The 44,758-nt window shown below is 67.5% G+C and carries 31 protein-coding genes, 1 pseudogene and 1 riboswitch; of the genes and pseudogenes, 12 read left to right on the top strand and 20 right to left on the bottom strand.

The genetic code is table 11. From position 1 onward, the window contains the following. Positions 1-2: 2 nt before the first annotated feature. Positions 3-169: riboswitch (cobalamin riboswitch) on the bottom strand. Positions 170-766: 597 nt separating this feature from the next. Then, a complete protein-coding gene (locus tag ABD437_RS37560; protein WP_425558332.1) occupies positions 767-1,381 on the top strand; it encodes a 4a-hydroxytetrahydrobiopterin dehydratase in 615 nt (204 codons plus the stop codon). A 184-nt stretch (positions 1,382-1,565) separates the two neighbouring features. Here ABD437_RS37560 and ABD437_RS37550 read toward each other — a convergent pair whose 3' ends face one another. Continuing rightward, positions 1,566-2,963 (bottom strand): DUF4331 domain-containing protein, encoded by a 1,398-nt coding sequence (locus tag ABD437_RS37550; protein WP_344653748.1) that lies wholly within the window; start codon positions 2,961-2,963, stop codon positions 1,566-1,568. 147 nt (positions 2,964-3,110) lie between these two features. Between ABD437_RS37550 and ABD437_RS37545 the strand changes: the two genes are divergently transcribed. Both ABD437_RS37545 and ABD437_RS37540 read left to right on the top strand, forming a co-directional pair. Further along, positions 3,111-4,427, top strand: coding sequence for a tetratricopeptide repeat protein (locus ABD437_RS37545; protein ID WP_344653747.1), 1,317 nt, complete (start codon positions 3,111-3,113; stop codon positions 4,425-4,427). After that, on the top strand, positions 4,424-5,920 hold the full coding sequence (locus ABD437_RS37540; protein ID WP_344653746.1) for a nickel/cobalt transporter: 1,497 nt from the start codon (positions 4,424-4,426) through the stop codon (positions 5,918-5,920). The genes ABD437_RS37545 and ABD437_RS37540 overlap by 4 nt, the downstream gene beginning before the upstream one ends. A 49-nt stretch (positions 5,921-5,969) precedes the next feature. On the opposite strand, the gene ABD437_RS37535 is transcribed toward ABD437_RS37540, so the two are convergent. Next, on the bottom strand, positions 5,970-6,431 hold the full coding sequence (locus ABD437_RS37535) for a hypothetical protein (RefSeq protein ID WP_344653745.1): 462 nt from the start codon (positions 6,429-6,431) through the stop codon (positions 5,970-5,972). Between the two features lie 124 nt (positions 6,432-6,555). Between ABD437_RS37535 and ABD437_RS37530 the strand changes: the two genes are divergently transcribed. Further along, complete coding sequence (locus tag ABD437_RS37530; protein WP_344653744.1) at positions 6,556-7,803, top strand: hypothetical protein; 1,248 nt, start codon at positions 6,556-6,558, stop codon at positions 7,801-7,803. 85 nt (positions 7,804-7,888) lie between these two features. Here ABD437_RS37530 and ABD437_RS37525 read toward each other — a convergent pair whose 3' ends face one another. Continuing rightward, positions 7,889-8,533 carry a fasciclin domain-containing protein gene (locus tag ABD437_RS37525; protein WP_344653743.1) on the bottom strand — a complete coding sequence of 215 codons (645 nt, stop codon included), beginning with the start codon at positions 8,531-8,533 and terminating at the stop codon, positions 7,889-7,891. A gap of 59 nt (positions 8,534-8,592) precedes the next feature. Next, positions 8,593-10,221: a molybdopterin-dependent oxidoreductase gene (locus ABD437_RS37520; RefSeq protein WP_344653742.1), complete on the bottom strand. Its 1,629-nt coding sequence runs from the start codon at positions 10,219-10,221 to the stop codon at positions 8,593-8,595. 238 nt (positions 10,222-10,459) lie between these two features. On the opposite strand from ABD437_RS37520, the gene ABD437_RS43190 reads away from it, so the two are divergent. After that, entirely contained in the window at positions 10,460-10,738 is a 279-nt protein-coding gene (locus ABD437_RS43190) for a phosphotransferase (protein WP_425558331.1), read from the top strand. A 315-nt stretch (positions 10,739-11,053) separates the two neighbouring features. On the opposite strand, the gene ABD437_RS37510 is transcribed toward ABD437_RS43190, so the two are convergent. From ABD437_RS37510 to ABD437_RS37475, 8 genes are all read right to left on the bottom strand, one after another. Further along, positions 11,054-12,262: an RNA polymerase sigma factor gene (locus tag ABD437_RS37510; protein ID WP_344653741.1), complete on the bottom strand. Its 1,209-nt coding sequence runs from the start codon at positions 12,260-12,262 to the stop codon at positions 11,054-11,056. After that, entirely contained in the window at positions 12,259-12,624 is a 366-nt protein-coding gene (locus ABD437_RS37505; protein WP_344653740.1) for a YciI family protein, read from the bottom strand. Before ABD437_RS37505 ends, ABD437_RS37510 begins: the two co-directional genes overlap by 4 nt. A gap of 88 nt (positions 12,625-12,712) precedes the next feature. Beyond that, positions 12,713-13,678, bottom strand: a complete 966-nt coding sequence (locus tag ABD437_RS37500; RefSeq protein WP_344653739.1) for an RNA polymerase subunit sigma-70 — start codon at positions 13,676-13,678, stop codon at positions 12,713-12,715. A gap of 14 nt (positions 13,679-13,692) precedes the next feature. Continuing rightward, on the bottom strand, positions 13,693-14,580 hold the full coding sequence (locus tag ABD437_RS37495) for a DUF2461 family protein (RefSeq protein ID WP_344653738.1): 888 nt from the start codon (positions 14,578-14,580) through the stop codon (positions 13,693-13,695). Positions 14,581-14,638: 58 nt separating this feature from the next. After that, a complete protein-coding gene (locus ABD437_RS37490; RefSeq protein WP_344653737.1) occupies positions 14,639-14,992 on the bottom strand; it encodes a VOC family protein in 354 nt (117 codons plus the stop codon). Between the two features lie 146 nt (positions 14,993-15,138). Then, entirely contained in the window at positions 15,139-15,444 is a 306-nt protein-coding gene (locus ABD437_RS43185; protein WP_425558330.1) for an alpha/beta fold hydrolase, read from the bottom strand. A gap of 634 nt (positions 15,445-16,078) precedes the next feature. After that, entirely contained in the window at positions 16,079-16,249 is a 171-nt protein-coding gene (locus tag ABD437_RS37480) for a hypothetical protein (protein WP_344653736.1), read from the bottom strand. A 69-nt stretch (positions 16,250-16,318) separates the two neighbouring features. Next, positions 16,319-16,630, bottom strand: a complete 312-nt coding sequence (locus tag ABD437_RS37475) for a DUF6247 family protein (RefSeq protein WP_344653735.1) — start codon at positions 16,628-16,630, stop codon at positions 16,319-16,321. A gap of 513 nt (positions 16,631-17,143) precedes the next feature. Between ABD437_RS37475 and ABD437_RS37470 the strand changes: the two genes are divergently transcribed. Together ABD437_RS37470 and ABD437_RS37465 are read left to right on the top strand one after the other, a co-directional pair. Further along, positions 17,144-17,608: a hypothetical protein gene (locus tag ABD437_RS37470; protein ID WP_344653734.1), complete on the top strand. Its 465-nt coding sequence runs from the start codon at positions 17,144-17,146 to the stop codon at positions 17,606-17,608. Then, entirely contained in the window at positions 17,608-18,618 is a 1,011-nt protein-coding gene (locus ABD437_RS37465; protein WP_344653733.1) for a tyrosine-type recombinase/integrase, read from the top strand. Before ABD437_RS37470 ends, ABD437_RS37465 begins: the two co-directional genes overlap by 1 nt. Before the next feature lie 210 nt (positions 18,619-18,828). On the opposite strand, the pseudogene ABD437_RS43180 reads toward ABD437_RS37465, so the two are convergent. From ABD437_RS43180 to ABD437_RS37430, 7 genes and pseudogenes are all read right to left on the bottom strand, one after another. Further along, positions 18,829-19,155 (bottom strand): annotated as a pseudogene (locus ABD437_RS43180) (phosphoribosylaminoimidazolesuccinocarboxamide synthase); the annotation flags it as partial. A gap of 659 nt (positions 19,156-19,814) precedes the next feature. Then, a complete protein-coding gene (locus tag ABD437_RS37455) occupies positions 19,815-20,186 on the bottom strand; it encodes a hypothetical protein (RefSeq protein WP_344653731.1) in 372 nt (123 codons plus the stop codon). 93 nt (positions 20,187-20,279) lie between these two features. Next, a complete protein-coding gene (locus ABD437_RS37450; protein ID WP_344653730.1) occupies positions 20,280-24,200 on the bottom strand; it encodes an Eco57I restriction-modification methylase domain-containing protein in 3,921 nt (1,306 codons plus the stop codon). Further along, positions 24,197-27,043 (bottom strand): helicase-related protein, encoded by a 2,847-nt coding sequence (locus tag ABD437_RS37445; RefSeq protein ID WP_344653729.1) that lies wholly within the window; start codon positions 27,041-27,043, stop codon positions 24,197-24,199. Before ABD437_RS37445 ends, ABD437_RS37450 begins: the two co-directional genes overlap by 4 nt. After that, positions 27,040-32,262, bottom strand: coding sequence for a DEAD/DEAH box helicase (locus ABD437_RS37440; protein WP_344653728.1), 5,223 nt, complete (start codon positions 32,260-32,262; stop codon positions 27,040-27,042). Before ABD437_RS37440 ends, ABD437_RS37445 begins: the two co-directional genes overlap by 4 nt. Before the next feature lie 893 nt (positions 32,263-33,155). Further along, the gene (locus ABD437_RS37435) at positions 33,156-33,500 is read right to left on the bottom strand and encodes a hypothetical protein (protein WP_344653727.1); all 345 of its coding nucleotides are present in this window, start codon (positions 33,498-33,500) and stop codon (positions 33,156-33,158) included. 6 nt (positions 33,501-33,506) lie between these two features. Further along, complete coding sequence (locus tag ABD437_RS37430) at positions 33,507-34,265, bottom strand: helix-turn-helix domain-containing protein (RefSeq protein ID WP_344653726.1); 759 nt, start codon at positions 34,263-34,265, stop codon at positions 33,507-33,509. A 691-nt stretch (positions 34,266-34,956) separates the two neighbouring features. Here ABD437_RS37430 and ABD437_RS37425 point away from each other — a divergent pair. From ABD437_RS37425 to ABD437_RS37410, 4 genes are all read left to right on the top strand, one after another. After that, positions 34,957-35,298 (top strand): hypothetical protein, encoded by a 342-nt coding sequence (locus ABD437_RS37425; protein ID WP_344653725.1) that lies wholly within the window; start codon positions 34,957-34,959, stop codon positions 35,296-35,298. 223 nt (positions 35,299-35,521) lie between these two features. Beyond that, positions 35,522-37,009, top strand: coding sequence for a hypothetical protein (locus tag ABD437_RS37420; RefSeq protein ID WP_344653724.1), 1,488 nt, complete (start codon positions 35,522-35,524; stop codon positions 37,007-37,009). Next, positions 37,002-39,764: a phospholipase D-like domain-containing protein gene (locus ABD437_RS37415; RefSeq protein WP_344653723.1), complete on the top strand. Its 2,763-nt coding sequence runs from the start codon at positions 37,002-37,004 to the stop codon at positions 39,762-39,764. Before ABD437_RS37420 ends, ABD437_RS37415 begins: the two co-directional genes overlap by 8 nt. A gap of 359 nt (positions 39,765-40,123) precedes the next feature. Then, a complete protein-coding gene (locus ABD437_RS37410; protein WP_344653722.1) occupies positions 40,124-41,575 on the top strand; it encodes a pentapeptide repeat-containing protein in 1,452 nt (483 codons plus the stop codon). A 272-nt stretch (positions 41,576-41,847) separates the two neighbouring features. On the opposite strand, the gene ABD437_RS37405 is transcribed toward ABD437_RS37410, so the two are convergent. After that, positions 41,848-44,313: an NACHT domain-containing protein gene (locus tag ABD437_RS37405; RefSeq protein ID WP_344653721.1), complete on the bottom strand. Its 2,466-nt coding sequence runs from the start codon at positions 44,311-44,313 to the stop codon at positions 41,848-41,850. Between the two features lie 112 nt (positions 44,314-44,425). Between ABD437_RS37405 and ABD437_RS37400 the strand changes: the two genes are divergently transcribed. Further along, on the top strand, positions 44,426-44,758 hold a 333-nt coding region (locus ABD437_RS37400), incomplete at its 3' end, for an IS5 family transposase (protein ID WP_344653720.1).

The raw sequence follows: 44,758 nt of genomic DNA, 5'->3' as shown, positions 1-44,758 counted from the left end.
CCACCCGAGCATCCAACCAGGCCGGTCACCGATTCACAGGACAGGGCCTAGTGCGTATGACGGCGGTCGTTCCCACTTACCGCTGCGGGGCAGTCCCGGATTCCCACCGGGTTCCCTCTTGCGACGTCCCGCCTGGCGGACGGGACGAACCAGCACTGCCGGCCATCGTAGCGTCGCCCACCGGGTCCGGGGTGTGACGAGGTCAGCCCTTGCTCCGTGCGGTGGCGCCGTTGTACTCGGGAAGCCGGTGGAACACCGAAGCGGAAGGAGTAGCGCCACCGGGGGAAGGTTCGTCGCAGCGTTCGACCCCGTCGGCTGGAAGCCCGGCCGCGACATCAGCGGCTGGCGAACGGGTCTACGGAGCAGGTACCGGAAGGGGGCCACGTCACCTTCGACTTCCGTCCCCGGCGCTCCCGTCCACCCGATGGAGCTGGCCGCGTCCTGGATCCGGAGGAAGCCCCCAGTGAGTGAGGCGTCTCGTCACGGCGGGCCGTTGGCGCGGTCGGGATCGAGACGGTCGTGACGGCAGTGTGCGTCCGTGTGCGCCGTAGGCTGGGCGACGTCGGATGCGGTTGGGCTGGTGTGGTCGGTCCCAGCTGATCTCGGAGTCATCGACCGGTGCCGGATCGGCGACCCGATGGCTTGGGCCGGGAAGTCGCCTGCGACCCCAGCCGACCGGAGCGGAGGTAACCCGAGTGAGTTCCATGGCGGAGATCCCGGCTGACCCGAGGCGCACGCTGACCGAGGGGGAGTTGGTCGGCGAAAAGTGCCGGATTGGCGGATGCTGATCGACCGGCTGCATGCCAGTTTTGACACCGGCGACTTCATCACTGCGGTCGGGCTCGTGAACGCGATCGCGCTGGCCGCCGAGGAGATGGACCATCATCCCGACCTCGACCTGACCTACGGGCGGCTCGACGTCCGGCTGATCAGTTCCGATGTCGGTGGGGTGACCTCGCGCGACGTGGTGCTGGCCCGTGCCATCAGCGAGCTGGCCTCGGCCGCCGGAGTCACGTCGCACCCGGAGCGCGTCAATGTGCTCGAACTTGGGCTTGATACTGCTGATGAGGCTGAGGTCAGGCCGTTCTGGGCGGCGCTTCTCGACTACGAGACGGTGGAGGCCTGGGGGGAGGTCCAGCTGCGCGATGCCACGGGCCGTCGGGCGGCGATCTGGTTCCAACCGACCGAGGCTCACGAGGTTCCGCGGCAGCGCTGGCATGTGGACTTGCGCATCCCGCCCGAGGTGGTCGAGGGCCGCATCGCCGCCGCGATCGGGGCCGGCGGGAGGCTGGTCGACGACACTGCCGCGCCGGCGTTCTGGGTGCTCGCCGACCCGCAGGGCAACCGGGCGTGCCTGACCACCTGGCAGGGCCGCGAGTAGCAACTTCACCGCGAACGGCGACTCGAAGGTCGTCTGCGGCACCGTGCGGACCGCCAACGCCACCGTCTATCTGCGACCTGGTCGACACCGCCCTCATGCCGAGGTGACGCCGATGGTGGTGGTGTTCGGACAATAAGGCGGCAGGGCCGGACCCACGGAGTGGATCCGGCCCCGCCGCACCGGGCTAGTTCTGGTTGACGCTGGCTTGGTTCGGCAGGGCGACGTAGGGGAAGCTGTGGCGGAAGCCGACGTTGTTGGCATCGACGCCGTCCCCGAGGGTCTTGACCGCGTCTGGCGGGTTCGGCAGCAGGATGCCCTCCGCGGCCTGCAGCGTCACGTCGATGACGTCGTCGGTGAGCCGGCGTCCGTTGGGGAACCCGGCGAGGTCACCGCCGACCACGCCGAGCCGGTTCGGGTTGTCGGCCGGCGGTACGGCCATGTTCAGTCGCAGCTGCTCGCTCGGGACGAACGACTTCTTGGCGACGTCCTTATTGAGCTGTTGCGAGTTGAGATTCGCCTTCACCGGTCCGCAGGCCTCGCAGACGCCGGTCAGGAACACCTCGACCAGGTCGGTACGCGGTGTAGCCGGTGCCGGGATCTTGTAGATGGCCTGGATCAGCTTCGGCACCTCGGGGTTGGTGACGTACGGGGCGAACTTTCCGTCGTCAGTGGGCTTGGTGGCGTTGAACTCGTTCTTCTTCCCCAGCGGGATGACGACCTCGTTCACCAGTGGCATGCCCAGGCGCGACACCTGCTGCATCGCCCCTGGCTTGCCGTGCATGCTCGCGCCGACGCGTGACGTGGTCGTCCAGATGCCGACGACCGGGTTGCGGGTGGCGTTGCCCTTGAGCGCCAGGTCGGACTTGGGGACCTGCAGGGCGATGGTGTTGACGTTGTAGCCCTTGAGCGTGTCGTGCCCGACCTCGCTGAGGTCACCGCCGTAGAGCAGGTCGAAGACCCGCAGGTCGGCGAAGAACGCGTCGTCGGACTGGCCCGCGAACGAGCGGGTGTCCGCACCGGCCGACGTGACCGCCTGGTTGGACAGCCACCCGTAATTCGGCATCGACGCTTCGCCGGTGAACGACGGTGCGACCTGCGCGGTCCGCAGGATCGACTTTGTGCCCGAAGGAGTGATCCGCTGCAACGTGTAGAACTGGCGGATGTTCAGGTCGGGGTCACTCAGCGAGGTGACCTGGCCGGTGTTGTAGAGGAATGTGTTGGGATTCCGGTAGATCGTTCGGAACATCCAGCGGTAGATGACGTCCGGCTTGGCGTCACCGTTGTTGTCGATGTTGATGTCGTGCGCGGTGTTCTCGGCGAACGGGTAGAAGTTCGGCCCGCCGTTCGGCTCCTCGAACGGCTGCCAGTTGGCCACCACGGTCACGGTGTCCGACGCGTCCGGGCTGACAAAGGCGTACAAGTCGGTGTTGTCGAGGCTGGGTGTGCTCGCGATCAGGGGCGCCTCCCGGTGCGAGGAGGCGTTGCTCGTAGCTGGTGCGAGCGCGGCCAGGCAGACGACCGAGGCGCCGAGCGCGGCGGCGGAGAGCAGCCTTCGGCTCGGATCGGACAGTACGGATCTCATTCTTCCCCCGTAGGCAGATGACGACAGCGACGGTGTCACCGCTCGTCCCCTAGTTCGTAGCCCTATTTTCGGTATTTTGCTGATTAAACCGCTTTAACCCTCCGTGTCGTCTTTATCTGAATCGCTGGTTGGCGCACGATCGGAGCCATGCGACGACGATGGACGCGACCGCTGCTGGTCACCGCCCTGGCCGCGGTGGCTCTGCTCGGTGCCGGCGTCGCCCTGGGGCCGTGGAACGGCCTCGCGCCTGAGCGCGCCGCGCCGGCCGCTACCGTGCGATCGCCGACGCGGGAGCTCGACGCTTACGTTGCCCGTACGCAGGTGCACCTCGCCGAGGTGCCCGGCGATTGGCAGGGCTGGGCCGCGCTCGGCCTGGCGCGCGTCCAGCTCGGCCGCATCACCTACGACCCGGCGCACTACCAGGCTGCCGAGATCGCGTTGCGCCGCTCCCGGGAGGTGCACCCGCACGACAACGCGGCCGCGCTGACCGGGCTCGGCGCGCTCGCGGCGGCCCGGCACGACTTCCGCGAGGCGCTGCGCTACGCGCGGCTGGCCGTCGCCGCCGACAACTACTCCGCCGACGCGTACGGGGTGCTCACCGACGCGTACGTGGAACTCGGCCGCTACCCCGAGGCCACCGCGGCGGTCCAGCGGATGCTCGACCTCCGCCCGGACACCGGGTCGTTCGCCCGCGCCTCCTACCTGTTCGAGCTGCGCGGCGACCAACGCCGGGCGGTCGAGCTGATGACCAGGGCCCGCGCGGTCGCCACCACGGTCGACGAGACCACGTTCGCGCTGACCCACCTGGGCGAACTGGCCTTCGGGGCCGGGGATCTGAAGACCGCCTCGGCCCACTTCGACGAGGGGCTGGCCCGCGTACCCGGGCAGCCCGCCCTGCTCGCCGACCGGGCCAAGGTGGCCGCCGCGCGCGGCGACCTGACCGCGGCGATCCGCGACCTGCGGGCCGCCACCGCGATGCTGCCGACGGTGGATCACCTGATGACGCTCGCAGACACCCTCACTGCGGCCGGTCAGACCGACGCGGCCGGCCAGACCGGCGACCTCATCCGGCTCAGCGCCCGACTACCCGCCGCCACACCGGCGACCACCGACATCGACTTGATCCTGTTCGCCGCCGACCACGGCGACGCACAGCACGCGGTCACCCAGGGCAAAGCGCTGCTCGCAGCCCGGCCGAGCGTCAAAGTCGAGACCGCGTACGCCTGGGCGCTGCACGCCGCTGGGGACGGCCGGGCCGCCCTCCACCACGCCGACCGTGGCCTGCGACTGGGCACCAGAGACGCGCAGGCGCACTACTACCGGGCCATGATCCGCCTGGCCCGGCACGACCGCGCCGGGGCGCGCGCCGACCTGACCCAGGCGCTGAGCATCAACCCGCACTTCTCCCTCCGGTACGGCCCCGGTGCCCGTACCACCCTCGCCGAACTCGGTGGCCCCGCATGATCGGCCGGAGCCTCGCCGTCCTGGTATTCGTCCTGCTGAGCCCGCTGATGCTCGGCACCCCGGCCCTTGCCCACCCCCTCGGCAACTTCACCACCAACCAGTACGCCGGGCTGCGGGTCACCAGCACCGGGGTGGACGTCGACTTCGTGCTCGACCTCGCCGAGTTGCCCGCCTACCAGGCGCGCACCACGGAAATCGACACCGACCGGGACGGAACCGGATCCCCGGCCGAGAACGACACCTACGCCACCCGCACCTGTGCGGCCGCAGCCGCGGGCGTCAGGGTGGACGTCGGCGGCCGGCATCCGCGCCTCACCGCCGAGCCGGTCGGGCTCACGTTCCCCGCCGGTGCCGGCGGGCTCGCCACCCTACGGCTGCAATGCACCCTGCACGCCGACGCGAGGATCACCACCACGACGACGATCGGCTACCGCACGACGCTCTACGCCGACCGGATCGGCTGGCGCGAGATCACCGCCCTCGGGGACCGCTACACCCTCACCCACTCCGACGTGCCCACCGGCAGCGTCAGCAAGCGGCTCACCGCCTACCCCGCCGGCGTGGTCTCCGACGTGCGGTCGGCCACGCTCCGAGTCCGCCCCGGCGGCCCGGCCGCCGATCCGCTCGCCACCACCACCGGCGTGACGCAGAACCGCGGCGTGGACCGGTTCACCGCATGGTTCACCCGCCTGATCGGGCACCCACAGCTCACGCTGGGCGTCGGCCTACTCGCCTTCCTGATCGCCCTGGTGCTCGGCGGAGCGCACGCCGTCGCCCCCGGACACGGCAAAACGATCATGGCGGCGTATCTTCTCGGTTCCCGGGGGCGTGCGAGACAGGCCCTGACCGTGGCCGGCACGGTGGCCGCCACCCACACTCTCGGAGTGCTCGCCCTCGGCGTCCTCTTTGCCACCTCGCTGCAGCTCGCACCCGACACCATGTACGGGTGGCTGCGGCTGATCAGCGGCATCCTTGTCACGCTGGTCGGCGCGCACCTGCTCTATCAAGCCGTCCGCCGGAAGCGCGTCGTCACAGTCACGCACCACCACCACGCCGACGAACTCGTGCCGGCAGGTCACCTCGCCGCGCACTCGCATGCTCCGCACACGTCCCATGCGCACAGCCACGGCGGGCGTCCGCACACCCATCACCTGCCTGGGCCAGGTGAGTCGCCGAACGTGCGGAGCCTGCTGGCCATGGGCTTCGCCGGCGGCCTGTCGCCCAGCCCGTCCGCAGTAGTGGTGCTGCTCGGCGCCGCCGCGCTCGGCCGGGTCTGGTACGGCGTGCTGCTGGTACTCGCCTACGGCATCGGCCTGGCGGCCACTCTCACCGGCATCGGCTTCGCCCTCGCCCACTGGCGGGAACGCCTGCACCGGGCCAGCGCCGGCCGCTGGCGGACCCTGCTGACCCGCCGGCTACCCATCGCCACCGCAACCCTCATCGTGCTCGTCGGCCTCGGCATGACTCTTCTGGCGGCACCACAACTCTTTTAGACGGCGGCGGGGTACCCGGTTTCCGTCCAGTGACTCACAGTGGCAACGATCACCGTGCCGCGAACGCAGCCTCCAGGAGACCGGCCGGGGCCGGCGCCCAGTGGAGGATCGCGTCGCGCAGAGCGGGTTCGCCGTCCAGGACGCGCTGGGCGACGTTGTCGGTCCGGGCGAGCCAGGCCAGGTGGCGGCAGGCGTGTACCGCCACCTGCTCGATCTCGATCGCCGCCGGACTCGGTCGGCGGGGATCGTCGCTGGCAGCCAGCACGCGTGAGCCGATGAGTTGTGCGGTGCGCTGCGGCTCGGGATCGGGGAGCGCAGCGTAGGTGAGGACCAGGCCGTCGCCGGTGTGCCGCCACGACGTCGAATGCAACAGGCCGGGAGCCTGCTGCCCGACCACTTCGAGAGCCACGTCGTCCGGGTGCCGCGAACCGGTCAGCGGGCCGCTCACCCGCCGGTACGCCAGCCCGGCGCCGTCCCGTCGGAGGAGAAGCAGTTCTACGGTCACTGCCACGGCGAGCTCGCCACGATCCGTCACATCAACCACTATCTTGCTCTTGCAACCCATTTGCAACAACGCTGCGCGAGACGAAGGCGCTAGTTACCGTCGAGGGGGGTCGCCCGCGTTCCGGAGGTGCGTGATCGACGGCATTCTGGCGCTGATGGGCTCCGGTGAGACGAGCCCGACGATGGTGACCGTGCATCGGGACCTCGTGGCCCGGCTCGGTGTGCGGGGGCCCCGTGCGGTGCTGGTGGAGACGCCGTACGGGTTCCAGGAGAACGTCGCGGAGATCTCCCGGAAGGCCCAGCGGTACTTCGCGCAGAGCGTCGGTCTCGAGGTCACGGTGGCGCCGGGGCTGCGTGGCGGGTCACCGGTCGACCCCGCCGCGAACACGGGCGCGGACGAGGGGCTCGCGCTGGTGCGGTCGGCGGACTGGGTGTTCTCCGGTCCCGGCAGCCCGACCTATGCGCTGAAGACCTGGTTACCGGGCTCGATCGGGTCGGCGTTGCGGGACCGGGTCCGGGCGGGGCGTGGTGTGACCTTGCTGGCCTCGGCGGCGGCCGCGACCGCCGGGCGCGTGACGGTCCCGGTGTACGAGCTCTACAAGGCCGGGGCGACGCCGCACTGGGCGGAAGGCCTGGACCTGACGAGCGGGCTCGGGTTGCGCGTCGCGGTGATCCCGCACTTCGACAACACCGAGGGTGGCACTCACGACACCCGCTTCTGCTACCTCGGAGAACGCCGCCTACGAGCCCTGGAACAGCAGCTTCCTGATGACGCCGCGGTCCTCGGCATCGATGAGCACACGGCCGTGTTCATCAATCAGAGCACAGCGGTGGTCGAGATCGTCGGACGTGGCGGCCTGACGATCCGGCGGTCCGGCAGCGGCACGGTGCTTCCCTCGGGCACGACGCTGACGATCGAGGACCTGCGGGCGCTGACGTGCGGAGTGCCGTCGACCGCGGTCGCGACGGCTCCTCCGCCCCCGCGCGTCGAACTCGACCTCGTGGAGCTCACCGCCGCCTGCGAACGCCGGTTCGACGAGGCCGTCGGAACCCGTGACGCCCCGGGCATGGTGCGGGCCGTACTGGACCTCGAGCAGGCCATCCGCGACTGGGCGGAGGACACGGAGGAGGACGAGGGCACCGAGAAGTCCCGGGCGGTGCTGCGGACACTGATCGTGCGCCTCGGCGAGGTTGCCGCGGTGGCCGTTGACGATCCGCGGGAACGGCTCGCGCCGATCGTCGAGCCACTCGTCGTTCTGCGTGGGCAGTTACGCTCCACGCGCGCCTACTCCGCAGCGGACACCATCCGAGCCGCGCTGGGGGCCGGCGGCGTACGGCTGGAGGACAGCGACGAGGGCACGCGCTGGTTAGTGGGTTGATGGGCTCGCTGCCGTCGTCGTCAACCTCTCCGGATACGCGACGGTGGTGACCCCGAGAGGTCACCACCGTCGAATTGGAATTGAGCTATTTCGGCATCAGCACCGTGTCGATGAGGTAGACGGTGGCGTTGGCGGTCTGGACGTTGCCGCAGACCACCTTGGCGCTGTCGTTGACGGTGAATTCTTCGCCGCTGCCGGTGGCCGTGACTTCCTGGCCCTGGAGCGACTTGAACGGGCCGGCGGTGCCGAGTTGGTCGGGGGTGATCTTCTGGCCGACCACGTGGTAGGTCAGAATCTTGGTCAGCGTGGCCTTGTCGGCCAGCACCTTCTTCAGGTCGGCCTCGGGGATCTTGGCGAACGCGTCGTTGGTGGGTGCGAAGACGGTGACGTCCTTGGCGCTGTTGAGCGTGTCGACCAGCCCGGCGGTCTTGACCGCGGTGACCAGGGTGGAGAGCACCGGGTTGTTGCTCGCGGCGGTGGCGACCGGGTCCTGGGCCATGCCGGAGAAGGATCCGGATCCGGAGGCGGGAACGGCCGAACACGCGGAGCCGAACGGCGTGTCCGCGGACATCGCCGACTCCGAGGGGGAGGCCATCGCGGTGCTGGCGTCGGTGCTGGAACTGGAGGTGGTGGCGGTGTCGGAGGAGTCGTCGCTGCTGCAGGCCGCCATCGAAAGGGCGAGTAGGGCCGCGGTGGTGACACCGAACAGGCGAGTGCGAACGCGAGTCATGACGAAGGTCCTTTTCGTTGGATAAACGGTGGTGTACGAACTACGGACACCAGTGGTCGTCACTCGACGGTGACGACCACGGAGTGCCAGCCGGTGGCGCCGTCAGGAAAGGGTTTGGCGCGTCGTTCGGGTTGGGTGGCTCCGGTGCGGTCGGTCGCGCGGACCTCGAGGGTGTGCTGACCGGAAGTGGCTTTCGTGGCGTCCCAGTCCCAGCGCCATTGCCGCCAGGTGTCCTCGGACGGCACCGCGGCGAGCGTCGCGCCGTTCCAGTCGCCGCTGTCGACGCGGACTTCCACCCGCTCGATGCCTCGGTGCTGCGCCCAGGCGACCCCGGCGACCGTGATCGGTCCGGGTTTCGAGGAGGCCAGCGGGCGCGGGGTGTCGATGCGAGAGAAGGTCTTGATGGGAGCCTGGGCTTTCCAGCCGCGTTTGACCCAGTAGGGGTCGAAGTCGGCGAAGGACGTGAGCTCCATGTCGACCAGCCATTTGGTGGCCGACACGTACCCGTAGATCCCGGGGACGAGCATGCGGACGGGGTAACCGCGTTCGATCGGCAGCGGTTTGCCGTTCATGCCGACGACGATCAGCGCGTCGCGACCGTCGCGGACCACGGAGGTCGGGGTGCCACAGGTCCAGCCGTCGACCGACTTGGTGACGATCTGGTCCGCGCCGCTTTCGGGCTGCACCTCGTCCAGGAGCGCTTTCAGCGGGACGCCGAGCCAGCGGGCGGTGCCGGCCAGCGTGCCGCCGACTTCGTTGGAGACGCACGAGAGTGTGATCACCCGTTCGACGAGGTCGCGGTCGAGAAGGTCCTGATAGGTCAGCGTCATCGGGTTGCGCACCCGGCCGTGGATGGTCAGGCGGTAGTCGTCGGTGGACAGTTGCGGCACGGCCAGGGCGGTGTCGACCCGGTAGAAGTCTTTCTCCGGGGTCAGGAACGGGGTGAGGTCGGGCAGCTTCAGGTCGACGCCGGCGGGCAATGGCGGAGCGGGGTCGGCGGCGGCCGGCAGGGTCAGTTTGAGCCGCTCAGCGGCGACGTCGCGCAGACTGCTCAGGTACCGTCCGGCCGCACCGAGCCCGGCCGAGACCACCAGCACCGAACCCGACAGCAGCAGGAACCGGCGCCGTGAGGTCGCCGTCACGCCGTCGGGGGTTTTGGTGCGCATGGCGTCGGCGGCGCCGCTCGCGCCCTCGTCGGTGCGCATGGCGTCGGCGCTCGGGCCCTCGTCGTCCGGCGTCGGCTCGGCCGGGATCTCGGGTTGCGGCGACCCGGCGGACGGGTGGGCGGACACCACTGCGGCCGCGCGGGGGGCGAGGAACAGCACCACTCCGACGCCGACCGCGGCTCCCACCAGCGCGGGCAGTGCCGTCAGCGGGCCGGCGCCGGGCCGGGTGACCGCCGCGACGACTCCCACCACTCCGAACAGGGCGACCCCGGCCGTGCCCAGCAACCGGTGCCGCAGCGATACCACGCCGCACGCCACCGCGAACATCGCGAGGACGACGAACACCCCGGTGAGCAGCGCGACCTTGTCGTTCTGCCCGAACGTCTCGATGCCGAAGTCCTTGACCGGCCGCGGCACCAGATCGATGAACGCCAGACCGACCGCGACCACGGGCGACGAACCGCGTCCGACCGCCGCGGCCACCGGCTCAGCGACCCCGAGGGAAGCGCTGGCGGCGGCCATCCCCGTCAGAGCTCCGAATCCCAGCGTTCTTATCCGTGTCACGTCAGGTATTCGGAATCCGTCGCGGCCGGGATGGGTGCCACTTCTAGGTCGCCAGTTGAGATCGACTGAGAATTCGGTTCATAAACTGATATAACAGCATGAAATATGATTTTGCTGGATGAAGCGTTCTGTCGGGCGTGGATGCGCGTGTCGCGCGTCGGTCCGCACATCGAGCGGTCGGCCGTGAGTCGTCGGCATGAACCGCCCGTACGGGCCCTCGTCAGCCACGGACGCTGTCCGCCGCGAGGTCGGTGCCGCGGTCATCGACTGTCTCGGCCGTGGCGACCTTCCCGACGCCGCGGTTCTGCGCGCCCGCTGGCAGGACCTGGTCACGACGCCACCCTGGCCCGGGCCACCGGTCTGGCTGCACGGCGATCTCCACCCGGGCAACCTGACTGTCGCCACGATTGGTGGCCGTGATCGACTTCGGCGACGTCACCGGCGGCGACCCGGCCACTGCCTGGCTGGCGTTTGAACCAGCCGCCTTCATCGACCGGTTCGGCGCGCGCGTCGACCAGAACACCTGGCGGCGCGCCGAAGGCTGGGCGCTCAACCTCGGGACTGCGCTGGCCACTCACCGACGACGCGGCTCTCGCCGCCGTCGGTCGTCACGCCCTCACCCAGCTGGTCGCCGGCGCGCACGGGCCGGACCGATGAGTTCGGCGGCTCCGGCGGATCTGTCCTTACTGACGGTGCGGTCCACCTGAAGAGACCGCTGTGACCGACGAGCCCGGCGCCGCGGCCGGGACGCGTTGAATGCGACCGCGGTTCGGGACGTAATCGATTGGCGTCAGCGGAGCCGGGCGGCGCGGCGGGTGAGGTAATGCTGTTCGGGTCGGCTGGCGGTCGCCCTCGCGGCGGCTAGGAACGCGTCGCGGGCGGCCGCGGTCTCACCGGCCCGTTCGAGCAGGTGCGCGCGGACGGCCTCTAGGCGATGGCTGTGGGCCATGCGGTCGTCGGCGTCGAGGGTGCCGAGCAGCGCGAGCCCGGCGGCGGGACCGTGGACCATCGCGAGGGCTACGGCTCGGCTCAGGGTGACGACGGGTCCCGGGTCGACGTCGGCGAGCAGGGTGTAGAGGGCGAGGATCTGGGGCCAGTCGGTGTCCTGGTCGGTGGGGGCCTCGTCGTGGAGCGCGGCGATGGCGGCTTGGATCTGGTAGGGGCCGATCGGGCCGGTGCCCAGGGTTCGGGTGAGCAGCGTCTGGCCCTCGGTGATGAGGGTCTGGTCCCAGCGGGTGCGGTCCTGTTCGGCCAGCGGGACGAGGGATCCGTCGGGGTCGGTTCGGGCGGCGCGGCGGGCGTCGGTGAGCAGCATGAGTGCGAGGAGCCCGGCGGCTTCGGTCTCGGCCGGCCGGAGCCGGTGAAGTGTCCGGGTGAGGCGGACCGCTTCGGTCGTGAGGTCGGTGCGGTGCAGGTGGGGGCCGCTGCTGGTGGTGTAGCCCTCGTTGAACATCAGGTAGAGCACGTGCAGCACGACAGTCATCCGCTGTGCCTGTTGGTCCGGTGGCGGCATCGCGAAGCGTGCTCCGGCGTCGCGGATGCGGTGTTTGGCCCGGCGGATCCGCTGGGACATCGTGTCTTCCGGCACGAGGAACGCTGCGGCGATCTCGGCGGTGGTGAGCCCGCCGACCGCGCGGAGGGTCAGGGCGAGCTGGGAGGGCGGCGACAGCGCCGGGTGGCAGCAGAGGAACAGCAGCATCAGGCTGTCGTCACTGGTGGTCGTGGAGGTCGTCGGGTCGAGAGCGGTCCGCTCCTCCCGTCGGCGGCGGGCGCCCTCGGCGCGCCACGAGTCGACCAGCGCGCGGTGGGCGACGGTGAGCAGCCACGCGTCGGGGCGTGCCGGGATTCCCTGGTCGGGCCACTGCACGGTGGCGGCGAGGAGTGCTTCCTGGACGGCGTCTTCGCAGGCGTCGAACTGTCCGTGCCGGCGGATGAGCGTGCCGAGGACCTGCGGCGCGTGCCGGCGCAGCAGGTCCTCGACCGGGGGCGCCTCGGTCACTGCTCCGGTGGCGTGGAGTCGTCCATGATCCGGCGGATCTCCATCGGGTATTCGGTGACCGCGACGACCTGGGAGGCGATCTCGACGGCGCGTTCCTGGCTGGTGTCGACGATCCAGTAGCCGGCCAGGGATTCCTTGATCTCGGCGAAGGGCCCGTCGGTGGGCGCGGGCGATCCGCCGGTCGGCCGGACCGTGATCGCTTGCGTGGGATCGACCAGGTGGCGGCTCTCGATGATTTCGCCGGACTCGCGCAGGGCCCGGTCCATCTTCATCATCGTGGTCTGCATCTCGGTGATCCATTCCGGGCTCCGGCCGGCCAGCGACGCGCCGAGTCCACCGAACATCATGATCATGTATTTCATCGTGGTTGTCCTTCCGGGCCGCCCACCGTGGGCGTCGGCGTGAGGTCGGAGCAGCCGGGCCGGAACCCGACATCCGTGCCAGGGGACTTCATGGCACGGTGGCGGGGAGGTCGAAGAGCGGGAAGAGGCTCGGGTCGGGGAAGCCGGTGATGGTGGCGACCCGGTCGTCGTGGATCGTGAGGACCATGATCCCGTAGCCGCGGCAGTCCCACTGCTCGGCGTCATCGGGCAGGTAGGCCGCCAGCGCCGGGTGTCCGTTGGCGCGGGTGACGACCAGCCGGATGCGGTCGAGCCGACCGTCGGCCGGGACGGTGGCGAGGAAGCCGACGACGGCGTCCCGGCCGACCAGTCGGATTGCCTGCGGTGGCATGGTCATCGTCACGTCGTCGCGCAGTACTACGGCCAGGGCGGGGATGTCGCAGGCGTGCCACGCGTGCAGGAACCGGTCGAGGACGTCCTGTTCGCGGCCGGTCAGGGCGCGTGGCGCGGCGTCCGGTGCGTCGGTGAGGGTGGCGCGGGCGCGCTGGAGGGCGCTGTTGACCCCGGCGACGGTGGTGCCGAGCAGGTCGGCGACCTCACGGGCGGACCAGCCCAGCACCTCGCGCAGGATCAGCACCGCGCGCTGGGTGGCGGGGAGCATCTGCAGGGCGGTGATGAAAGCCAGCGCGATGCTTTCCCGCCGTGCGACGACGGCGGCTGGGTCGGCGTCGTGGTCGGTGAGCTGGTCGAGGAGGGCGTCGGGGTAAGGCTGCAGCCAGGACACCTCGGCAGCCGCGGTGAGGGGATCGCGGCCGCGCCGGTTGATCATCTTCAGGCAGGTGGTGGTAGCGATCCGGTAGAGCCAGTGCCGCAGCGGCGCGGCTTCCCGATAGCCGGGGAGCCCGCGCCAGGCCCGCAGGGTCGCTTCCTGTACGGCTTCCTCCGCGTCGGCGTAGGAACCGAGCATCCGGTAACAGTGCACGTGCAACGCTCGCAGGTGCGGCGCGAGAAGGGCGTCGAACGCCGTGCCGTCACCGGACCGGGCCGCAGCCAGAACCTCGCCCGAACTGCTCACCAGGTCACCGTAGGTCAACCGGAGGCTCGCGTGTGCCGGACCAGCCAGCGGTGCAGCGGCAGGAACGGTTCGGCCTGCGCGGCGTACCAGGCGGCGAATCCGGCCGTGGCCAGCGAGGACGTGTGTTCCTGGCGGCGGACGAGGGACAGGCTGTCACGGACCGCGAAGCGCGCCGCCGGGCCTTCCGGGTCGATCCCGCGGGGGATGCGTGCGCTGCTCGGTTCGTTGAGTTCCGCCCCGTCGGCCATCAGCGCGGCGACGACCGAGTCGAGCTCCGTCACCCGGCCCGGGTCGGCCAACGCGGCGCGGTAGGCGTCTCGCGGGTCCCCGCCCAGGGCCGGTACGCCTGCGCCGATGTGCACGTCGGTGGCGGTGATCCGCAGCAGCAGCGCCGGGGCCCGCCGCGGCCCGGCCTGGATTCGCGGCGCCCCACGCTCACGCAGCTCGGCCGCGGCGGCCACGACGAACGCCTTCGCCGGCTCGAGCAGCGTCCGTTCGTAGGTCGCGCGGTGCCCGTCGAAATACGCCTTCGTGTTGTCCTTCTCCAGCCCGGCGAGGAACTCGCACCCGGCGGCCGGGAACCCGGTGAAGCCGGCCCCGGCCGGGGCGCCCGCGTGCCGGAGAGCCTCGTCCAGAAGTGACCTCCACAGCGCCTCGCCCTGGGCCGGGATCGCGACCCATTCGCGGAAGGTCCGACCGGCCGGGGCGAACGGCTCGCCGACGCCCTCACCGATGAGCCGGTCGACCCGCTCGCGGGACAGCTTGACCAGCAGCGCCCCGCTGCGGTGCTCCAGCGACGCGAAGAACCGGCCGTCGCGGCGCAGGCACGGCAGGCCCATCATGGCGGACCTCTCCACACCGGCCTCGGCATACAGCGGCTCGGCCAATTCCTCGCCGGTCACCCTCTCGCCTCTCCTGCGCAGGCGGGGAGCCGCCCACCCCGGGAGGCTCCCCGCAATGTCACTCGGCCGGGGTGAACAACGCGATCTGCGCGCCCGACGGGTCGGCGACCAGGATCGTCGTGCCCGCCGGCCCGGTGACCTTCTCACCCTGCGCTGTCCCGCCGAGCGCGGTCGCCCGGGCCACCGCGGCGTCCAGATCCGCGACCGGAACGAACGGCACCCACCGTCCGGCCTGCCGCGGTTCCACCGGCAGCACTCCGGCCCACGGCTGGTCGCCGTCGTTGACCCAGCTGTGATAGTCACCCACGCCCGGGCCGCTGGACCAGCCGAACAGCTCGGAGTAGAACGCGGCCGTGGCGCCGGCGTCGTTGTCGGTGACGGCCAGGTCGAACCACACGAACGGTGCTGCCATCGTTGCTGCTCCCTGAATCTCGACGGTGAGCGAGCCGAGCGGCCCACCCATCCCGTCTGATCCCTGATTGAGTCCGAACTCATCGGTCGGTGCCCAGTGAGCTTCTGGCAGCCACCCCGCCCGGTGCCCGCGATGGTGGTCAGCCTTCACAAGGCTAAGAACTCGTCGATGTAGTGAAGGAACTCGTTCCAGGCGGGCTCGGCCTCGGTCAGCAGGTGGTTGCTGCTGTCCAGGAACACGAGCCGGCCGTGCGGGATCAGCGCGGCCAGCTCGCTGGCGTGCGACGCCGGCACGCGCAGCCGTGTCGAAGTCGAAGCCCGGGGCGCCGAGCGCGTGCAGCTGCTCGATCGGGATCGACCGACCTCCAGCGGGCAGAACTCCAGCCGGTTGGCCATCACCAACGCGACCGTGTCACCCCGGCCGACGCCGAGCACGCTGAGGCCGGCGGCCACCGCGAACCTGGTCCGCGTACTCGCGCCAGGTCAGGGCCGCCGTACCCCAACCGTGCGCACGGCAACCGCGTCCGGTCGGCGCTCGCGGTGCGCTGGAACGCCGCGCAGAAGGTCGCAGGCCTCGTGAGCCCGTTGACCGTCCCGGCACCGTCGACGTCGACGGCGCCGCTGCGCGTACTCATAAGTGATCCCAAGCGTTCGATTCGATTCCCGGTCTAGCGCACCAGGACCACACGGTGGCCGGGCGTTGTCGGCGTTCGAGGCGTGAGTCGAGGCCGAGGATTTCGTGGGAGAATCCGCAGATGTCGCCGTTTCGGGGCTTGACCTCACCGGTCGAGAGTCAAGTCCGGCCAGACATGGTCGCGGAGTGCGATGCCGTCGGGCGTGATTCCGGGCGGGTAGCCGGTGGCTTCGGTGAACGCGTCGCGCTCGATCGACCGGAGGCGGAACCTGCAGCGCACAGACCGCTTGCCGTGATTGGGTCCTCAGCGGCGTGGTCGGCACCCGTATCGCTGCGTTGGACGACATGGGCGAGCGCCCAGAGGTGCCGCTGCTGTACTTCGGTGACCTCGACGCGGGCGGTTGCCCGCGTTCTTGTCGGATGGGGGGAATCAGCAGCGGCCGGACAATCAATTCAAGCTGCCCAGAGCACTCGGAGCACGATGACGCGGCGTTGGTCTTCGAGGATGAGGTAGATCGCCAGGCCTTTGGCGTCAGTCCCGAAGGGGTGGCTGCGCATGTTCGCGTCCGGGTGCTGGCGGTTGTAGCTTTCTCCGCTCCATGGCGCGACCTCCAGCAGCGCCATGAGTCCCGCGTAGGCCGGCAACGCGGTGATCTGCTCTACGACCTCGGTGTCGGTTTCGACGGCGTGCAGCTACAGGCCGAGCCTCGCGTGGGTCACCGACCATGGCTCGGCCGCCACTGTCTCGCCGGCCGACAGTTGATCGGCGCGCTCGAGCATCCGCCGGTGGGCGCGCTCGTCGCGTGACGACCAGGCGACCCGCTGCCAGCGCCGAAGCAGCGCCAAGACACCGGTGAGCTCCAGGGTCTCGACGGCCTCATTCATCGCCTGGCGGTACTCCCGGTCGAAGTCGCCGGCTTCCTCAGGCAGCAACGCGGCCCGAATCGCCTTCGGGCTGGCGGTGGGGACTTCCTGCTCGTCAAGGGCTGGAGCGGCTGCAGGCATGTTCCCAACGATAGACCAAACCCCACCGGCTGCCGGCCCTACCGCCACGCGTACAGGACACATCCAGGGCATGAGGCCTACCTGAGCCCCGACCTCGCACGGCACGGAACGATGAGAAGGAATCGCATTAGACATTCTGAGCGATGAATCCGCCGCCCGCAGCGGTCGGGAGGGTGCACCAATCAGAGCTGTCGGATCGGCCGCTGGGCTGAATTCATGGTCGACGAAATTCGCCCCGGAATGCGCGGGTCGAGGTAAGTGATTCGTGTTGAACGGTTCTCAAAATCGGTTGCAATTGGTGGCCGGTCGTGGAATAAAGGGGGCATGCGCACCTGCCTAAAGCAGATGTGCTGGAAACTGGAGTTCAAGTCCCCCCTCGGACACCATTTGTGGTGAGATCTCACTATCTGTCCCGCTTGATTGCGGGATGCGAAGTTGGTTGATGCTGTGCAGTGACACGCCGTCCGTTCGCTCGGGCGGCTTTTTTGTGCGTGTCGCCGGTGGGTGGCGACGATGGGTGTCGTGGGCCGGTTCGGATGCACGGAGCAGCTGATCGGCGCGGTGGTCCCGGACCTGCGGGTGGATCCGGAGACGGTGCCGGCGCCGCTGACCGTGCTGCCGTCCGCGGCGCTGCCGACGGGTGAGTTCGTGCTGGATGTGGCCCGGGTGGATCGCTCAGGTCGGTTCCCGGCGTGTGGGGTGCTGTCGGTCCTGGGCTGGGAGTTCGGCTGGCGGATCGAGGTGGATGCCGTGCACGGCGCGGTGGTGATTCGCCGGGCAGCGAGTGGGCGGCGTGCGGTAGATGGCCGCGGTTCGATTCCTTTGCCGGTCGCCGTGCGTGATCTGTGTGGCATCGCGCCGGCCGGCGAGGTCGTCCTGGCGGCATCGGCTGTCTTGCAGGTTCTGGTGGTGCACCCGGCCGCCATTGTGGCGCGGTTGCTGTCCGAGCATCATGTTCGGCTGCTGGGGGGTTGGTGATGGGTGCTGACCCGGCGCGGATCGCGGCCGCGCGTCAGGTGCTCGCTCAGCTCGGGGTGAGTCTCGCTGATCTGGAGTCCGGCGATGAGGAGCCGCAGTGCCTGCCGACCGTAGGTGAGTATCTGCCATGTGTGTTGGCCGCTGCGGGGCCGGGTGGCCGGCGCACGTACGGCAGCTATTGGCGGCGGATGGCGGCCGAGTGGGGTGACCGGCCGCTGGACGAGATCAGGGCCAGCGACGTGGAGGCCATGCAGCGCGAGGCGATCGCGACCGCCCGGCCTCGACGCAACGGTGGCGATGGTCGGCACGCAGGTGAGCACGTGATCGCCGCGGCTCGGGCGCTCTTCAATCGAGCCATCGCCGACGGCTTGCTGGCTGCGGGGTCGAGCCCGGCACACCAGGTGGGTAAGCCGCGCCGGTTGCCGTCCCCGCGCCGGGCGTTGGTGGCCGAGGAACTGGAGCAGATCAACCTGGTCGCGCGGACCACCGGCAGCGACGCCGTGCTCGATGCGCTGATACTCCGGCTGCACACGGAGACGGCATGCCGCCGCGGTGGAGCGCTCAGCCTCCGCCTGATGGACTTGGACGTGACGCGGGGTTTGTTGCGGTTGCGAGAGAAGGGCGGCACAGTCCGGTGGCAGCCGATCACGCTCGATCTCGCCGGCCGTCTGTCCGAGCACGCCGATATCCGCGGGACCGTTCTCCCCGGGGATGCGTTGCTGCGGTACCGGAATGGGCGGGCGTTGACCAGCCGCCGCTACGACCATCTGTGGCACCGCATCGGTGAGCAGTTGCCGTGGGTGGCGATCCAGGGCATCTCGACGCACTGGCTGCGTCATACGACGCTGACCTGGGTCGAACGGCACTTCGGCTACGGCATCGCCCGCGCGTACGCCGGTCACACGGACTCTCATGGTGCCGCGACCACGACGTACATCAAAGCCGATCTGCAGGCGGTGGCTACTGCGCTGACGGCGATGACCGGCCAGCCGCACCCGATGGCTGGATGAGACTGGTAGTGACGGGCTTCTCGCGCGCGTCGCTGGCACTGTTCGGCACCCGCAGTGGCTTGTGGCTGAGCTCGAGCCGAGCGAGATGATCAAGCAGAAGCGCCGCGACGCGTCGTCCTGAAGCTGGTCGTCGGTCACGTCGGCGAGGCGTTGGGCCTCGGATGCGGCGATGATCTGGTTGATGTCGTCGAGCATCGTCGCGTACTCGATGATCGGCTGCTCCAGTCGCTCGCCGATTTCGGGGAGGCTCTGAAGCCTGGTGTCGGCCAGGGGCAGTGCGCCGGTCGCGAGCCGGCGATGAACGAAGCTTCCCTGCGGAGGTGTGTTGCGGACGAGCACGCGCAGCGGAATCAGGCGGCTTCCAGAGATAGCTGCGCGCCTTCCGGGCGATTGAACGCGTGCGAGGTCGAATTCGATCCGGTTGGGCTCGAGGTAGCGCCGGAAGTGGGTGCGCACGCCTGCTGCTTCCAGCATGGCGAAGTTGAAGACGGCCATGCGGGAGGTTGCCTCGCCTTTGCCGGGAGTCGGGTCGGGCATTCGGTCGTAGTGGAACATCATGTCGTGGTCGGTGTACTCGAAGATCCCGACGCCTTCTTTCATCTCTGTGGAGGCTTCGACGATCGTCAGGCTCTTCATCGCGAAGCCGTCGATGCGGTGAGTCGGCTGGACGTTCCTGAACGGGACGACTATCGCCTTGTGTTTGGGCAGACGAGCGTGGCGATCTGGAACGTTGGCCTGGCTGTTGAGCTTCAAGACGGTGCCGCGGCGCTTGCGGCTGGCGACCAGGTGCGGCCGCCGGCCGACTATGTGGCGCCGGAGCGTGTGGGGCTCTGCACATCGATGCGGCACGTGCTGCTGTGTATCACGGGGACCGCGCTCGTGCATTGGAGGAGTTGATGCTCGCGCGGAGGGCGCCGCCGCAGCAGACCCGGAACCATCCGATGGTCCGCGAGATTATGCATGCACTCGCGCATTCCGAACGGCATGTATCAGGTTCTTTGCGGTAATTGGCCGCCTGGGTCGGCGTGGAGGACTGAACTGGCGCCCTACGCAAGGGTGCTCTTCTGCCACCACAAAAGGCGAGATCGTAGCCTGTCGAAACATTTATCGTCCCGCATCAGCAAGGTCGGCTGTCCGATCCGACCTGCTTCTCGCTCAGCGTCAAGTGACTCCGACGCGTATGCGGAAATCCGCTACTAGAGGTGTATGAGAATTATGGTCAATGCGACGACTGCAGCCATGAGTATGGAGACTATAGATCGCTTCTTGAATTTCTCTTGGCCACTCCGTACGGTTGCTTCTCGTTGAGCTCGTACTTTGATGCGATCCTCGACGGTTGCCGATATTTCCGCAACAGCTCCGAAAATTAGTGGCGTAAAGGCTATTAGCAATAGGAAGGCGACCGCAGTCTGAGTGGCGGCCGGGTTGACACGGAAGAGTCCGAGCGCTTGTCCCGCTAGCCAGAGGATTGCGGCAGCGATGAGGTTCGCAAACGTATTGACCGCGATATCGCGATAAATGGTGGTCAGATTTGTGTCTTGCTCGGCAATCATCTTGATCTCAGGCATTCGCATAATTCCAGCTCGAAGAAGTTGGAAAACTCTTGAGCTTGAAGCTCGTTCAATCTGGTACGAGGTGTCGCCCTTCCGTGCGGAAATTGTCTAGTAAATGGAGTTAGGCGAAGTCCCCGGCGATGGATTGAGGCGGCTGTAATACGATGTGTTAGATTCTACGGAATCAGTTATTCTGTCATACTCTGTAAGTGTTAGCTCTTTCGTTCGGAACGCACCGAACTCGCGCTCCTCATTCCCTTTGAGGGTTACGAAAGAATCCAAAATATGTTCGGCGGATCTCCGGTCAATCCCGTAAATATGAAAAATTGCGGCATTCAACTCGGCGAGGATTTGCGCGCGTCGTTCCAGAGCCCACTCGAACGGCATTCCTAGATCTTGTGGGCTAATATCAGATGCGAACCCATAAATTCGGCGCGATGTATAGCTTAGCTCAAGCGCGCGAGGTCGGATGAAATTGAGGAGCGACTCGTTGAGCCACTTCGGAGTCTCAAGGAAATCTGCTGGGCGGGGACAGGGGAGCTGTTTGACAATAAAATAGACCATGTTGGTGCCGCTCAATTTCTGTCGAGCTATGTAGTCGAATACGAGCGACGACCAGACTGTATAAATAAGGAACGCTTCTTCGGGCCTGCCGAATAGCGCAAGGAGGAAAGAATTACCTGTCGCAGCCATAGGTATGCTGGAAGCTATAAAAGTCCGAGCATCGCTGGCGCGTGCGATATTTCTCCAACCAATAAGCCACGGCCGATCCCACTTCTCGGCAAGCCGGCCAATTACTGAAGACTCGGCGACCCAGTAGCGAGCGCAAGGTTCGACGTTGGGGTTGTTCAACTGTTGGGGGGTCAGTCGTGGAAGAACGTTGGCGTTTGAATCTTCGGCAACGCCCTCGTATGTGGAGAGTCTGTGATTCCAGGCGCTGACCATCTTGGATTCATACAAGGGGAGCCAGCGCTTGCTCCCCCTTTCCCATAGCCACCCGTCGAATTCGGCGCCGAGTTCCTCAAGTTCCGCTGCGGTGCGAAAGTCTCCGGAGTCGTTGGCCATATCGAACATGCGCATGAACCGAAGGTCCCATGGATTCCCGTCCGGGTCGCCATCGCGGATCAGGACGGGATGGCGGCGGTAGCAGGCGAGCGTAATGTCGGCGTCACGCCTTGTTCGGAACACCGGTAGCGTTCCCGTGTTTGGATTTAGGAGCAGGATCTCGTCCGGTGTCAGTGCGAACGCCCGAGCGTCTACGTCGACGAAGTCTTTGAGGAAGAATGCGAGCCGCACATTCTGGGCGATCTCGCCTCCCGTGATCGTGGTTGCAGCGAAGCGAAAGCTGTTGTGTACGCCCTCGAAGATGTCGCCGTTCTCGAAGTCGAAGAATGCAGCCAGACGCTCAGTTCGGAGCGTATCGGCGAAGAATTTCGCGGTCGTAGCGTCGGTTGCCAAGCCGGTCGGGGTGATGATCCCGGCCCTGCCGGCGTGAGCGACGCTGCTGCGGAAGTGCTCGGCGAAGATGCTGTAGGTGTTGACGTCACCGACGCCGCACAGCGGATATCTCCCGCTCATCCGCAGGAAGTGGCTCTCAGCTTCAGCGGCGCGCTTTGCGTTATTGAACTCGGCGAGTAGGGCGGGGTTCTCGGTCTTCAGTTCGGCGATGGCCTTCTTTCGGGCTGCGGCGTTCTTAGCGCCAGCGATGGCTGGCTCTCTCGCGGCGAAGAACTCTTGCTCCTGGAGTTTGATGCGCTCCCACGGTGGGTTCCCGAGCATCGCCGAGAAGCCGCCAGCCTGGGAACGTCCGACCGGAAATATCTCTGGAAACTCCAAGTGCCAATGAAATAGGCGATGGCGCTGTGCGACGTCGTTGACGGCCCGCACCGCAGTCTCGAGCGCGGAGCCCTCGCGCAAGCTCTCCAAGAGTTCTTGCGTGATCGGGACATCATCGTGAGTCTTCGGTGAGAGGAATGCCGCACACCACGCGTCGGCGATGTGGCGCGCCTGGGTCAACTCCGGACCCTCTTGCGACTCGGCGTACCGGCGAGCGGCCCACGCTATGTCGGCGAGGTTTCGGGCCGAGGCCGCCTCCCCGGCGATCTCGAGTGTGGTGGCCCGGAGCGCTTCGTTGCTGTAACTGATCAGTGAGCCTTGGCCAGCACGCTCTCTCGCGTTCGCGGTCTTCCATGCTCGCACGGTCGGTTTGTCGTCACCCGTCAGCGCGACGTAAGCGTCGTCGGGGATGCCGTCGCGGAGTAGCGCTGGGGTGGTGCCCAGCAGCGCGTTGCCCACTTTGATGTGATGGTCGAGGAACGAGAGCGGCCTGCCCGATCGCATGGCTTCGAGCCACAGGCTGACTTTGGCGAGGTCGGCGGCCATGGGGTTGACGTCGACCCCGTAGATGCAGCGGGCGACCACGTCGTGCATCGCGTCTTGCAGCATGGTCGGCGTCGGGTCAACCTCGCCGGTGCGGATCGCCGCGACGCGACTGGCGATGCGTCGGGCGGCGGCGACGACGAAGTGCCCGCTGCCGATTGCCGGATCGCAGACGGTCAGCGCGAGCAGCGCGGCTTCTGGATCGTCCTGCTTCTCGGCGTCGTCGAGCACGGGATCAAGCGCGGTGTCGAGGACGAGTTCGACCAGCTCGGTCGGGGTGTAGTAGCTGCCGCTCTTCTTACGGTCGTTGCCGGCCGCGGTGTCGAGGCTGAAAGCCTCGGCCTGCGGATCGCGTCGAGGGATGAGTTCCAGCAGCGACTCGTAGACCGATCCGAGTTCTTCGGCTCCGAGGTTGCGGAAGTCGACAGTGCGCCGCGGCTGCCCTTTGGGCTGTACGACGGAGAGCGACCGAACTGCGGAGAGCAGCGCCTGGTTGCTGAGCTTGGCGCCGTGCAGCACGTCAGCTTCGCTGATCGCGAAGAGACCGCCGAGCCCGGGTAGGCCGAGCCGTGGCTCGCCGTAGACATGGCCGAGGGCGGACATGACGACTGCGACGCCTTCCCAGAGGTCGTAGTGGGAGCTGCCGTGCCGGCACAGCGCCAGGTGTCGGAGCCGCGCAGACGAGAAGTGTTTCCGGTAGCAGGAAGCGGCGTCCGGGTCGGCGTCCGGGTCGAGAAGGGCTTCGCGGTCTTCGGCGACCGCCCAGAACAGCAGTCGGTAAACGGTGCGGAGGAGCGCCTGGTGGAAGTCCTCCATGCGCAGCTCGCCCGAGTCGAGTCCTTCCCGCAGGCCGGTGTTCGCCGGGTTTTGGAGGAAGCCGGTCCCGAGAGTCTCTAGCGCCTCCTGCACGCCATCGCGAAGCAAAGTCAGCGCTCGTACGCCCTGGCTTACGGCGGTGGTGCGCCACTTTTCCAGCCAGCACTCGCCGGGATGCCCGTCTTCGGGCGCTTCGACGCGGGACTCGTGTGCGAGGAGGTACATCATGGCGAACTCGGAGAACAGTTCGTTCTCGAACATCGACTCGAGGTCGAACTCGACGTAGGACTGGCCGGTCATCGTGGTCGAGTCGCGCAGCAGGCGCAGTAGGTGGCCGTTCGACAGGATTGCCCACAGGTAGCCATCGGCGCGGTTGAGCATTTCCTGCAGCATCGCGTGGGGGGCCCGCTGGGCGGCGCCGGCGACACCGGGGGTGCGTTTGTCGAGGGGGGTGTTCCAGCCGAGTAGATGCATGGGGGTCGAACCCCAGAGATGGCTGACGGGGTACTGCCGATCACCCACCGAGATTCCGCCTGCGGACGTGGTCGGTACGCGTCCGTAGCCGAGTTCGGCGAGCAGGTGGCTGAGCCACCGGTCGCGGGTGAAGCCGATCGCTGGATCGTCTTTGGATACGTCGGCCAGGTCGTCCTGGAAGCGGCGGTAGACGCCGAGGAGGTTGGACCACGTGCGTGATGCGGCCTCGCGGGGGCCTTCGCCGGCCAGGTGATAGTCGGCGCCGGACAGGCCGGGCATGTCTCCGGCGAGGACCGAGGAGAGAACGTCGCCGGGCAGGAGTCCGCCGGCGACTTTGACCGATGTCAGGGTGGCGGTCATGCGTTACCTCCCGCGTTCGGTAGCAGGACTTGGACGCTCAACACGTCGACGGGGCGTTGGGCGGAGACGCTGAGCCCTCGGCGGATCGCGCCGGAGCCAGCCCGGACGCGGCGGTGGGCGCTCTCGAGGCGTTCGCCGTGTTCGTCGGCGACGCGTTCCAAGGTCTGCATCAGTCCGGGTAGACCGTCGAGGACCTTGTCGAGGGCGTCGCGGGCGGCGCCTTCCACGACGTTGCCGGACGGCGTCGCGGAGAGCAGTTCTTCGGCACGTTCATCGGGAAGCCATATGGCGCGTGCGGGTGCGCCTTCGAAGGCCAGGACGCGTGCATCTTCGGCGACCAGCTGACGCATGTTGTCCGTGGTCGGCAGGTTGAGGTGGAACCGGAAGCGGACGAGCAGCAGGGTCGTCCGGGTGGAGACCGCGCTGGTTCGCATGACGCCGGCTCGTCGTGCGGGGCGTTCCCGTGCGGGCGCGGCCTTGTCGAGTGCGCTCTCCAGGACGTAGCGGGCGATCGCCTGCACCACCGGATCGGTGCGGCTGATCACGGCTTCGCCGCGTCCGGCCGGCGGGTCAGTGCGGAAAAGCAACGGTTCTCGTAGCCCGACTGGGAGGCTGCTTCGCAGGCCGAGTGGCAGGGTTGCCAGGACCGCGGTGAAGCCGTCGTCCGCGGGTGTGATGGTCGAGCCAAGCGATCGCAGGGTGCGGACGAGGAACTGCTCGAGGTCTCCGTGGGCGCCGAGGGCCGCGCGGATTTCGTCGACTTCGACGGTGATTTCCTCGGCTTTGATCGTGTGCTGGGCGTAGCGGGTGCGCGAGCGAGTCTCGTTCTCGGCAGCGGATCGCCAGGCGAGGTCGAATTCCTGGACGGTTTCGTCGAGGTCCAGGTCGAGGGTGAGCGCCTTCGGGTTCTGCTGACGGAGGAGGAGCCGTTCGGCGAGGGTGTCGATGAGCGTGTCCTCGCCGCCGGGGACGGGAACGGCGACGCCGGTGGCTTTGGCGATGGCGCGGTGCTTGCGGATGAGGACTTCGAGGACGATGCCGTCGATGCTGTTGTCCTGCCCGTACAGGGTGAGGGCGCGCACGATGTCGCTGCGCTGCCCGAATCGGTCGACGCGGCCTTCGCGTTGCTCGTGCCGGGTCGGGTTCCATGCGAGGTCGTAGTGGACGACGGCGGAGAAGGCGTCTTGGAGGTTGACGCCTTCGGACAGGCAGTCGGTGGCGACCAGGACGTGTTGGCCGTCGAGTTGCGTGAGTTCGTCGATGCGCCGCTCGCGTTCGGACGGCGGTAGGGCGCCGGTGACGGCGGTGACGTGGACCGGTTTGCGTTTCGTGCCGAGCGCGCCGGTGAGGTGGTCGGCGACGTAGTGGGCGGTGTCGATGAAGCGGCAGAACACGATCGGCGCGAAGCCGTCGGCGAGCAGCGTGGTGATCTGCTTGGTGAGCGCGGCGAGTTTGCGGTCCTGCTCGGGCCCGGTGAGGCCGGCGGCCCGACCGGCGAACTCGAGGAGACGCTTCTGTTCTGCGTTGGCCGTCCCGGGCAGGGAGAAGAGCGCGCCCGGTGCCGTGTCCAACCCTTCGAGCGCCTCGTCTCCGGGGCGGTCGAGGACGCCGGCGCGGCCGAGTGCGTCGGCCTCGGCTTCGTCCTCGGTGGCGGCGTTGGCGGCGCGGGTTTTGAGCGTGGCCGCGGCTGCCGTGGGGCTGGACGCCAGTGCCCGCAGCAGTGCCAACGCGGACCACCAGCGCACTCGTCCGCGTACTCCGGTGACGCCGTCGCTGACCTGCTCGCGGGCGTAGGCGAGGACGTCGTCGAAGAGGTCTCGGTAGGCGGGGCTCAAGGTGTAGGCGATGTCGGCGGTCTCGCGGTCGCGGGGGAAGGAGGCGCCGCCGTCGAGTTCACGGATGTCGCGGCGTCGCCGTTGGACGAAGTGTTTCGCGAGCAGTGCGCGGCCTTGTTCCGTGCTGAGGTCGGCGGTGGCGAGTTCGGGGTTGCAGAGCTGGATCAGGTTCGTGAAGGCGTCTTCGTTGCCGGAGTGCGGTGTTGCCGTGGCGAGGATGAGATGCCGGTTCGGATCGTCCGCGAGGTCGCAGAGCAGTTCGTAGCGCTGTTGCTGTGACCGTTGCCCGGCGGCGGTGCTGGCCACGGAGTTGTGTGCTTCGTCGACGATGACGAGTTCGGGGCAGCGCAGGAGGAAGTCGTGGCGTCGTCGGTCGGACTTGATGAAGTCGATGGAGATGATGACGTGCGGGTACCGGTCGAACAGCGACTGGTCCATCATGAGCGGACGTTCGAGGCTCTTGACCGTGCTGGACAGCACGAGCGTCGCGTCGATGTTGAATTTGTCCCGCAGCTCGCGTTGCCATTGTTCGGCGAGCGACGGCGCGCAGAGCACGGCGAGACGCTGGACGGTTCCCTGCGCGAGCAATTCGGCAGCGATGAGTCCGGCTTCGACGGTTTTTCCGATGCCGACGTCGTCGGCGATGAGGAGCCGGACGGTGTCCTGGCGTAGCGCCATCAGCAGCGGAACGTACTGGTAGCTACGGGGGCTGACGCTCAACCCCGCCAGCGAGCGGAACGGCCCGGCCGATGAGGCGAAGCCGACACGCAGCGCGGTGCGCAGCAGGTCGGTCGCGGCGGCATCGCCGAGATCGTCAGCGCTGGGGGGAGGAAATGTCGCGGGGGTGACGCCTTCGTCGGGGAAGACGCCGGCGCTGTCGTCCTGCCCACCGCCCAGCGGCTGGAGGAGGAGGAACTCGCGGGTGGTTCCCGGGAGCACGACCCATTCCCGGCCGCGGGCACGGACGAGGCTGCCGACAGCGATGTCGGCGTCGGCGAGAGCCGTCACGAGGTGGTCCTTCCTGCGCCGAACACCCAGGTGTAGCGCTGGGCGATATCAGTCCAGTCGTCGTCGTAGCGAAGGCGGATGACGTTCCAGCCGAGGTCCTCGAGTCGCTCGCCGGCTTCGGCGTCGCGCTGGGCTTGGTCGGCGTCGTCGTGATGCGGGCCGTCGATGAACACCGCGACCGAACCGCCCGGGAGGCGGTAGACGAAGTCCGGACGGGCGCGCGCGTCGGTGACGGTGATCTGGGCGTCGTCGGGCAGGTGATGACCGTTGGCGCTGAGCCAGTCGACGAACTTCTTCTCCAGCCGGGAGTCACCGAGGGCGTCGAGCCACTCCCGCTGGCCGTCGTGGGTGCGTCCACCGGCACCGACGACGACCTCGGCGGTCATCAGGTCTTGGAGCAGTTCGACGATCACGTGCCGGTTGATGCTGCTGTGTTCGTACTGGTTGCCGTAGGACAGCAGGCAGTCATAGCAGCCCTTTTCGCAGCGTTCGCGAGCGCCGTCGGCGCGATCGAGGTCGGCTCCGGTGTCCGGGTCGTAGTGGATGATCTCCAGGGCTTTGCGGCTGATCCGGGCGAGGGTGTCGGGTTGTTCGACGAAGCGGGTGAGGACGCCGGCGCCGCCTTCGGCTGCTTCGGTGAGCAGCATCCGGCTGCGTTGCTGCGGATCCGGGAGTTGTTTGCTCTCCAGCTCGGAGTCCTCCAGCTGGAAGAGGGCCTCGGTGGCGCGTTCGATCGCGGCGCGGAGCGTCACGGCTTCGGCGTCGGAGACAGGGTCGGTTAGGCGGAGCACGAGGGCGTTGCGTCGGTCTTCGACGTACGGGGTGACTTTTTCTTTGCAGGTGACGTCTTGGGCGTTGGCGAGGCCGTTCGCGTCGACGGGCGCGTCGGAGGCTTGGGCGTCGCTCAGCCATGTGCCGTTGCGTAGGTCCAGCCAGTAGCCGCGGTCGTGCGGGTTCTTGCGTCGTCGGCGTCCGACGTTGGTGACGCGCAGTTGGGCGGCGTCGGCATGGATGATTTCGACGGCGGGCCTCCCGGCGACCAGCGCGGTCGCGGTGGTGTGGCCGGCACGGGTGCCGCGGTCGGGGAACCGGAAGGAGATCTCGAGTTCGTAGCCGCTGCGGCGACGTTCTTCTTCGTCGCTGCTGATGCGTTCACGGCGCCGGGTGAAGACGGTCTGCAGGCGCAGCAGGTGTCCCTGGGCCGCGCCGAGTTGATCGCCGCAGTGCTCGCAGACGTCGAGTCCGGGCCGGACCGGATGGTGGTAGCCGCAGCTCTCGCACCGTTTGCAGCTGTCGGTGATGGCGCCGGTGCTGGTCGTTTCCGACGGGTCACGCGGGAGCTGGATGCGGTTGACCTCGTATCGGGCGCCTTCGTGGTAGATCAGCGCGCCGGGGCCGAACTCGCCGATGGCGACGAATCGCGGTCGCTGGAGGTAGTCGCCGTCGAGCTTCGCGCCGCGTCGCGCCGGGACGTACGCCGCGAGCGGTAGGCGGGGGAAGGAGTAGCCGGGCAGGAAGCCCTCGCTGGCCAGGTATCGGTAGGAGTAGAAGTCGGTGGCCCCGGATTCCTTGTCCTCGTTGCGGAGGAGGATCAGCTGGTTGCGCGCGTCGCTGCGACGTCGTTCGGCTTGCTGGCGGTCCCATTTGGTGGCGTTGCTGCTGAGCGCCAATTTGTGTTGCTCGTCGGCTTCGGTGAGCGCGGTGCGATACAGCTCGCGCCACCGGTGGAACGCGTCGTCGAACGTGGCGGCGGCACGCGTGATCTGGTCGTGCACCCATCCCTCGTGCCACCACGCGGGAGTGCCGGTGTCGTCCGACCAGGTCCGGCGGAGTTGCTGCATGACCCGGTTCGCCGTGACCTCGGCACGTCGGGTGACCTCGGGGTCGTTGACGGCCTCCTGCAGGGCCGCGCGGAGGGCGAGCGTTGGGGCGTCGCCATCGGTGTCGACGAGATCAGCGATCGACGCGAGCATCGACTGCTCGGTCTCGGCGAGCCAGACGGCGTGCACGTGGGACCGCACCAGGTCTTCGTTGGCCAGGTCGATGCGTGGAGCGATGACGGAGCCGGCGACCATGTCGCGGGAGCGGCGGAACCAGTAGCTGTCGTGCGCATTGCCGGTGGAGCAGTAAGTGAGGACGAGCGCCTGCTGGCCACTGCGGCCCGCACGGCCGGAACGTTGGGCGTAGTTGGCAGGCGTGGGCGGGACGTTGCGCAGGCCGACGGCGTTGAGGTCGCTGATGTCGACGCCGAGTTCCATCGTGGGGGAGCAGTAGAGCAGCGGGAGCCGCCCGGCTCGAAAGTCATTTTCGCGCTGCAGCCGGTCGCGGGAGGGCACCTGGGCGGTGTGTTCCTGCGCGCGGAGACCGGCGTAGGCGGAGGCCAGGTTGCGGTAGAGGTCGCGGAAGAACGGGTTGACGCGAGGACTCTCGTCGCCCTGGTAGGCCTTTTGGAGAGGTGTGGTTGCACCGCGGCTTCCGTCACCGGCACGCCACCGCAGGGCGCCGGCGTTGAGTTGGTAGGTCGGCCCGTCGGGCCCCTGCGCGGAGCTCAGGAGGCCGGCGTTCTGGAGAACCTCGAAGAGGCTCTCGATGATTTTTGTCGCGTCGTCGGCGGCGACTTTCCCGGGGAAGCCGGTGGACTCGCGGCGGAGGTACTTCCCGAAGCGGGTTCCGCTGGTGACCGGAAGCAGGCTGCGACGATTGTTCTTGCCTGCGGTTCGGGGGACGGCGGTACCGACGTCGATGAGTTGCTCGTCGTCGCTCATCGCCCACGGATCGACGAGATGAGTGCGGGAGAGCTTTTTGATGCGCTCGAAGCCCTCCTCGGTCAACACGTCGACGTCGATCGCGCGGACCCGGCGGAACTCGTCGAGCAGGATCCGCATGATGTCTTCGCGCTGGGCGGATGTGAGCTGTCCGAGGAGGTAGGTGCCGGCCCAGCTTTCGGCGTCCGCGGCCAGTTCGGGGAGATCGCGGTAGTCGACGGTCAGCAGGCCGGTCTGTTCGAGGTTGGGCATCGTCACACGCCAGCCGCGCTGGATGTCGACGTAGAGCCGGTACTCGATGAGGGTGCGGAAGGCACGTTCGGTGTCGCTCTTCGCACTGAACTTGGCCTCTGGGTGCAGGGCGAAGTCCCGCATGTGGAGGCCGAGCGCGGAGGTCACCGCGCTGGCGAGGTCTTCGTGGGAGAGGCCGTCCGGCCCGGCTTTGTCGAGGGCGCTGTAGAGCGCGGCGCGAAGCTGCGCGACCTGGACGAAGTCGTTGAAGTGGCCGGCCTGTAGGCTGGCGTCCTGCCGGTTGTCGACGAACGTCAACAGCTTGCGTGCTTCGGCCGGTAGGACGTCGTCAGGGAGCTGCCGCAGGCTTCGGACGACCGCGGCGCTGAGCAGGCTGACCGCGCTGGATCGGCCTTCGACGTCCAGTGTGGCGAGTTTGCCGTAGTCGCTGCCGCGGACCTGCTCGTAGGTGACGCCGCAGCGCAGGCAGAACGCAAATGGAGTGTGGATGAACCAGGCGGGCATGCCGGTGCGCGTCTCGTCGAGCACGCCGTCGGGGCGGACGAAGATTCGGCTTGGTAGGTACTTGCGTTTGCTGTCCGCCAGCTCGGACTTACCGGTCGTGGGATCGGTGACCAGCCACGAGTCGGGCACCCGGCCGGCCGCGAGCGGATCGTCCGGCCAAGGGTGATCGCTGGAGACATAGAGGTAGCCGGTGACGCTGTCGCCGCCGCTCGCGTCTGCCTCGCGACGGGGCACGAAAACGGTCTGTCCGTTCTTGCGAACCTGAGCGATGACCAGGTACTCCTGGCCGCACTCACGGCAAAACCCGAGCGGCAGCAGCGCCTCGTCCGGCTTGCCGGGCACGCTGACTTGGTACGTGCCGGTGATGTAGCGCTCGTTCTCGGGCGCGAGCGACACGTAGACGGTGTCGCCCTTCGACAGGAATTGGTGGAGCCGAAAGGCGAAGACCGGCCGGTTGGTGGCGGGGTCGACGACGGACGAGCCCGCTTTTAGCACTGTTCGAAGTGCCTGTTGGCACTCCGGCTCCGTGACGCCGACGAGTTCGGCGAGCTGAGTTGCTGCGGTCGGCACGGTGGTGGGTGCGCGGCGAATCAGCCGGCCGCTTTCGGCCTCGGTGTCCAGCCCGAACGTGGTCTCAGCCCAGGTTGCCAGCGGATCGTGGACAAAGGCGTCGTAGGCGGTTGGCACCTGGTCGGCGGCAGCGTTGATCACGGCTTGGCGCAGTGCGTCGATCCCGGGTTGGCTGTCCGGGGTGGCGCGCACCAAGGTCTCGCCGATCACCCGTTCCGGTGTCACCGACGCACCGAACAGCCTGGTGGCGACGGCGGCGACAACTGCTCGTCGTTCGGCGAGCGTCCCCTGGCTGGACATGGTGGCGCTCGTTCCGATCACCTGCAGGGCGTCGGAGGAGCATTGGTCGCGTAGCCGTCGGATCAGGAGCGCGACATCGGCGCCCTGCCGGCCGCGGTAGGTGTGCAACTCGTCGAGAGCGAGAAAGCGGAGGTTCTGCGCCGCCCGGACGAGCTTTTTGCGTTCGTCGGGACGGGTGAGCACCAGCTCGAGCATCACGTAGTTCGTCAGCAGGATGTCCGGCGGTGCCGCGAGGATGCGCGTGCGTTCGTCGGGCGACTCTTGCCCGGTGTAGCGGGCGAAGGTGACCGGCTCGTTTCCTTCGCCGTAGCCGAACCGCAGGAACTTCTCCAGCTCACCGACCTGGGAGTTGGCCAGGGCATTCATCGGGTAGACGACGATCGCCTTCACGCCGGGCTGGCGACGTGCGTCGTTCGCGTCGCGAGCACGGAGGACCGCGTCGACGATCGGCACGATGTAGGCCAGCGACTTTCCGGAACCCGTGCCGGTCGTCAGGACGTAACTGTGGCCGGTCCGGGCGACTTCGACTGCTTCACGCTGGTGTTGGTGCAGGCGGATCGGGTCGCGGCCGGCGTCGCTGAGATCGCGTTTACGTCGGAAGATACGCGCGCACTCGGGGTGAAGCAGGCCCTCGTCCACCAGGTCGGGGACCGCGCCGCCGGAGGCGAAGGACGGGTTGAGGCTCAGCCACGGGTCGGGCCACTGGATGCCCTCCGCGAACTGGCCATCGACGAATGATCGGATCCGCGGATCGCGTACCTCTACGAAGCCCGAGGTGAAGGCGCGGTAGTCGTTGATGACCTCTTCGTGGACCCGGAAGACATCCATCCCCACCCCCGCGTGAACGGACACGACGTAGGTCGATGTGACCTATCATCCATAACGCCCAAAAACGTATATAACAGTCCCAGGCGATGTAAAGAGGTCATCGTGGGCTTGCGTCGGCGCAAGGGCCGTGGTGATGAGCCGAGGAGGCGCGGCTCGACGTCCGTGCGCGCGTGATACGCCCGACCGGCAGACGTCACCCCCTGAAGTTCACTGACGTGAAGTCAGGTTCCGGCGAGCGGCAAATTGGGATCGACGACCGGTCTAGCGCGTGGCGGGTCGGCGAAGCATCGACCTAGAAGGGAATGCATTTGAAATAACAAGCCCTTACTGAGTTCTCTCTCAAGGGGATTGCAACCGCTCACCGAAGACGCCGGGGATCATGTCCACGCCGCATTGGGGCAATCGCGCCTTGAACGATCCCGCCCGCTCGAGTTCACGCAGCGCGCCGAAACGGTCCGGGCCGGCGCGGTCGTACGGCGCAACTCCCGTGAGGTATTCAGAGCCGCTGTCGCGTTGGCGTAAATTGGCGTGATCCGGGTCCGCCGGACCTGCTGAAGAATCACCCCACCGTCGGCACCGAACGTGATCGTCGGCGGATTCGGCTGCACCGCGAGTCGGCGGCGTTCGACGGCACGCCCGGCGGCGCTGCGGCAGTTGCGGCACCGGGAGCCGTGACCGCGGTGGCAACTGTCAGAAGCGTTACGGGGCGAAAGTGCGTAGGCGCATGGCGCTATGCGCCGGGCCGGCGGTTCTGTTCACGTCCGAGACACTTGGTCTCATGTAACGGGCCGCCATCCAGCCGACGATGACGCCCACGACCCACAGTGGGAGACCGGCGACCAGCCTCGATGATCAGCGGGAAGCGGCCTCTCCACCTGTGGTGAGGAGCGCCGTTACACGGCGCGGCCGTTCTTGCGGGCTTCGTTCATCGCCGCGTACATCTTCTCGGCTGGCCACTGCAAGGCCTCGACTCCCGCCGCCGTCAATGCGGAGGTGCGCTCTGCGGGGTCGTGTAGCACCCAGCCCAGCCTCTTGCCGACGTTCGACAGGTCGTAACCGCAGTTCATTTCGTATAGGGCCAGGTTTCTGTCCTTCCGCGAGATCCTCTTCTCGGCCTCGGTTAGCTCGACGCGACTAGCGAGCCCGGCGTAGATCTGTCTACGAGTCAACGGCCGCGCAGATTCCTGAAGGAAAAGCAATGCCTCACGGAAGAGGTAATTACGGCGTTCGACGGACATAAGAATTTACTCCTTGATTTCGAACCAGTTTTTGTAGTGCCATGGGTGGTCGACAGGAATGTCGACTGTGCGATCGAACAGCGTACGAACGGCGTCGAGATCCTCGTCGATCAGCTCGCGCATCCAGTCGAGGTAGTCCACCTCTCGGTTCACTTCGCCGGCGCCGTCCTCGACGATGACGTAGAGCATCAGGGCTTCCGCGGGGCACCGCGTCAACTGGGAGGTCCGGCTTGCCAGCCGGTCCGCGATGCGCAACGACGCGGCGCGGAGCCGGTAGAGCAGCTCGTACTCGTAGTGCGTCACGAACCGCTCGGGCAACCAGTTAGCGAGCCAGCTTTCGCTCAGCTCACCGAGGTGACTACCTCGCGGCCGCTCGCGCAGGGCCTCCAAGTCGTGCTCGAGCTGTTCCGCGACCACCAGCTGGAACCCGAGTTCGAATGCCCTCGCCCGTGCCTCGCCGTGGCGTGCGGCGACGGCCGTCGAGAACCCGGCCCACTCAGTCGCCGCGTCCCAGTTCGGATCGGCGCGCGGGGTGCGCGCTGCGGCCTCACCATCGGAGGCGGGTAGATTCGCCCATCGGAGGACTCGGCACAAACCGCGCACCTTGTCCCGCCGGATCGCCTTCCCCTGCTCGTACCGGCGCCACGATTCACTGCCCACCCCGGCCGAGGCGGCTGCCTGCTCGATCGTGAGCCCGAGCTCGAGCCGACGGGCTCGGATCGCTGCGCCGATTTCGGCGGTGCTTGGTTGTGTCGTCGGTGCCACCTGAATCCCTCACTAACGCCCCAGTAACGCGTCAAGTAGATCACGCGATGTGGCTTCTGCCAACTCGTCTTCCCAGCTTGGAGCGGTTTTGTGAACGCGAAGCCGCTACGGTGGGACGTCGTCAGGTTGGCCAGGAGAGCCTGGTCGTGGATGGGCTCGCCATCTGCTCGCACTGCACCAACTCCTCTGATGAAACGGCGCCCGGTTCGCTTGAGACGACATGAGCAAGTTGCGAGTAGAGGTGGACAGTCACACTGCCCACGCAGCCTGGCCGATGGTGATCAGTTAATCGTTGGGTCGAGAGCGGGCGTTCGCGCCGCTACGCCGCGACGCGGTTGTGCTGCCGGGATTACGCGAGCGACCGCGGGCGTGCACCTTGGCTGGCGTCTCGGCCTGGTTACTCCTCTATTTCGGGGTGGAGGCGTCCGTGGGGGTCTCGTTGCCGGTGTCAATCGGCGCTGTCGCGGAATCCGATCGCTACGGCGCGCGGGCGCGGATCGGGTCGGCGACCGTTGCCTAGCTGGTCGGGCAGGGCATGAATTTGTCGGTGGCCGGCTTGAGGATGAAGAGGAGGTGGCCGGCGTTGCCTACTTCTGGCCAGAGCGATTCGGCGAAGCGCCGCTGGTGTGCTGTTCGGCCATAGGGCGACCTTCTTCACTCCACATGGGATATAAAGCGCTACTGTCCGCACGTGCGCACCGTGCCCCTGTGGCTGACCCTCGCTCTTGTCGCTCTCGTCGGAGCTGGCTCATCCGCTGCAACGATCATCGTCTCTGAAGTGCTAGGCAGCTCATTTTCGTTGAGCTCTGGCCTCATCGACCGCACCGACAAGATCCGGGAAATCTGCGAGCTTTGGCACGGCAATCCAGCTGGAGCTGTCAACGAGGCCGCCGTTCTATTGCGCGAGGATGAGAGCTATCGTCCGTTCGTTGAGAAGGTTGCCCTCGCCTACGGCGAGGGGACCGACGGCCCAAACCGTTATGTCGTAGATGTCGAACGTGCCGCGATTACTGGCGAACGCGCCATTCATTAGTTGCGAAACATGCGGCTTGGTAGCCGAGTTGGCGCATCCGATGGGTCGCGAACGAGACGCGTGGTAACACGAAGGCGGCCAGCGTCCCGGTTGACCACGTGCCTGCATGTAGGGGCGGTCGGCAGTGGCGCGGGGATCTGCGGCATCATCCAGAGCCCGCGACCATCGGGGCCTACGGCGCGGTAACCTGCAAGCCCTGACGCCAGGGGCGAGGATCGAAGATATGAGCACTGCGTCGGCGGTTCTCGGCCCTGACTGGTCGACGTCGAACTCCACGACGTTCCCCGGCCGATTTCCCCTGTCGGTCGAGCGGCACACGATGAATACGGTGGATCGGCTCGTCCCCGGGGTCACTACCGTCACCCTCAATGCGCGGTATTACGCCCTGCACGGACTAGCGGCGGCCGAGGCCGAGCGTCGCGGTCTGGGGCGTGCTGCGGCTCAAGTGCTCTTGCGGCGATCCGAGGTCGTGCTCGGAGCCGTCTCAGCCCATCACGCCAACGCCGACCCCGGCGCCCACGGCGGGCTGTCCCGCGCGCACGGCTACGACCTGATTTGGCCGCATGTCCGTGACGAGGGCCTCGTGGACGTCGCTGCACTCGCCGCGCCGAAGGTGTACGCGCAGCCGCACTGGGGCTTCTGGGCCGCGTACCGGGGTTCGGAAATGGTGCTACGGATCGTGACCAGCGGCAGCGAAATCGCACCCGGTGAGCATCTGGACGGCCGCGCAGTCCGAACCGGCCTGGAGGACGTTCTCCAGCTCGCTGAGGAACCGATGCTCACCCGGGCTGACCTTGTCGACGTGGAGCACCTGTGTCTGTGCAGGTCGGTGTCGAGCGCTGATGGCCAGTGGCTCGCTGAGCTCTTCGCGGCGCAGGGTACCGCCCCGAACACCCGCGCCGGGACTCGCCGGCAGACGCTCCGCCTGATCGCGCGTGCGCTGGAATACCAGCAGGTCGATCGGGTCACCGCGGATCTCTCGTCATTCATCGCCTACAGCGACGCGCTCGTCGACGGTCGGGACGGTCGCGAGATGACGGTGGCGGCGGAGTGGCGTGGGCTGGTACTGCGCAACTTCTCGGTCACGGCCTGGCGTTCGCTGTGGGCCTGGCTGGTCGGCGAAATCGATGGTCTAACGCACCGATCGATGCTCGCCGCGAAGTTCGCCGACCGGCTGCCGACCGGAACAGTCGGCGACTTCCGAGCTCGACTGCCGGCGACGTCGGCGGCAGGACGGCCCGTGCCCGCTGAACCGCAGCTCGGAGACGAGGCGCCGGCCCGGTATCTCGGCGTGCTGTTCCTCGGCGCGCTCCGCGCCCGCGAGTTGTCGGGCGCCGAGCTGCACGGCTTCCAGGGACATGACCCCGAGGATGTTTACGAGGAACTCGCACCGGCCTGGCTCGCCGATCGCCTCGACGAATGGGCTGATCGTCCGCTCCGCGACTTCGCCTGCTGGTTGACCGAAGTGCTACTGAGCCGTTCGCAACGGCTCGCGTTGCGGAAAGCCCGCCTCGACACCAAGCGGGGCGTCCTCAAGGTGCCGACGCGGGTGCACCTACGCGATGACTTCGTGTTCAGGGATTCGGCGGAAAGCGGGGGGCCGGCCTCGCTGCGTTGCGACCAACTCGTCGGCATCCTCGCAGGCGTCGGCCTATTCGCACGTAGCGGCGACCGTTGGACACTCGGCCCGCGCGGGGACCTCATTGCCTGAGCAGAGCATCCGCGAACTACGTGGGGGCGAGGTCGCGTCGGCATCGTCGCCCCTTCCGTTCCTGTTCGCTGAAGACAAGCGCGCCGATCGGCAGGCCCGCGAGGCCCTGTTCTGTACGTTCAACGCGGATCTCGGATTCTTCGAGCGCACGGTCCTCGGCGTGACCCAATCGACCGGCGCGCGCGTCACCGTTGTCGGCGACGCCGGTATCTCGGCGCCCGACCCGAGGGCAGCCAGGAATGCGGGCACCCGCTACGTTCACGGCCTCGCGGCGACGCCGTCCGGATCCGCGTTCCATCCGAAGGTCACCGTGCTGGTGGGTCCGGAGCGGGCTCTGGTGGCCGTGGGTTCCGGCAATCTATCGCTGGGCGGCTGGCACCTCAACGCGGAGACGTGGACCGTCGCGTCGGCGGATCGGGAGCACTACCCGGCGCTCGTCGGTGACGTAGTGCGCTGGCTGCAGTCCCTCAGCGGCGTGTGTGCGATCAGTCCGGAGGCGTCCGCGAGTATCAATCGGACGGTGCGCGGGCTTGAGGCGCTAACGAAGAACGGCGCGTCCGTCGAGACCGGTCACCGGCTCCTGCACACCTCGGCCGCGGCGATCCTCGACCAGCTGCCTACGGGTCCGGTGTCGGAGTTGCGGCTCCACGCGCCGTTCCTCGACCGCGATGCCTCCGCGATCGATGCGCTGATCAGGCGATTTCGGCCGGACGCGGTGCAGTTGCTGGTACGGCCGGGCGAAACCGTCATGCAGCCGGACTCGGTGCGCAGAGTGACCCAAGACCTAGGCGTTGCACTGACGGTGCTAGAGGACCAAGGGGTCCGCTACCGGCACGGCAAGCTTGTCGAAGCGGTTCGGCCGGACGGCACGCTGTGGACGCTGACCGGAAGTCCGAACCTCTCCCGATCCGCACTGCTTCGGTCAGTCGGCGAGGGCGGCAACGTCGAGGTGGGCGTTATCCGCGAGCGAAGTGGCACATTGTTTCCCGCCGGAGCCCCGATTCCGCTGAGCTCCCTACGGCCCGTGGCCATTCCGAGCGACGACGCCGGTCGAGCCGGCCGCACCAATCTCCTGCTCGCCTGCGAGCGCACCGAAGACGGCTTGGCCGTGACCTTCGCCGCCCCGACCACCACCGCCGTGGAGATCGATGTCTCGGCGAGTACGCACTTCGATGACTGGGAGACGGTAGGTGTTCTCCCGTCCGGTGCGATCGACGCGAAGCTTCCCGGCATCGACCGGCCCGGCGGCACCCGAGCCCGTGCGACCTGGCTCGACGCTGGGGTACGCCGGTACGGCACGTTGCTCTTCGTCACCGACGGCCAGCGAGTCCGAGAGCGCGTCGGCGAGACCTCGGCGCCCTCCCGGACGGCGCGAGGCCCGGCCGAGCTGATCACCGATTCTCGGCTCTGGGCCATCTGGCAGCGGGCAATCGGCGAGCTCTCGGCAGCACGAGCAGCAGTTGCGGTGCCACGGGTAGGCGGTTCTGCGGGTCCCGGCAGCGAGGCCGACGACGACACCGCGTCCGGCGTCGGCCTCCGTCTGGATGACGAAGTCGAAGACTGGCTAACCTACACCGACGAGGCCAAAGAGCAGGTCGGCTCGGCAATGTTCCACTTCGCGCTCGGCGGTCTCCCCGCCTTGCGCGCGAACGCAGCCGCGCCCCCGGCCAAGCTCGCAGAACAGACCGACCGGCTCGTCGACGAGCGCGCGGCCGGCCTGGACGAAGACGACGCTGAGGCGGTCAACGAGGACACCGATCCGTACGCTGCGGAGTCGACCGACGCAGAGAGCGACGACACGGAGGCCCAGGCCGACGCGTTGATCGCTGTCCGCCTGACTGCGGAGAAGCGGCGGCGAGCTCGAGACCTCGGACGCATCGTCGCCGACGACCTTGTCCACCTTCCCGCGATCCCGCGCCTCGCCGTCGTTAGCCTCGTGCTGGTCGGCATCCGGAGCGATCTCTGGGAGTCGCCGTTCGGCCAGGACGGATGGATGCGGGTACTGGGCGCAGCGCTACAGCATCTCGATCGCGGCGACATCCCGCGCGAAGCCACGGCGAACTTCGGCAGCGTGTCGGCGGTGGGCCTCTACCTCCTGCGGGAGCATCGTCCGGCGGGCCGGACGTCCGAGGGGCTGATGTACGAGGCAGTCTCCGCGGACATTGCTCACCTGTGTGCCGCAGCTGAGCCGGCGATCGTCGCGCAGCACGCCCTGCCCTACACAAACGGCCGCGGCTTCCCCCTCGACCCGGACGACGTCATGCGGGTCGTCGCCCTGCTGGTGCAGGGCGACGCCGCCGCCGACGCACTCGAGCAGCTGGAACGCGACCACCCGTCCTGGCGAGCCCACCGCCACAGTGCGCGGATCTTCCACGTCCATGGTGATTTCACGAGCCCATTCCGAGGCGCCGCCGAACTACTGGAAGCGCTCCCGGCAACCGAAAGTTTTGCCGTCTGGGCCACGAATGACCGAGATCGGTGGGCGGCGGCGGCTCGTCGCCGCGACGACCTCATCCACGTCGAACCGCGCGGCGAGCGGCTGCACTGGGGTCATCACCGCTTGACCAGCTTGATCTCGCCCACCGCAGTGGCGCGCGATGCCGGAGTTGCCCAGCGCAGCCGGGTACTCCACGTTCCGACGACCCGGAGTTTTCGGGAGGCCGAGGACATCCTTGACGCCGTCGGGCTCGATATCGCAGCCGGACCGCCGGTGAACTGCCCGGATCTCGATCTATTCGCGCCACGCGTACGTTGAGGGCTTGTAGCCGGACGGGCGTGACTGTCAGCGCTTTTCGATAACCCGGCCGGCTGCGCCAGCGCCGGTGTTTCTGGGAGCGTCCAGCGGTCGCGTGCTTCCATCGGACATGGTGCGTTGCACTTCGCTTCCTGGCCTGTGCGCGGCCGCATCAAAGGCTCGGGGTCGCTGGGGCAGTCGCAGGCGAGCTCGTGCTGGTCAGCCAGCGCTGCGACCAAGGAGGGTTACGTCGTGCACGGCGGTCCTGCGCATCGACGACGAATGAGGTCCTACGGCGACTTTCCGTGGTCGAGTCATGGCACCTTGTAAGGATGAAGAGGGGGTCGCGTCGGGTCGACATTCCAACAGACTTGCGACCTATGGGGCGGCACTTAGCCATCATCGGTGCGATTGGCACCGGTTTCTTCGTACTGACGATGGCGATCCTGCTGCTCACCGTTGGACAGGCGGCCGCTGCCGACGTACGACGCGACCGACTAGACATCGTGAAGATCGCGTTGAGCGTCGTCGCGGGCGTCGGCGGCATGGTCGCGCTGGTCGTGGCCTACCGCAGGCAGCGCGTCGTCGAAGATGCACATCGACACACACAAACAGTCGAAGCCGACAAAGCCCATGATGCACTCGAACGGCGGATCACCGACGCCTACCGCCATGGGGTTGAGCAGCTCGGCAGTGATCGTGCCGCAGTCCGACTCGGCGGCATGTACGCCCTAGAGCGGCTCGCCCAACAGAATCCAGCGCACCGTCAGATCGTCGTCGACGTGCTGTGTGCCTACCTGCGTATGCCGTACGAGCTCACCGAAGCGCTCGGAGCAGACGATGCTGCGGCAGTCACTGAAATCGACTCGGCTGACTCTCGCTCACAGGCGCGAAGCGCGCAAGAGGAACGCGAGGTCCGGCTGACCGCCCAACGCATCCTTGCTCGGCACCTCCGTCTGGCTACTCCCGGGCAAACCACCGATACCTCCGACTCACCGTGGACCGACGTCGATCTTGACCTCACCGGCGCCGTACTTATCGCCTTCGACCTCGAGCAATGCCAGCTGCGCAGTCTCCGCATGAGCCTCGTCATCTTCGTGGACGATGCAACTTTCCGGAACGTACGCGTCGGCGACGCGGCGACCTTTCGAGCAGCCACCTTCCAAGCCGCCGCGGACTTCCGCGGCGCCGCGTTCGCCGGGGATGCAGATTTCGGCACGACGACCTTCGGCGGGCAGGCCGCCTTCGACAGGTCCGCGTTCGCCGGTGACGCCTGGTTCGGCGGCGTCACCTTCGCGAGCGACACCGGATTCGACGACGCTGTATTCAGCAGCGCGGCCGGCTTCCACAGCGCCAAGTTTCTAGGTACAACTGCTTTTGATGGTGTGACGTTCAGGCAAGTTGCGGGGTTCCACGGAGCGACTTTCCAGGAGATCGCTGGCTTTGACACCGCACGGTTTGGCGGCGACGCCTGGTTCGACGGCGTCTGTTTCAACCAAGATGCTGGCTTCAGACGTGTCTGCTTCAGCCACACCGTTGGCTTCCGCGCCGCTGTCTTCGGCGGCAGCGCGTGGTTCCCGGGTAGTCGATTCGACGGCAATGCCTGGTTCGACGCGAGCACCATCGCCCGAGCGGCATGGTTTATCAACAGCCACTTCTCACGCGGAGCCTGGTTCGACGACCCAAGCTACGTCCGCGCCCGTTTCGACGACGCCACACTCGATACCGCGCACACCGCCAGCCCCAGGCAATGGCCGTCAGGCTGGGGCGTCACGACGCACGCGGCAACTGCTGGGACTGCGAAGCTGGTCCGCGGTGGTCGACGGCATTAGGTGAGCAATCAGGCGCGGTCCTTCCTGGCGCCGAACGCGTCGCATTCACGGCGGCCTACCACCCTTGACGCTGGACTCGCGCATCCAGGAACCAAGCTATCAGCCGTAGCAGTACCGCCGCCGACGGTTGCTCGTGGTATGAGCTTGCCCCACTGATCGCCTTCCGTCGCAGTCTCAGGAACGTGACCGCCCAGGCGAATCTGACCGGATGAGAGAGGTGCGCACGGACCAGGTTGTAGCGCGTCAAACCGGTAGCCGAATGGCGCCCTTCGTCATGGGGTACGGCGATTGATCGCGCGAATTGCCTCGATGACGCCATCCACGAGATCGGGGTGGGAGGCATACGCCTGGAGTCGCGTAACTGTAGCCGTGTCGCCGAGCTGCGCTAGTCCACCGATCACGTACCGGTCCATACGCTCCTGGTCTGCACGATGGTGCATCGTGCTGACCTCGTCGCGATGCTCCAGGGCCCAATCCAGCAGCGCCAGAAGTTGGCGTGGGAACGCTTCGCACAGCTCGCGATGGCCGACCATATGGCGGTCGTCGCTCCCGAAGTCCGCTTGCTGTAGCTCGTACAGCACGGTTACTGCTGCAGCCGGCAGCTCCTGCCGCAGGAGATCCCACAGCGCTTCCGCGCGGCTGAGGTCGACGGGGTTGCGGTAGAGCGCGAGGATGATCCCGTCGATACAACGCCATGCTCGCTCCAGCGGTCCGGGGGTCTCGGCGTCCGCTGCTGGAGGCAACTCGTCGAACAGCCCGGCCCAGCCGCGGAGAGCGTGAAGATGTGCTCCGACGGCGATCTGCGGCATGAACGTGTCCACTGGTGCGACTCGCGCATGGCGAGCCAGCGCCTCAATGATTCGCGGGTCGGCCTGGTCGGCAGCGTCAGCGACCTGCGCGACCACCCAGTCATCGGCGAAATTGGGCCCCTCCGCGAGAGCAGCTAGCGCGAACAGCCGCAGGCGTCGGCTCTCGGGGAGAGCGCCGATTGCCTCACTGTAGGGTCCAACGATCCGCTCGCGCTCGAACAACTGGCCGACGATCCCGACAGCCCTTTTCGCTGTCTCGGGCGAGCTCTCGGCCGCGAGCACGGTGGCGATGGCCTCCTGGATTTGCTCCAGGCTGAAGATCGGCTCAATCTGGCCATACGCGGCAAGGGCCTCGATCAGCTGCGTCGAGAGGAAAATGTTCTCTGTCTCGCAGCCTTCAAGCTCCTCGATCATCCGGTCACGAACGGCGGGCTCCAGCTCGCTGGCGGCACTTTCAGCTGCGGCGAGCATTTGCAGGCGCAAGTGATAGCCGCCGGCCGTCCACCCCCGCCGGAAAAGATCGGGCAGGTGCCGCGCGTCGTCGCTATGCCCAAGGGGGTCGCTTAAGAGTCCGGCCACAAAGAGCCTGCTCCAGCCAGAGCCGTCCACGCGCCACAAGTGCGTTGCGAACGGCGATGAGTAACGGACGCCCCATCGCTGCCAGCGGCCAGTCCGGAGGACCCCGGCGATGATCGTGGCCGCGAGGTCCCTCGGCCGAGAGACCATCGCCGAGTTGTAAGTAGTAGCGACGAGCAGCGTTATCGCCGCGGGATGACCGTGTTCGCCAAGTACCCCGTACTGCCGGCGGAACGCGTCATCAGTGCGGTCGAGCAGACTGCCGACCTCGTCAACGAGGAGGCCATCCTGAAGCCCGAGTCCGACAGCGCCCAGTAGTGCGACTTCGCCGTCAGTCCATGACCTGTCCATACGCCAGTGTGCGGATAGCGGATCATTCGGATCAGGCACGACTAGATCCGCGGTCGCGGTCAAGCGCATCGCCTCTATGAGGAGCCGTCGCGCGGTGTCGATGACGTGCTGAGCGGTAGCTGCGCCAAATCGCCCACGGGCGGCGTCGGACAAGAGCGCGTCATTGCCGATCGCCAGCAGGGCATCGTGACGCCGTTGAGCATCGGGCTCGAGCAAGAGCGCGTGCAGACGCAGATCCCGTTGCGAGGGCTCCTGGAGGGCTTCCCCAAGTGCGGTGCCGTCGGGACTCGCGAGCGCAAGATGCTCCGCTGCCAGAAAGCGTCCGAACAGCTCGTGGATGAACCGAACGCGACCCTGTTGCGCGAGCACCAGCGGGCTGTCAAGTACGGCATCGATGTCCGAGGACGTCAACTGAGGTGTGCGTCGGAGCGCGGTGGACGCTTCGCCGGCAAGAAGCGCGGTACGAATCTGCGTGTCCATCAGGTGGGCAAGCGCCCGCAAGCCGCTGCGGATAGCTTCGCTGCCGGTGCGCTTACCGACATAGGCGTCGAGCAGATCCGTAGTGCTCGCATCGTGAGGGAGCGCAGCCGCGCACTGCGCGGCGAGCGACAGCTCGAACGGTGTCTGGATTGCATCTGGGACGGAAACGCCATCCGGTAGTCCGTATGAACGCAGAAGGGCATTCCGTTCGTCGGCGTCGGGCAACTCCAGGCTAATGGTCACGGGAACTGCGCTCGATGCGAGTGGCGGGACGACCGTGGAAGTGATGAGCACACTCGTCGAGACCCGGAGTCGCAGCGCGGCAAGTTGCTCCAGCAACTGAGCGCGGTGCGCATCGGCGCAAAGCTCGAAGGCATCGAGGACGACGACCACGAGCGTGCCGAGTTCGTTGGCCTTGCGTAAGAGAGGCCAAGCTTCTTCGCTGGTGTGCGGAGCCATGGCGCGGGCGAGTAGCTGACCGAATTGGCCTTTTTCGTACTCGTCGCATCGCAGCCACACCACGAGTGCCCCTGACCGGCTTAGTTCGAGTGCGGTATGACGAGCGAGATGCGTCTTGCCGCTGCCCGATTGGCCTAGAGCGTGTTTGAGAAGCGTCTCGTTCGTTGGGTGATGCGTGGCTCGTGGTGATCTGACGAACGCCGAGTGGGAAGTCCTGTCGGCGCTGTTGCCGCCGGCGAAGCCGGGTGGCCGGCCGCCGCGTCCGCGGCGGCAGGTCATCGACGCGATCCGGTGGCGGATCCGGACCGGCGCGCCGTGGCGGGATCTGCCCGAACGGTATGGGCCGTGGGAGACCGCGTATGGGCTCTTCCGGGACTGGCAGCGCGACGGCACGTGGGCGCAGATCGTCGCTGATCTGCAGTCCCGGGCGCAGGCGCGTGGGCTGATCACCTGGGATGTGTCGGTGGACTCGACCGTGGTCCGGGCCCACCAGCACGCCGCTGGCGTG

It is taken from the genome of Cryptosporangium japonicum (assembly GCF_039524755.1).
GTDB lineage: Bacteria > Actinomycetota > Actinomycetes > Mycobacteriales > Cryptosporangiaceae > Cryptosporangium > Cryptosporangium japonicum.
This window is presented reverse-complemented; position numbering and strand designations above follow the sequence as displayed.

Coding starts and splice junctions, on each gene's coding strand:
- ABD437_RS43190 (WP_425558331.1), top strand. CDS start 10,460: ATGAACCGCCCGTACGGGCCCTCGTCAGCCACGGACGCTGTCCGCCGC.
- ABD437_RS37540 (WP_344653746.1), top strand. CDS start 4,424: ATGATCGGCCGGAGCCTCGCCGTCCTGGTATTCGTCCTGCTGAGCCCG.
- ABD437_RS37550 (WP_344653748.1), bottom strand. CDS start 2,963: ATGAGATCCGTACTGTCCGATCCGAGCCGAAGGCTGCTCTCCGCCGCC.
- ABD437_RS37520 (WP_344653742.1), bottom strand. CDS start 10,221: ATGGCCGCCGCCAGCGCTTCCCTCGGGGTCGCTGAGCCGGTGGCCGCG.
- ABD437_RS37525 (WP_344653743.1), bottom strand. CDS start 8,533: ATGACTCGCGTTCGCACTCGCCTGTTCGGTGTCACCACCGCGGCCCTA.
- ABD437_RS37420 (WP_344653724.1), top strand. CDS start 35,522: ATGAGCACTGCGTCGGCGGTTCTCGGCCCTGACTGGTCGACGTCGAAC.
- ABD437_RS37480 (WP_344653736.1), bottom strand. CDS start 16,249: ATGGCGCTGCTGGAGGTCGCGCCATGGAGCGGAGAAAGCTACAACCGC.
- ABD437_RS37435 (WP_344653727.1), bottom strand. CDS start 33,500: ATGTCCGTCGAACGCCGTAATTACCTCTTCCGTGAGGCATTGCTTTTC.
- ABD437_RS37490 (WP_344653737.1), bottom strand. CDS start 14,992: ATGGCAGCACCGTTCGTGTGGTTCGACCTGGCCGTCACCGACAACGAC.
- ABD437_RS37545 (WP_344653747.1), top strand. CDS start 3,111: ATGCGACGACGATGGACGCGACCGCTGCTGGTCACCGCCCTGGCCGCG.
- ABD437_RS37440 (WP_344653728.1), bottom strand. CDS start 32,262: ATGGATGTCTTCCGGGTCCACGAAGAGGTCATCAACGACTACCGCGCC.
- ABD437_RS37470 (WP_344653734.1), top strand. CDS start 17,144: ATGGGTGTCGTGGGCCGGTTCGGATGCACGGAGCAGCTGATCGGCGCG.
- ABD437_RS37410 (WP_344653722.1), top strand. CDS start 40,124: ATGGGGCGGCACTTAGCCATCATCGGTGCGATTGGCACCGGTTTCTTC.
- ABD437_RS37455 (WP_344653731.1), bottom strand. CDS start 20,186: ATGCCTGAGATCAAGATGATTGCCGAGCAAGACACAAATCTGACCACC.
- ABD437_RS37450 (WP_344653730.1), bottom strand. CDS start 24,200: ATGACCGCCACCCTGACATCGGTCAAAGTCGCCGGCGGACTCCTGCCC.
- ABD437_RS37505 (WP_344653740.1), bottom strand. CDS start 12,624: ATGAAATACATGATCATGATGTTCGGTGGACTCGGCGCGTCGCTGGCC.
- ABD437_RS37465 (WP_344653733.1), top strand. CDS start 17,608: ATGGGTGCTGACCCGGCGCGGATCGCGGCCGCGCGTCAGGTGCTCGCT.
- ABD437_RS37475 (WP_344653735.1), bottom strand. CDS start 16,630: ATGCCTGCAGCCGCTCCAGCCCTTGACGAGCAGGAAGTCCCCACCGCC.